Below are 57671 nucleotides of genomic sequence, written 5' to 3' on the forward strand. Positions count from 1 at the left end.
CATTGCCCGCACGGCCGGGCCGGCGCTCGGCGGGGCGATTGTGGCGGCGGCAGGGGCAGCGGCGGCGTTTGCCGTGAATGTGCTGAGCTATCTGGGCATCATTTATGTGCTGCTGGCGTGGAAACCGGAGAAACCTCTGAAACCGGCGCTGAAGGAAGACCTGCGCACAGCGATCGGGGCCGGTGTGCGCTATGTGTCGATGTCGCCCCCTATCCGGCAGGTGATGGCGCGGGCGGCGCTGTTTGGCATCGCGGCGAGCGCGGTGCTTTCCCTCCTGCCGCTGGTGGCGCAGGAACTGGTCGGCGGCGGGGCGGTGACGTTTGGTATTCTCTCCGGCGCCTTCGGGATCGGCGCGGTGATCGGGGCGCTCTCCAATGCGCGCCTGCGGCGGCGCTTCACCGCCGAGAGCATTCTGCGGATGACGATCTCGATGATCATTGCGGGGGTGGTGATTGTAGCCTTCAGCCGGGTGTTGCCCCTTACGGTGGTCGGCCTGGTGATCTGCGGGTCCGGCTGGCTGCTGTCGATGGCGACCATGAATGTGACGGTGCAGATGGCCGCGCCTCGCTGGGTGGTCGGGCGGGCACTGTCGCTTTACCAGATGGCGGTGTTCGGGGCGATGGCTGTGGGAAGCTGGATCACCGGGCAACTGGCGGAGAATTACGGGGTAATGCAGGCGCTGCTGACGATGGCCGCCGTGCAATCGGTGAGCCTGTTTGCCGGCCTCTTCCTGCGCCTGCCCCAGGTGGAGGAGATGAACCTCGACCTGACGGGACGCTGGCGCCAACCGGACATGGAGGTGCCGGTGGAGCCGCGCAGCGGGCCGGTGCATGTGTCGGTGAAGTATCGCATTCTCGAAGCGGATATTCCCCGCTTCATGGCCGCCATGAATGAACGGCGCCGCATTCACCTGCGCGACGGGGCGCGGGCGTGGTCGCTGGTGCGCGACCTGGGGGACGCGGAGATATGGCTGGAGCAATACAGCTTTGCGCGGTGGCTGGACTATGTGCTGCACAATGAACGGCGCACCCATGCCGATGATGTGAGTATCAACATCATCCGTTCCCTGCACCAGGGCAGCTGGCCGCCAGAGGTGCACCGGATGCTGGAGCGGCAGGTGACGAGCGTGTCGTATGATCCCGAGCTTGCCTCGCCCACCTCAAGCGACCCGACCCGGCCGCACTGACTTTCCCTTCCGTCGGGGCTGGCCAATGGGGCTGGCGCCATGCTTTGACTGGCGCCGACAAGACCTGACCCAATCCGGACACGTGGAGACATCGACCAATGAAAGCTGCCGTCGCAGACAGCCTTGAGTCCCTTGAAAGCTACAGCCTGAAAGAGGTGGAGATGCCTGGCGCCGGGCCGGGTCAGGTGCTGATCCGGGTAATGGCCTGCGGCGTTGGCTATGTGGATTCTCTGGTGGCGCTGGGGCGGTATCAGGTGAAGCCGCCCGTGCCCCACACGCCGGGTCAGGAAGTGGCCGGAACGGTGGAAGCTGTTGGCGAAGGCGTCAGCCATGTTGCGCCCGGAGACCGGGTGATGACGATGACGGCGAAGGGCTTTGCCGAGTTTGCCGTGGCGGCTGCGCCGATGGTGGTGAAACTTCCCGAGGCGCTGAGCTTTGCCGAAGGCGCCAGCTTGCCACTGAACTACATCACGGCAATGCACGCCCTGAAGGATCGCGGCGCAGTTGCCGAGGGCGAAACGGTTCTGGTGTTCGGCGCCGCAGGCGGAGTGGGCTCGGCTGGGGTGCAGGTGGCCAAGGCGCTGGGCGCGCGCGTGATCGCGGCGGCCTCAACCGAGGAGAAGCGGGCCTTTGCGCTGGCGCATGGCGCAGACCTCGCGATTGATACGTCCCCGGAAGGTTGGCGAGACCGGCTGAAGGAACTGACCGGCGGAAAGGGGCCAAACGTGATCCTTGATCCGGTGTGCGGGCCGCTGTTTGAGCCGGCATTCCGGTCTCTCGCCTGGCGCGGGCGCCACCTTGTTGTGGGGTTTGTGGGCGGGCCGATCCCTGCTCTGCCCTCAAACCTTACTCTGATGAAAGGCGCAGCGCTGCTGGGCGTGGATGTCCGCCAGTATCTGCAATACGAGACAAAGCGCGCCATCGGCGACCTCCATCAGCTGGCGACTTGGGCGAGCGAAGGTAAGATCAAGCCGCCTGTCGGCGCGGTTTATCCGTTCGAGCAGTTTGGCGAGGCGATGGTGTCTGCGCTTTCTGGCCAGGGAACCGGTAAGGTCGTGCTCGACATTTCCGGGAGCTGACGGGGCGGTTTACGTCGCGCGCTGCCTGAACCTTACCGCGAGGTGAATTTTCTCTTAATTCCGGCCTGACAATTACTGCCAGCTACTGAGGCTGCTGTTCGCCATTTTTGTATACAGCTTTTCTTTAAGGTAGAATTCTCAAGGCTTAATCGCATGTACGGAATGGTGCACACTGCAGCGCGTAGTATGGTTGTGGAAACCATGGGCGACGCGGCGTGGCGCAATGTCTTGAGCCAGGCAGACCTTGATGGCGAATACTTTATCAGTGGGCAGAACTACTCGGACAAGGTAACTTTCGCGCTTATTGATGCGATCACCAAGGTTTCGGGCATTGAGACGCCAGATCTGCTCAGAAGTTTCGGCCAATACTGGATCGGCTATACCGCCAAGTCGTCTTACGGGACAATGTTCCGGGTAGGCGGCGACGAGTTGGAGAGCTTTCTCGCCAATCTCAACAGGATGCACGCCAGCATACACTCCACCATGCCCGCCTCCCGTATGCCGTCATTTGAATTTCTCCGTACCGAGAATGGCCGGATTGATGTGCTCTACACTTCTGACCGCGACGGCCTGCTTCCTTTTGTCGAAGGGTTGCTGAAAGGCCTGATGGACCATTTCGGAGAGACAGGGCGCGTGACGCATGCGGTGACAGATGAAGGCGATGTATTTTCACTCCATTGCGACGCGCGGAACTCCGCTGCTCCGGGAGCCGCCTAGTGTCCTTCACCCTCAGCGATGATCATTTCAAACGTCTGTTTCCCGCCTTCATCCAGCTGGACCTGGCTGGCAATATCGTTTCGGTTGGCCCCTCATTGGAGCGCCTGCTCGGCCCGGGACTGACGGGCCGCCCGTTCTTTGAAACATTCAAGGTGGAAACACCCCGCCGGATTGTATCAGCCCAAGGGCTGAACGATCAGCGTGAAGTGACGATCATGATCCGTGCCGGGAAGACAGACTTGCGGCTGCGCGGTATCGTTGTGCGCAGCGCGGAGAGCATCTGTCTGCTTGTAGGGCATGTGCCGGATGTGAACGCAGAAGAAGCCGCATTCATGTTGCGGATGTCTGATTTTTCTCCTGCCGACGGATCGCTTGACCTTCTGGTCGCCGCCCATCTTCGCAAGGGCTTGCTCCAGGACGCCAAGACGCTGGTGATGGAATTGCAGGAGAAATCGGCCGAAGCCGATGCCCTGGCGCATATGGACCCTCTGACCGCCGTGACGAACCGGCGCGGCTTTTTCCGCAAGCTGGAGGAGCGCCTTTCAATTGCGCGCGCGCACAACACGCCGCTGACGGTCGGGGTGATCGATCTGGACGGCTTTAAACCCGTGAACGATATTTTCGGACATGCCGCTGGCGATCAGCTCCTGTTCCAAAGCGGCGCGCGCGTGCGCGAGATTGCCGGGCCGAATGGTATTGTCGGGCGGCTCGGAGGGGACGAGTTTGGCATTATCCTTCCCGAACTGGGTGATGAGGCGGAAATACTGGAAATCGGTCAGCGGATCTGTGACGCGTTGGCGGAACCCTTCAAGGTGAAGGAGGGCATTGCCCGGATCGGTGCTTCTGCTGGCTTCGCGGCCTTTCCGCATGCGGGCGATACAACTGAGACCCTGTTCGAGCGGGCCGACTATGCGCTCTACCATTCCAAGCAGCAGGAACGCGGCCGGCCGATGGTGTTCACCAGCCAGCATGAGCGCGAAATCCGCTATCAGTCGTCGATTGAACAAGGCTTGCGGGAGTCGGCAGATGATGAATTCCAGATTGTCTACCAACCGATTATCCGGGCCGCCGATGGCAAAACAACCGGCGTGGAAGCGCTTGCGCGCTGGACCTCTCCCCTTCTGGGGCCCATCCGGCCGGATATTTTCATCCGCGCTGCCGAGCAGAATGGCGCTGTCAGCCGGCTGACCCGCATTCTGCTGCGGAAAGCATTGAATGATGCGCGCCATTGGCCCGATGATGTGCAGCTCTCTTTCAATCTATCCGCCATAGATCTGTCATCGCCGGAAAGCGCGTCCCTGTTGCAGGCGATTATTCTGGACTCAGGATTTCCGCCGCAGCGGCTGATGTTCGAGATTACCGAAACGGCCATCATGCAGGACTTTGAACGCGCGCTGGAATGTCTCGGGCTGTTCACCGCGATGGGCGTGCGCATTGCGCTGGATGATTTCGGGACGGGCTACTCCTCGCTTGGCTACCTTCAGAAAATGCCGATTGACCGGTTGAAAATCGATCGGTCTTTCACACTGGGTCTGATGACGCGGCGCGGCACACGGAGCATCATGCGATCGATTGTGACCCTGTGCAAAAGTCTCGATATCGAATGCGTGGTTGAGGGCGTCTCCAATGGACGCCAGGCGGAGATACTCCGCGAGATGGGCGCGCCCTACCTTCAGGGCTTTCACTTCTCCCGCGCCATGAGCCAGACACAACTGCTCGAATACCTCACACCCGCAGCAGGATCGGATTGCAGCACCCATGATCCGGACGAAGACCTGCGCCGCATGGCTTGAGCCAAGCGCTACTCGCGGAAGGCGCGCTTGAGGGCAAATGCCAGAAAAGGCGGCCAGAGCATCAACGCCAGCAGGCGCATGTATACGCCAAACTCCAGCGGACTGAGCGGCCATGGCACCACCGGAGGGTCAGCGCCCAACCAGAGGGGCGGCGTGGCATTGACGGAGCCATACTGGCGCAGACGGCACGTCTCGGATTCCTCATTGACTGCCACGGGCACGTGATGGCGTAACATCACCAATGTCTTCTGCCAGTTCGTGCACGCATCATTTCCAATAGCCGCCGCATAGCGGGGCGCCTCCCCTTCCTGGCTGACCCGCATCTCCAGATTGGAATTGAGGTTGTAGACGCTGATATAGGACAGGAACCCCACTCCCAAAATGAGGGCGCCGAGGCGCAGGGGCGCTGTGCCGAAGCCGAGCAGCAGGCCATAGGCGGATGTCAGCAGCCAACTGGCCGCCTGTAAGGGTAAAAACAGCGCGCGCCTGGGTGAAAGCTGGTTCAGTGTCTGCCGGATACCCTCGCCCAGCGTGCGCCAGGAAAGCCCGCGAAAGACGCTGGAAGACGCGCGCTCGTGCCCCTGATCGCGCAGAGTGGAAACAATGGACAGATAGGTTGTGCGGCTGATGCGCGGATCATTCTTCAGGAGACGGAGGAATGTTTTGGCCTCCTCGCTCTCGCTGCGGAAATCTTCATTCTCGCTATCGAGCAGTTTCCAGTGCCGGACGGTCAGATTGGAGACACCGAGGGGTTTGGGATAAGTTTCCTCCCGGCCGAGCCCCCGCTTGGGGAATAGCCTCAGAAGCATGACCTCCGCGTCGTCCAGAATGAGGCCGGCGGGTAGCGTGCCACCTTCCGCCGGGGGCAGCGCATTGAACGAGGACCCGGACGCCTGGAGCTTGTAGAGTTTCGCCCCAGTGAAATCGGCGCGGGCCGGACAGTTGATGAAACTTTCTGGAACATCTTCGCCCGTTTCGGCAAGCATGACCGTGCCGCCAGCCGTGACATGCTGGGCGCTGAGGCCCTCTCTGAGATCGAGACCTGTCAGATCGACATCCGTTTCGATCCGGCAATCTTCCATATTCAGGGAACGGAATGATGCCCGACGGGGTTCACCCCTGGTCGTATCGCCGCCCAAGGCCGCGTTCAGAATTTCGCGGCGTTCCCGGCGGGTCTGGTGGTTGTTCCTCAAAGTGAGCGCAGAACTCACCAGGAGCTCATTGCCAATCTGGCTGTTAGACAGATTGACCCTGCCTGTTGCCACAAGACCTGTCATGTCGATGGTGCGCACGATTTGGGCCGCGTCCATTTCGATGTCGCCATCAACGTGCGTGAGCATCAGGTCACGGATCTTCAACCGCGTGTCCGCATCCGCATTCTGAGCCTGCAGCATTACATTCCAATAGAGGGACGGACGCCAGAACTGGATATGGTCCGCCTTGATCCGCCCGAGCGACAGAACCGGTTCTGAAGGATCGCTGGGATGGGGCCCGACCGTGGCACCGCAGAGCTTGAACCCGAGCGATATTTCAAGCCCGTAAGCTGATATGGCGCCAAAGTGCGATCCCTGCACGTTTGGCGATTGCCGTTCAATCTGCAGCGCGGACATGTACGCATTGCTGATGAGAAGCGTGCCCTCGATCCGGGTAGAGGCAATATAGAGGCCCTGTTCAATTCGGGCCGAGGTGAGGGAACAATCGCCGGCAACATTCACCTGGCCAATCTCAGCATGAGACCTGACATTCAGCGCCATCATGTTGATACTGCCGCGCACCTTGCAGCGTGACATCTGCAACCGGCCACCGATCTGGCCACCCGACAGATCGAGCGAATGGGCGATTTCAATGTCTTGCCAATCGGCCGCGCCCGCAACAGCAAGGCCGGCCGCCTGGACGCCGCCGCTGCATATCAGATCCTCGATACGCAGATCGCCATCAGCCTCCAGGCCCACAGCGTCGATGCCGATGCCGCCTGAGTTGTCGCGCTGATATTCCTCCAGATCAATGCGTACACGGCGGAAACGGATTGAGCCCTGCACATGCATCTGATTGAGACGCAGATTGCGGCGGAACCGGCAATCGGAGAAGTCCAGCTCTCCCGGAACGCTTGTGTCCGAGAGATCGACCGGGCCTTCAAACAGGAAACCGTGCAACAGCAGCGGCCGCGGCAGGATGGCGCCGCGCAGGCTGACCTCGCCGGTGACGACATAGCGCTCGCCCACATGGAAGCCGCCGCCTGAGAGTATGCGGCCGATAAAATCTGCTGCTGAAATGGTCGTGGTTTTCATTGGCCGCTCCGCAGCGGATAAAATGCAAATGTCAGCGCGTCGCGGCGTGCAGGAACGATCGGCAGCTTGTCTGGCCAAAGACCTTCATCATCGAACATCCAGATGCCGACATTGACATTTTCCGGAGCGCCATGCCGGGGCAAGGTGAGGATGAGGGACGCGAGATACGCATTCTGACCGTAGAGCATTGGCCCGTGAAAAATGTGGACCTCAATCGCCGGCAGCGAAACACCGGATGGCGGCGTGAGGCGCACCCAGGGCGTGATCGCATCCAACAGCTTTCCATCGGGCGTGCCGAGAAAGCGCGACAGGAGTTCATCCCGGCTTTCACACGGCATGAACATGCCCTCCTCCCCCTGAAGGACGGTGCAGAAAATGCGGGTGAAATCGGCGACACAGTCCGCATCCCCGCAAGAGCCAACCTTGTAGGCTGCCAGCCGGTCATGAAACTCTTGGGAGCGTCCGCACAGGGGGACAACCTGCACCCCATCCGGCGCTTCCAGATCGACGATGAATTCCGCCGTGCGAATGGCGGGGCCGAGCGGATAGCGCAGACGCAGCAACCACGCCGTGGGCGAGAAGAGCCGGAGCGGGAAACGCTCCTGCACGGCGCCGTCGCTGGTGATCTGCGCAAGGTCCAGACCGAGACAGGCTTTCTGGAGGGCGGGAAGCGCCGCGCTGAACCAGCCTTGCGCAGCCGGGTCTGACGCCGATTCCCAGGCACTGGCGGGCAGCGGCACGGGCTGGGGCAGCAGGGCTGACACGATTGTGGGCACGTCAGGCGGCGTGATGCCGGTGATGTCCTGCTGCTGAAGGCGGGCAATCAACTGGCCGCGCAGGCGTTGCGGCTGCATCATCAGGGGCGAGAGGCCGCGTGGGTCTCGTTCCTCTTCCTTGGCTGCCGCCTGATCCGCTGTCATCGCCCCCTCCTGCCTGCACCGCGCTTACATACGAGGCAAGACAATACGCTCAGCCCTCATTCTCCAAGAGAAAATTTGATCTTCAGCGGAAGAAATACTGCTGGATACAGCTGGCTGGCAGCGATTTCAGCCTCACCCGGCCTGCACAAAGCTGACAAAGCCTGACAGAAAGTCCGCAAGCCGTTTGCGCGTTTCATCATCGGTCAGCCGGCCTTCTGCGTCGAAGAGGTTTCCGGCGCGAGAGACCATGAGGCGGCCTTCCGACCAGTGGCGTGTTCCGAGCGTGCGCAGCACCGGCAGCCAGTGGGCCTGGGACAACATCGTACCGAAACCGCCCGGCGAGGCGCCGATCACGGCGACCGGTTTGCCCTTGAAGAGGTCCGTTCCGCCGGGTGGACGGCTCATCCAGTCTATGGCGTTCTTGAAGACGCCGGGAATGCCGTTGTTGTATTCGGGGGTGACGAGCAGGAGGCCCTCACTCTCTGCGAGCGCCTCTTTCAGCACGGCCACGGCCGGGGGCACGCCTTGCTCGGCTTCGGCATCGGCATCAAACAGCGGCACGCCATGAAGCGTGTGGGCATCCAGGTGCGCGCCTTCGGGCATGAGGGCTTCGGATGCCCGGAGGAGCCCGGTGTTGAACGACGCCTTGCGCAGACTGCCGGAGAGGCCGAGGATACGGGTCATGCGGGAAACTCCTGAGGATTGTGCCTCAAGGGTATACGCAAATTGTTCCTGACGTCACGCGGGCGGTCCGCACCTATTCGGCAGCGACGAGATCAAATTCCGATTTCCACTCGGCCATGAGGGCGCGATTGTCGTGATCCCAAGGGTGAAAACCGGGCTTGAACCAGCTGATCCAGATTTTCCAGCCGCGCGCGAAGAAGCCGGGTTTTTTCCAGAGGAAGTTTTTGACGGCTTTCTCGGCCTCATCCGGCGTGTAGCCATCTGCTTCCAGCATCCAGCCCGAATAGGTCGCGATGTTGCGGGTGAAATAGTAGCTTATGAGGGCCATGGCGACGCAGCGGCGGACATAGCGCTTCCATGGCGACCAGTCTTTTGTGACTTCCATGAAGACGTCATAGGTGACGGCCTTATGCTCGGTTTCTTCCATAGCGTGCCAGCGCCACATGCGCTCGATGCCGGGATCGGTCTTGCTGAACATGTCCTGATGCAGGGCGCGCATATCGGCCAGCATGGCGGTGAAATGCTCAAGGCAGATCGTGGCGATCAGCATGCGCATCGGGCCACCGGCGCGCGAGAAGGCGATCCGCTCCCGGATCATCCCTTCGATGCGCTCGACAGGGTATTTGTCCCGGTTGATGACCTTGTTGAGGAGATGATGCTCGCGGGCGTGGATTGCTTCCTGGGCGATGAAGTCTTTTACGTCCTGGGCGACCTTGCCGCTGACCTGGTCCTTGTAGGCGCGCACGGCATCGATGAAGAGGCGCTCGCCATCCGGGAAGGTCAGCGAGAGCGTATTCATGACGGCAGTGGCGACCGGGTCGCCGTCCATCCAGTGTTCCTGCTGGGCGCCGGAGACATCAAAACGAATGTCGCGGGGAATGATCGTTACATCTTCAGGGGACTGTTTCATGGCCATCTCGCAAATCCGGCTTACAAGGAGCGGGCAGAGCCTTTAAGGCTGCCTATTTGCTGATATATAGGCGCTACTGACAAAAATGTCGATAGAGAAAACGAAGATGCCCAGAATTCGCCGGTCCCCCGAAGCGTCGCGGGAAAACATCCTGATCGCGGCCGAAGGCCTGCTGGTGCAGCAGGGACCGCAATCCCTGCGGCTGGCCGACGTGGCCAAAGCGGCGGGGGTGGCGAACGCGACGGTGCTGCATCATTTTGGCACCATCGACGGCGTTCAGACAGCGCTGATGGAGAAGATGATCGGCGAGCTGGTCAGCGGGCTTCTGGAGATGGATCTGCCGGCGGACCCGAAGGCGGCGCGCGCGATCGCGCTCACTCGCCTGTTTGATGCCTTCGAGGCCAAGGGCGCGGCGCGGCTGGCCGCGTGGCTGGAACTGACTGATGAATCGCGCCGCCTGCGGACAGTGCGCGAGGCGGTGCAGACGGTCATCCGCCAAAAGATCAATCAGGCGGATATGTCAGAGGCGCAGCTGGAGGATTCAATCCTCATCAGCGTGATCCTCGCCATCGGGGTGGGCCTGTTCGGGCCGACGCTGGGGGAGCTGTTGGGGAAACCGCCCGAACGGGCCCGGCAGATTGCCGTGAAGTTGCTGGAATCAGATTTCAGCAAAAGCTGAGCGCCCGATTGCCGCGAGGCAGCAACCGGGCGTTTCAGAGCGGTATCAGTTCTTGCGGCCGCTGGTCGGGATATCCTTGAAGGCCACATTCTTGTCGACGCGGATGTCGCCCGGCAGGCCGAGCACGCGCTCGCCAATGATGTTGCGCAGGATTTCGTCTGAACCGCCTTCAATACGGGTCGCCGGCGAACGCATCAGCATGGCCTGGAAGCGGCCTTGCTGGGGGCTGTCCTCGTTCCAGAGAACGCCTGCCTCGCCCTGAAGATCGAGGGCGAACATGGAGAGCTCCTGCATGGCGGCGCCAGCAACGAGCTTGCCGATGGAGTTTTCAGGGCCGGGTGTTTCGCCTTTTGACAGCGCGGAGATCGCGCGCATGCCGGTATATTTCAGGCCACTCTGCTTGACCGCGAACTGGGCGAGCTTTGACCGCACACCGGAGTCATCGACAGCAGGCGCGCCGTCGATTTCCGCTTCCATGCAGAAGCGGAAGAGTTCCGGAAAGCCGGTGGACATGCCCGAACCGATGGAGAGGCGCTCGTTCATCAGGGTGGTGAGCGAGACTTCCCAGCCCTGCCCCACTTCGCCGAGGCGCTGGGAGTCGGGGATACGGACGTCGGTGAAATAGACTTCGTTGAAGCTGGACTGGCCATTGGCCTGTTTAATCGGGCGCACTTCCACGCCGGGGCTCTTCATGTTCAGGAAGAACATGGTGAGGCCCTTGTGCTTTGGCACATCGGGGTTGGTGCGGGTGATCAGGAGGCCCCAATCAGAATACTGAGCGCCGCTGGTCCAGATTTTCTGGCCATTGATGATCCAGTCGCCCGAACCGTCATCTGCCTTGACGGCGCGCGTGCGCAGACCGGCAAGGTCAGAGCCGCTCGCGGGTTCCGAAAACAGCTGGCACCAGACAGTTTCACCGCTGGCGAGCGGGGGCAGAAGTTCGCGCTTATGTTCTTCGCTGGCCCAGGACATGACGGTGGGGCCGCACATGCCGTGACCAATGGTGAAGACGCCCGTGAGGGCCGCATACGGACCTTCTTCCTGCCCCCAGATCACACGCTCGATCGGCGTGCGGGCGCCGCCACCATATTCCTTTGGCCAGTGAAGGCAGGCCCAGCCGGCCTCGGCCTTTTTCTTCTGCCAGGCTTTGCCAGCCGCGATGGGATCTTCGCTGGCAATGCCGTTTGAGCCGAAGCTGGCGCGCTTCAGTTCGCCTTCCAGATGCTTGGGGGCGTTAGCGTCGATCCAGGCGCGGACTTCAGCGCGGAAGGCGGCTTCTTCAGGTGTATCTTTGAAATCCATGTCTCATTCCTCCCTTTACGCGGCCTGCTCGGCGTTGCCTGCGCTCATGCGTTCAATCAGCTGGCTCTCCCAGCTCGACAGCGACCCGAGGGCCACGGCCAGCGCATTGGAGCGGCGATAATAAAGATGGCAGTCAAACGCCCAGGTGAAGCCCATGCCGCCATGCACCTGAATGTTGTTCTTGGCGCAGTGCTGGAACGCGGTTGTTGCCGACACGCGCGCGGTGGCGGCGGCGACAGGGAATTCGGCCGCGCCGGAGTTGAGCGCCCAAGCGCCATAGTAACAGTTGGAACGGGCGAGCGTGGCGGAGACGTACATGTCTGCCAGGATGTGCTTCACCGCCTGGAAAGAGCCGATGGGCCGGCCAAAGGCCATGCGTTCAAGGGCGTAGTCGCGGGCGATTTCCAGCGAGCGGTCTGCGCCGCCGACCTGTTCAAACGCCATGAGAACGGCGGCGCGGTCGAGCACCTGGGTGGCAATATGCCACCCGTCGCCTTCTGCGCCGAGAAGTTCTGCCGGGGCGCCGTCAAAAGTGATACGGGCCTGGCTGCGCGTCGGGTCAATAGTTTCCAGCGTTTCGCGGGAGACACCCTTGGCGGCAGCTTCGACGAGATAGAGCGAGACATTGCCCTTCTCGTTCTTCGCGGCGACGACGAGGACATCCGCCACATCGCCATCTGCGACGGGAGACTTCGTGCCGCTGAGTTTTCCGCCGGAGACGGTTGCCTTGATCTTGGCGGGCGCCATGCGGCCCTGCCCTTCGGCAAAGGCGAAGGCGCCGATGGCCTCGCCCGATGCCAGTTTCGGCAACCAGGTTTCCTTCTGTTTCTCAGAGCCGGCGAGCATCAAAAACTCAGCCGTGAGATAAATGGATGAGGAGACTGGCACCGGCGCCAGCACGCGGCCAAGTTCCTCGGCCACAACGCAGAGCTCCAGATGCGTCAGGCCGACGCCGCCATATTCTTCCGGGATCGCCGCGCCAAGTACGCCCAGTTCGGCAAGGCCCTGATAGAGCTCTTTATCATAGCTTTCAGGTCCCTCCAGAATGGAGCGGACGGTTTCAGATGTGCAGTTTTCACTCAGAAAACGGCGCACCTGCTCGCGCAATTGTTTCTGCTCGTCCGAGAAATCCAGGTTCACGAAGGGCCTCCAGTTTCAAAAGAGATGCGCGCCGTTTTGGCCCGAACCTCACTCCCGTTATCGTTATAGCACAACTTTCAAAGCCGCCCCGCGGCAGGTCAAGCCATGCCGCAGAGGCAGTCGGTTGCGGGTGGGCTCATGAATAGTTGGGGCGGCGCTTCTCGAAGAAGGCCGCGATGCCCTCAGCGAAGTTGGCGTCGGTGGATGTCAGGATCTGGTTGCGATCCTCAATGGCCATGACAGCTTCAAGGCCACCGGCATCAATCGCCTGGTTCAGGCCATCCTTAGTGAGACGCAGGCCGAGCGGCGTGGCGTGCAGCATATCGTCGGCAAAGGCGTCTGCCTCCTTATGAAGTTCCGCATGCGGCACGACGCGGTTGGCGAGACCGATTTCCATGGCACGCTGGGCGCTGATGAAGCGGCCTGTGAGCATGTATTCGCTGGCAATCGACATGCCGACCATGCGCGGGAGGAAGTAGGATACGCCCATATCGCAGGCGGTGAGGCCAATGCGGATGAAGGCAGCGTTCATCCGCGCGTCTTCGCTGAGGATGCGGATGTCGGAAGCAAGGGCGAGGGCAAAGCCACCACCGGCAGCAGAGCCCTGGACGATTGAGATGATCGGCTGGGGGCAGCGGCGCATGGCGACATAGATTTCAGCGATGGAGCGTTGACGGTCGAGCCCCTGCTCTACTTTGCGCTCGCCGCGGGAGCCGGAGGATTCTTTGAGATCCAGCCCGGCACAGAAGGCACGGCCTGCCCCTTCGAGGATGACGACGCGCACGGACCGGTCAAAATAGAGGGCCTGAAATACTTCCCTCAGTTCGGTGACCAGCTGGGTATTCAGTGCGTTCAGTTGATCCGGCCGGTTCATGGTGATCCGCAGGACACCGTCCTTTTGCTCAAGGATGAGCGCTTCGTATGCCTTGGTCATGATCCTGTCTCCCTTTGCGCCATTTCTGGCGGCGACGAATGCCTATTTCTTTGAGGCAACTCCAAACGGTCGAGCGCGCCCCCGTCCAGCCCGAACGCAGGGGAAGCCCACATCGCCCTGGCAGCCGAAATGGCCTCCCGTCGCGTCAATGTTCCTTCGATTTTCGGAGTGTGTATGATCCCCTAAAACGATCAGATCAGGATTGGGGAGTGACATGCATTACGCCGAGCTTTTGAAGGCACGTGATGAGCTGACCGGACCGGGCGGCGCCTTCGAGATTGCCGAAGCCGATGTGCTGGGAAACCGTATCCGTACCTTCAAGAATGCCCCTGCGAGCGTGCGGGACGTATGGCTTTCAACGCTACAGTTCGCCGAACGGCCTTACCTCGTCTATCAGGATGAGCGCCTGACTTATGCGCAGGCCCATGAGCAGGTGAATGCCGTTGCGGCATGGCTGGCGGCGCAGGGCGTGAAGCCGGGTGACCGGGTGGCCGTGGCGATGCGCAACTATCCCGAATGGATGCTGATTTACTGGGCATGCGTTTCCACCGGCATTGCGGTGGTCGGCATGAATGCCTGGTGGACGCCCGAAGAGATGGCGTATGCGCTGTCGGACTCGGCGCCGAAATACCTGTTCCTGGATGCCGAACGCCTCGACCGGGTGAAGGAACGCCCGGACATGGTGGATGGCATCAAGCTGGTCGGCGTGCGCCTCAAGGGCGATGCCGGAGATGTAACGCCGTGGGCCGATGTGATCGCGCATGGCGGGGACATGCCGGATGTAGCGATTGATCCGGATTCCGATGCCTGCATCTTCTATACCTCCGGCACGACCGGGCACCCCAAGGGGGCGCAGCTGACGCATCGCGGGTGTGTCTCGAACCTTTTCAACATGCTATATGCGGGCGCTTCTTCCGCGCTGGCGGTTGAGCGCGCGACCGGCGTTGCGCCGCCCGCGACGCCGCCCATACCCGTGACCCTGATCACCACGCCGCTGTTCCATGTGACGGCAAACAATTGCGGCGCCTATGCCACGACGGCAGCGGGCGGCACGATGGTGCTGATGTACCGCTGGGACGCGGGCGAAGCGCTGCGCATCATTGCGCAGGAGAAGGTGAGCAGCATGAGCGGCGTGCCGGTCATGGCGCGGGAGCTGATCAACCATCCCGATTTTGCCATGACGGATACCTCCAGTCTCGTTTCGCTGGCCGGGGGCGGGGCGCAGGTGCCGCCGGATCTGGTGCAGAAGATCGAAGCGCAGGTCAGCACCGCGCGGCCGAGCACGGGCTATGGCATGACCGAGACGTGCGGGATCATTACCTCTGTGGCGGGCGACTTCTTTGTCGACAAACCCGACAGCGCCGGGCCGGCGATGCCGAGCTTTGAGGCCAAATGCGTGGATGATGATGGCAACACGGTTGCGCCCGGACAGGTGGGCGAGCTGTGGGTGAAGGGCTCGTCCGTCATCAAAGGCTACATCAACCGGCCGGATGCGACGGCGGCGTCGATCACCGATGGCTGGCTGCACACCGGTGACATTGCCCGCATTGATGAGGATGGGTTCATCTTCATCGTCGACCGCAAGAAGGACATGGTGCTGCGCGGCGGGGAGAATGTTTACTGCGCCGAAGTGGAGTCGGCGATCTATCGCAACGCGGCTGTGGCTGAATGCTGCGTATTCGGGGTGCCGGATGAACGGCTGGGCGAGGAAGTTGGCGTGGCGGTTGTGCTGAAATCCGGCACAACGCTGAGCGCGGACGAGCTGCGCGCCCATTGCGCCACCATCATGGCGAAGCACAAGGTGCCGCGCTACATCTGGTTCCTCGATGAGCCCCTGCCCCGCAATGCCAGCGGCAAGTTCCTGAAACGCGACCTGCGCGACCGGCTGAACCCGGAAGCGCTGTCGGCCTAGCCTTCAACCTCCTCAGCCCGGCGCGCCTCGAGCTGGCGCACCAGGTCGCGGTGTTGGGCGTGATCAAGGTCATATCCGCGCAGGACGAGGAGAATGGCCACGGCGCCCACCGCCGGGATGAGGGCCATGATGGCTTTCATGCCGAGCAGGGTCTCACCAGTCAGCGTGGCGTTTGCCTCAAAACCCACAACGCCGAGGAGCGCGCCCAGCAGGACGGCATTGATTCCGGTGGCGGCCTTCTGCGCGAAGGTGGCAAAGCCGAAGGTCTTGGCCTCGGCGCGCACACCGGTTTTGACTTCACCATACTCAACCGTATCGGGCAGCATCGCCCAGAACATAACGGCGAGGGACGACGACCCGATGCCGGTGATCAGGATCGATCCAAAAGTGAGCCAGAGCCAGTTCTCGAAATTGAAGAAAAAGAGCAGATAACCCGTGAGGGAAACCAGCGTGCCCATTGCCAGCGCAAAGCGTTTGGAGCTGCGTTTTGATACCCAGACCCAGAACGGGACGGTCAGCACCAGGAGGATGGCAGGCAGGACCAGGGCAATGACGGTAAGCTCGGGCCGCTGGAGATCATACTTGAAATGATAGAGCATGTTCTTGCCGAACATGCCGAGACACACCGAGCCCAGCACGATGATAGCGAAGACGCGGATGAGCGGCGGGTTTGCCAGGAACATCGGGAAGATGGATTTCAAGTCTCCCAAGAAGCTGTCTGAGGCTGCGGGCTGAGCATCTGGCTCGCGCATGGAATAGAAGCAGTAGAGCAAGGCCAGTGTGGCCAGCGCGCCGCTGATGCAGGCGGATATGAAATAAGCCTGCGCTTCGCGGCCTTCCCCGAACGTCTGGACGAGGATCGGCGTGAGGAACACGACGGCGAGACCGCCGCTGGCGGCGCCGACCATCCGGAAGCCGGCAAGCACGGAGCGCTCCTCCCCATCACTGGTGAGCCGCGCCTGAAGCGAATTGAACGGCATGGAAACGACCGTATAGGCGGTGCGCAGGAAGATGTGGGTGGCCAATGCCCAGATGACCGGGTCGATGGGCAGGCTGCCCGGCCCCGAGAAAGCTAATGGATACGCGATGCCAAATGGCACGGCGCCATAGAGCAGCCAGGGCCGGTACATTCCCATGGAAGAACGCGTGCGGTCTGCCATCGCGGCGAAGACCGGGTCTGTTACCGCGTCCCAGATCATCGCGACCATATAGATGGTTCCGGCCATGACCGGCGAAATGCCCAGAACGTCCGTATAGAAATACATCAGGAACAGCGCGGTGCCCTGCCAGACGAGGAGGAAACCGAAATCACCTACACCGAAACCGATGCGAGCCTTGAGTGGCACCTGTGCCTGTTTCTTCGTCGCGGTTGTAAGCGGCTGCGTCATGACTGGAGCACAAATTCCGCAGACTGGCGCAGATCGCGCGAGGAGAAGCCGGCATGCAGGGTGTATTTTCCCGGTGACACGGCCCATGTCCCGGCGTGCATGTCGAACCAGGCGAAGTCTTCTCGGGTGAGCGTGAAGGCAAGTTGGTGAGTTTCACCGGGCTTCAAGGATACCTTGCGGAACGCGCGCAGCTGGCGCGGGGGCATGGCCTCTTTGGTGGCGCGGTCTTCCAGATAGAGTTGGACGGTTTCGGCCGCGTCGACGGCACCCGTGTTTGTGAGCGAAACGGATACGTCGACGCCGTGATCCGATAAAGGCGCCATCTGAAGGCTGCCGATTTCGAACCGGGAATAGGTCAGTCCGTGCCCGAACGGAAACAGGACATCGCGCCCAGCCTTGTCATAATAGCGGTAACCGACAAAGACGCCTTCGCCATACTCGGCCGATTTATGGCCGGGGTAAAAGGGATAGGTCGGATTGTCTTCATAGCGGTGGGGGAACGTTACCGGCAGTTTGCCGGACGGCGAGACCTTGCCTGAAAGAAGGTCTTCCAAGGCCGAGCCGCCTTCCCCGCCCGGCAGCCACATTTGCAGAATCGCCGGAACTTCATCGGCCCATGGCATTTCAACAGGCGCGCCGGTGTTGACGATGACGGCGGTTTTCGGATTGGCGGCGACAATCTCGCGCACAAAATCATCCTGCCCCGCTGACAATTTCATGCTGCGCCGGTCGCGGCCTTCGGTTTCATCTGTGGTGCCGGAGCCGACAAAGAGAAGGACCATGTCTGCTTCTTTGGCCGCCTTGATTGCCGCTTCGCGGCTTGGCGCGGGTGCCCGCATGGAAACATTGAAGATGTTGAATGCGCGAATGGCCCGCTCGGTAGACTGTGAATACCGTATACGGATCGGGTACGTGCGCCCTGCCTGCATTTGCATGCGGGCCTCGCGGCGGTTCAGCGGAAGGATCATGAACAGGAGTTCGCGCTCCGAAGGCGTTCCCTCGCCGACGAGAATTTCATTGCCGATGGAGAACTCTACATCGTCATTGGAATGAGAGATGACAAAATCATAGTCCCCGTCCTGCTCCGGACGGAAATACCCCGTCCATTCGACCGAGAACGATAGATCTTCATCGGTCTGTACCTTTCCGCCAAAGCCGAGCTTGGAGAAATGCCAGTCGACCTCTTCATGCGCGACCGGGCCAGCATAGCCTGGCTTGGCATAATAGCGCGCCGTGAGACCATGCTGTGTGAAACCTTCATCGGGTGAAAGCAGCCGCCAGTCGATCTGGGGCGGCGCGGGCTCATGGTCGAGGCCGCGTTCAAAGACGAGATCAACCTTGCCGCCGAGCGCAGCTTTCAGTCCCTCCAGTGGACTGACGATCCGGTCAGGGCTGACCTGCGAGCTGCCCCCGCCCTGAATGGCCGGCATATAGGCAGGCTGGCCTATGACAGCGACGCGCTTTGCTTCCGGCGAAACCGGCAGAAGGCCGCCTTCGTTCTTCAGAAGCACCATCGACTGGCGCGCGGCATCGCGCGCGCAGGCGCGGTGGCGCGTGCTTGAAAGCTCTGCCCTGGCCGATTTGGGATTTCCATCGAGCAAGCCGCAGCGGATAATAAGGCGCAGCAGGCGCCGCGCATGATCGTCGATCACATCCTGGCTGACTTCACCGTTTTGTACCGCATCAAAAAGTTTGGCGCCGAAGTGGCGCGGGGGCCCCGGCATCTCGAGATCGAGGCCGTTGTTGGCAGCTTCCGCCGTCGTCTTGGTTGCGCCCCAATCCGAGACGACGACACCATCATATCCCCACTCACTCTTCAGTACCTGCTCCAGCAGAAACGCATTCTCGCAGGCGAAAACGCCATTCACCTTGTTATAGGCGCCCATGACCGTCCACGGATTGGCGCGGCGGATGACCGGCTCGTATACGGCGAGGTAAATCTCGCGCAAGGTGCGCTCCGACATGTCGGAGCTACCTGTCATGCGCTCGTGTTCCTGATTATTCGCAGCGTAATGCTTCAGCGATGTACCGACGCCTTCAGACTGCACCCCGGCGACATAGGCCGTCGCGATCTCGGCAGCGAGGCGGGGGTCTTCCGAATAGGTTTCAAAGTTGCGCCCGCCCAGCGGGGTGCGCTGGATGTTCACGGCCGGGGCAAGCAGGACGTCCACGTCATGTGCAATGGCTTCGCGGGCGATGGCGGCGCCCACTTCGCCGACAAGCGCTTCATTCCATGTGGCGGCCAGGGCGACACCCACGGGAAACACGGTGGCGGCCTCGGAGTTCACCGATCGCAGGCCTGTGGGGCCATCGGAGACGCGCAGGCTGGGAATGCCCAGACGCTCGATGGCCGGAAGGGTCCAGAAATCCCGCCCCGCCATAAGCGAGACTTTCTCTTCGAGAGTCATTTCTGCGAGCAGCGCTGAAATGCGCGCTTCGGTTTCCGGAGATTGTGATGCCATTTTTACCTCCCATGCCGTTTTTTTGACTATGACAACGTTGCTTTCCACATGGAAAGTTTTTTCGCAATAGCCCGGCAGAAACTTTTACCGGATAAGGGGGCTTAAGTATTGTTGCATAAGGACTTCCCGATGCCTGCTGGAAAAAAGACGCATCCCAAGCCAGCTGCGCCGCCTGCGCGGATGCCGCAACAGGCGCGCTCAGAGGAAAGCCGGGCCAACATACTCGATGCCGCGCGGAAAGCTTTTGCGCAGCGTGGGTTTGAAGCGGCAAACATTCGCGACATTGCCACCGACGCGGGCGTTACGCACACTCTGATCCGCTATCATTTCGGCAGCAAGGAAGAGCTCTGGAAAGAGGTGGTCACCCACATGTTCGAACGGCTCAGCGAAGAGATGCGCGAGGGCCTGAAGGGCGCGAAGGGCGCCTCTCCCCAGGACAGCCTGCGCGAATTTCTTCGGACGTATATCCGCTATTGCGCGCGCAATCCGGAACATGTGCGCATCATGATCATGGAATCAGTTCATGGCGGCGACCGGATCGAGTGGATGATCAGCTATATCCGCAAGAGCCATCAGAATCAGACGCCTTTCCTCCGCCGCCTGATGAAGGACGGAGATATTCCTGAGGTATGGCTGGTCTCACTTTTCTATTCCATTTCTGCCATATGCCAGATGCCGTTCGTGCTGGCCCAGTCGATCAAGGGTGTTTACGGAGTGGATATTCTTTCGGACGAGGCCATTGAGGCGCATACCGACACGGTTCTCGCACTTCTACTGCGCGACAAGCCAAAGAACGCAAAACGCTGGCCTGCCCTGCCGGCATGGACCGCAGCACGCTGATGCAAAATTTTCTGAACGGAGACATTAACAAGCCCCATTGACAAACTTTCCATTTGTCGAAATTTTCCGCCCGGAAAGCTCTAATGCTTCCGGGAGGATAAAATCATGCATGCAAAGCACCGAACATTTGTTACCGCGTCCGCACTAACCATCGCCATTGCTGCCTTTGCGCCGCTCGTCCAGGCGCAGGAAGAAACGCCTGACGACGACAATCGCCGCCTTGGCACAATCACCGTCACCGCGCAGCGCGTTGAGCAGAATATCCAGCAGGTTCCGATCTCCGTGACCGCGATTGGCGGGGACGCTCTGGAAGCGCGCCAGATCGACGGGTTTGACCAATTGCAATATGTGGCGCCTGGCGTAACCTTCAATTCGGGCGTGAACGCGCGCCAGTCGGCCACCACAATCCGCGGCATTGGAACAGGCCTGTTCAATATTGGGATCGAAGGCAGCGTGGCGATTGCCGTAGACGGCGTTATCATGGGCCGCGAAGGCGCCGGCATCTTCGACTTTGCGGATGTCGAGCGGGTGGAAGTTCTGCGCGGGCCGCAGGGTACGCTGTTCGGCAAGAATGCATCGGCTGGCGTGATCTCGGTGGTCACCAAGAAGCCGACAGAAGGCTTCACCGCCGAAATGAACCTTGGATATGGTTCGTATGATGAGGTGAATGCCTATGGTGCGATCTCGGGCCCGATTGTCGACGGCGTCACGGCACGCCTGTCAGCCTATTCGAACACCCGCGACGGCTACATCAAGAATGTGAACCCGAACTCGCCGCAGGGCCGTGTGAATGAGCGCAATGAACAGGGCGTTCGCGGCAAGGTGAATTTTGCGCTGTCTGACACATCTGATCTGTTGCTCAGCGCAGACTATGTGACGCGCGATCAGGCGGCGGGCGCACTGACATACCGTCAGGCATCGGCAGGCGGGCCAGGCACGGGGCTGTTGGGATTTGGTGTTCCGGCGATCCGCAACCAATCGGCGGCGCTCGGCATCGTTCCGGGGCCGGATAATCTCAGCATTGGTTCTGAAGTGCCCTTCTCTTCTGAAATGGATGCCTGGGGCCTTAGCGCGGAATATAGCCGCAGCCTGGGTAATTTCGAGTTTGTATCGCTGACCTCGCATCGCGAATGGAACAGTGTTGACAATAACGATTCCGATCTCACGCCGCTCCCTATTCTGGAGATCAATTCGGGCGACCTTGGGCAGAACCAGTTCAGCCAGGAATTCCGGCTCGTCTCCCCGCGGGACAAAGCATTCACATACACGCTGGGCGCTTACTACTTCACGCAGGACATTGATCAGAACAACATTCAGGCGGGCACTGCCGGGCTCAACCTTCTTGGCGCGCTTCCGGCTGGCGCGCGGGTCGGCACTCGCCTGGAGTCGGAATTCAGCGAGACCAATTATGCCGTATTCGGACAGGGTGAGTATGCTGTCACAGATAAGCTATCGTTGATCGGCGGCCTGCGCGTACTCAATTCAGAAGTTGAGGGCAGTCAGGAGAAATTCGCCGCCGCTGGCGCTGTCGCTCCGTTTGCAGGACAAGTTGTTTCGAACGGCGTGCAGAGCGCCAGCGACGAGGATACCGCGCTCGTATGGCGCCTGGGCGCGCAATACTTCGTGAATGATGACACGAACCTTTTTGCAACGGTCACACGCGGCTATAAATCTGCGGGTATCGTGCAGGGCCTGACGATCAACCCCGTTAGCGGGACCACCCTTCCAACCGTTGAAGCGGAAATCCCGACGCAGTTTGAAGCGGGCATCCGCAGGTCTTCCGTTGACAGACGTCTGGTTACCAACTTCACAGGTTTCTATGGGCAAATTGAGGACTTCCAGGCGCAGACGTTGGTGCCCGGACCTTCGGGAACGTCGATCTTCACTGTGGCCAATGCCGGCAAGGCAGAGACCTACGGATTTGAAAGTGAAATCACGGCGTTGCCAACCGAAAACCTCACGCTCTCGGCCGCAATCGCCTATACCAATGCAACGTTCGATGAGTTTACCGGCGCGCCCTGCTATCAGTTGCAGACGCCCGCGCAGGGTTGCAGCGGCACACCTGCTTCACAGGATCTCTCCGGCAAGCGCCTGCCCAACTCACCGGAATGGGTCGTCAACGCGCTCGCACGCTATGACTTCGACCTCACCGCGCAGAATGCTGCCTTCGTGCAATTGGGCGCGCAGTATCGCAGCGACACGATGTCGGGCCTGGCGAATGATCCCAATACGGTGATTGATGCCTACACCCTTCTGGACATGCAGGTGGGCGTGAACTTCTGGGATGATCGCGCGACATTCACCGTGTTCGGACGTAACCTGACGGACGAGAATTTTGCAGAGGCAATCGTTGCCATGCCATTCGACACGGGCGGGTATGCGCAGTTCGTCACGTTGGAAGCTCAGAGGACGTGGGGCGCGAAACTGTCCCTGCGTTACTGATCATACGGACGAAACAGGACGCCAAACGCGCGCCTCATAAACTAAACGGCTGGGCGGCCGTTACTGGCTGCCCAGCGCCTTCTTCCGGTATCTGGAAAGGAACCCGTGATGCCCCTCAAGATCGCCCGCTGGACAGCGGCCATCATGCTGACTGCCGCATGCGCCGCTTCACCCGCAGCCAACATCGCGACTTCGGAGACAGCGCCGGCAGCTGCAAAGCCGCCCAACATTATCATCATCATGGCCGATGATCTTGGCTGGGGTGACATCAGCCTGAACGGCGCTGCATTGATCGAAACGCCCAACATCGACCGGATTGGGCAGGAAGGCATCCAGCTGACGGATTTCTACGCCGGATCGAATGTCTGCTCCCCTTCCCGCGCGGCGCTGCTGACCGGGCGCTACCCCATCAGGTCCGGCATGCAGCATGTGATTTTCCCGCACTCTCAAGATGGTCTTCCTGCAGAAGAAATCACCATTTCGGAAATGCTCAAGAATGCCGGCTATCGGACAGGCATGGTAGGCAAATGGCACCTTGGGCATCAGGAGGAATACTGGCCAACCAATCAGGGCTTCGACTGGTTTTACGGTGTTCCCTATTCAAACGATATGGCCCCGTTTGATCTTTATCGTGGCAAGGAAATCATTGAGAGCCCCGCCGACCAGAGTCAGCTGAGCCTGAATTACGCCAAAGCCGCAAAAGAATTCATTGAGGACTCTTCAGACAAGCCGTTCTTCCTCTATTATGCAGAGACATTCCCGCACATACCTTTGTTCGTACCGGAAGATCGCAGCGGAACTTCCGATGCAGGACTTTATGGCGATGTTGTTGAGACCGTGGATGCCGGTATCGGAATTGTTCTGGACACTCTGGACGAAGCCGGCGTGGCGGACGACACGCTGATTATTTTCACCAGCGATAACGGCCCCTGGTTTGAAGGCAGCGCCGGCGAGTTTCGCGGACGCAAAGGCGAAACGCATGAAGGTGGATTTCGGGTTCCGTTTCTGGCGCGCTGGCCGGGCCACATCCCTAAAGGCTCCGTCAGCCATGAGATGGCAATGAACATTGACCTTCTTCCCACCGCAGCATCGCTGTCCGGCGCCACCCTCCCCGCCGACCGCGTGATTGACGGCAAGGACCTGACCAGCCTTCTGACAGCTGGCGCTCCGACACCGCATGATATTCTGTTTTTCTTCGACGGAAACGAGATTGTCGGCGCCCGCGATGCGCGCTTCAGACTGGTGCTCAACACATTCTACCGTACCATGAGTGTTCCTTTCGAGTATTTCGGCACCGCGCTTCTGTTCGACCTTGAGAAAGATCCGCAGGAATCCTTCAGCTTCATGCGAGAGTATCCCGGCGAGGCAGAGCGGCTCAAATCAGCTGTCGCAGCCATGCGCGCGGCAGTTGCGGAGAAAACCAAGGAGGCCACCAGCCACGTGCCGCCCAATGACGGAACTCCGACCGGCCCGCAGTTGACACGTTAGACCCGGAAAAGACCATTGCGGAGCTTCAGGTGATTGTGGCAGGAGCCAGATCACCTTGATAGCGCCGCGCCGGCAGGACGGTGGCTTCCCTCATGGGCAGGGAATTGCGGGCCGCTTTGCTGGAGGACTGAACCGTGCGCGCGCCAGCATCGTTCAAAAGAACGCTTTCCTTCTATTATCTGTACGTCTTCTGCTACGACTTCATTTTTGGATACGCGATCTTTCCGGCCTTCTTTCAGTTGAAGGGAAGCTCACCGGAAATGGTGGGCGCCATCCTCGCCTTTTGGGCAGCCTGCATTATTGCCTTCGAGATCCCTTCCGGCCTGCTGGCAGACATATTCGACCGCAAGGCGCTTCTGATTGCAGCGCCCCTTCTCAAGGGCGCCTGCTTTGTTGTGTGGGTTTTGGCCGATGGACAAATCTGGATGTATTTTCTGGGAATGGCGCTCTGGTCGATGGCGTCCGCGCTGCGCTCAGGCACCAAGGAAGCGTTGCTTTTTGAGCATGTAACCGCTCACGGACGGGCGCCAGACTATACCTCAATTCTCGGGAAGGAACGCGCGTTTCAGGAGGCCGCTACGCTGTCCGGAGCTGCGGCGGGCGGCCTCATCGCGGCGCAGAACCTGGAACTGGCCTTCTGGTTATCCCTTGTTCCATTGAGCCTCTGCGCACTTTCCGCCCTGCCTTTGAGCGATCTTCGCAAGGAGAGAAGGATTACGCAGGATACCTCTTTCACACGCGCACCTGAGCTTATCAAAACAACCTGGTCTGAATACATGTCGAAGCCAGAGATCAGGCGTGTCACACTTTATGTTGCCCTCTGCGTGACCTTTCTGAGCACGCTGGAGGACTTCAACCAGCTGTTCCTGCTAGCAATTGAAATGCCGGTCTGGTCTATCGGGATTGCCATTGCCGGAATGGGGCTGGCGCGGTTGATGCTGGCCTATTATGCGAGCTGGTTTGAGCATTTCCCGGCGTTTATATGGATCGGGCCATTGTTTTGCGGAGGGGCGCTTTTTCTCTCCGGCTTCCTCTCATTTGCCTATTCCCTGCTGGCAATGGCGAGCGCCTATATCCTGACTGCGCCCCTCATGGTTCTGACGATGAGCCGGTTCCAGAAGGCGTTTGATGGCGAAGGCCGGGCGACAGCCACTTCTGTGCTCAGCGTATCAATGGAAGCGCTGTCTTTGGTGTTCAATATTGCGATCGCCATCTTGTTCAGCCAACTGAATGTTCTCAAAACCTACCAGATTTGTGGAGCTTATCTGGTGGTGTTTGCACTCTGGGAGATGGCCCGCAGACCCTATAGAAACGCGCCGATCTGAGCGAGAACGCCAACAAAAAAACTTCATATAAAAATCGTTGTGCCGGGCATGGGCGTTTCGTAATCACACAGTTGCTCGGCTTACCGGCAACTTCCTCTCGCGGACGATCACCCTGTTGATCGCCAGATTTCCGCGCGGGACCAGGGCTTAGAGGTTCGAGGCAATGTCCAGGTCTGGATGATGCCCGATGGTCTTCTGACTCAATATTCTGTGCCCTCGGAAATCTCCAGACATTCGAGAAATGCCAAGCGGAGATGACGATGGCTGATGGTTTTATGAAGCATTCTTTCAAACAGGCTTTGCGCGCCAGCGCATGCGCCCTTTCCTCGATGACACTGATGGCTTCAGCGGCTGCGGTCTTTCCATTGAGCGCTGCGGCGCAGGCGCAGGAAGCCGGCCAGATTAGCGGTAAGCTGACGAACGCTGGCACCGGCACGCCGCTGGCCGGCGCAAAAATCCTGCTGGTTGAAACCGGCGCCACAACTGCGAGCCGGAACGGCGGACGCTTTGAATTCAGGAATGTGCCCGCGGGCGCCTACACACTTGAAGTGTCGTATATCGGTTTGTCGGATACCACTGCCGCTGTCAGTGTTGCGGAGGGCCAGACTGCGGAGATCGACGTGGCGATGTCTGATCTGATGTTGCTGGACAGCGTGGTCGTCATTGGTCAGCGCGCCTCGCAGGCTTCAGGACTGAACCAGCAGCGCGTAGCGGATAATCTGTCTAATGTCGTTTCTGCCGACCAGGCCGGGCGGTTTCCCGATACGAACGCAGCCGAAGCGTTGCAGCGGGTGCCAGGCGTTGCCATCAACCGCGAGGAAAAGGGCGGCGAAGGCCGTTACATCTCCATTCGCGGACTTGATTCAGGGCTCAACAATTTCAAGATCAACGGTATCAACGTTGCACAGACTGATACTGAAACACGCCGTGTTCCGCTGGATGTTGTGCAGGCCGACGCGCTTTCCAAGATCGTTGTCAACAAGACCCTGCTTCCGGACATGGATGGAGATGGGATCGGCGGGTCTGTCGAGCTGGAGACCGGCTCTGCCTTTGACCTCAAGGACCGGTTGATCCGCTTCAATTTGGAAGGCAACCAGAACGACTTCGCTGACAAGCTGGGCGGCAAGGTTTCGGCGACGTATGGCGACACTTTTGGCGCCGATGACCGGTTTGGCGTACTGGTGTCAGCGATCTACAACAAACGCCACACCATGGGGTACAATAACCTTCAGGACGAAGACTATATCCCCTATTTTGAGCAGGATGAAGGCGAGCCTGTCGATCTGAGCGGCGGCAATATGCTGATCCCATGGTGGTTTGGCCTCGGGAACTTTGATAATGAGCGGGAAAATATCGGTGGATCGATTGCCCTCGATTACCGTCTCGACGAAAATACGAGCCTCTACCTCAAGGGCAGCTATAACCGACTTGAAGATATTGAGCTTTCCAGTGGTTTCTTTATCATTGCGGACGATGATGAACTCTATCAGGACGGCGTTTATAACCCAGAGGGCGGCACCGTATACCGGGTGCGCAGCGAGTATGAAGAGTCGGTATTTTCCAACAGTACACTGACTGTTGGCGGATCGACATCACACAACCAATTCGTGTTCGATTATTCGCTCGGCTATGCCCTTGGCATCTTCGAGGAACCCAATGATTACGAAGTCGGGTTTGAATTTGAACTCTCCGGCCCAGTGCTTTACGACTATTCTGATCCTTTCTTCCCTCAACCTATTCTGAGCGATGACGATCAGGCCGCCATTCGTGACCCGTCCAACTTCGTACTCGGCGGAAATGACATTGATCTCGATGATTCCCGAGACGAAAAATACATTGGCCAGTTCGATGTTACGTATGAGCCTGGTATTTCCTGGCTTTCCTACGTAAAAAGCGGATTCAAACTCCAGCGGTCCGAGCGCTCCTTGTTCGAGGCCAACGTCCTGGAGGCCGAGGGCGATCTTCTGCTTTCCGGCGCCATATTCGAAGGCGGCCTGCTGGACACCTCTGACATCGGATCTCCATACGGAAGCATTCTTCGCTTGAACCCCTCCTCCGTCAAAAACTGGCGGGAGATTGCGGAGCAACTCGTGGCGGATGGGGTCCTCGAGAACGCCTATGCCGGTGACCCGCTCGACGCCGACAGCTATGAAGCAACCGAGGACATTTATGCCGGTTACCTCATGGCCAAGGCGGTTCAGGGAAATTTCGAATTTCTCGGTGGCGCCAGGGTTGAGTATCTGGATTTTACCTCCAATGGCTACGAACTCATCGAGTCTGAAGACGGTGAAAGCGTGTTGCCGCGCACATCGAAGTCCAACAACACCCAGTTCCTGCCTCGGTTCCAGGTGAACTATCGCCCCAGTGACAAGATGGTGATCCGGGGCGCGGCATATACCTCCCTCGCCCGGCCGGAATTCCTGTTCCTGAACGCGGCGACAGAAATCGAGATTGAGGACAGCAATACCATTTCCGCCTTCGTCGGAAATCCGGACCTCAAGCCAGCATATGCCTGGAACTTTGATCTTGGGGCTGAGTATTATCTGAACAACATTGGATTGGTTTCGGGCGGCGTGTTCTACAAATCGATTGATGACTTTATCTTCATCGATGCGGCGCCTGAAGGCGAAACCAGCATTCCAGAGCTGAATGCCCGGTTTCCCGGTTATAACATTGATGTGGAAACTGTATTCAACGGCAATCGCGCCGAAGTCTACGGGGCTGAATTCGCCTATATGAACCAGTTCACCAACTTGCCCGGCGCTCTGGGTGGGCTGGGCGTTTATGGAAACTTCACTTTGCAGGAGACCTCTGCGGATACCGGCCTTGAGGGACGCGAGGATGTTCCCTTCTTCAATGCGCCGGACTATGTCGGAACTGTTGCGCTGACCTATCAGAAATACGGCATTGAGGGGAACCTCGCCTACACCTTCAGGGGAGAATCCCTGGAAGAACTTGGCCCTTATCTGATCGACAAGTATCAGCAATCCTATGAGACACTCGATGGGCAGTTGCGCTATGCGCTCAACAAAAAGACCAGCATCTATGTCAACGCGATTGATATTCTCGATGATGGACTTGATCCGGTGGTGAACAAGACGCTCGGCAAGGAAGGTCGCTATCCTGAGGATGTAACGTTCAATGGGCGGACAGTTACATTCGGTGTCACGCTCGAGTTCTGAGGACGAACACATGCGCGTCTCAAACGATCGTGGCCTGTCGAGACCCTTTCGACGGAGAACAGAGGCTGCCCCGCTGGGCAGCCTCATTTCCCGCCGGTCGGTCTTGCTGGGCCTGGGTGCGGCCAGCCTGGCAAGCTGTGGCATCCGCTCACCGGCCGATCCCTCCACTTTGACCTTCCGGGAAATCTCTCTCCTCAAGACACCGGGGGAGGTTTTGCCGGAGAATTACAGGTCTCGTGTCATCATTCGATGGGGTGATGCGTTGTTTGACGGCGTCCCTGAATTTGATCCTGACAAGCTGACGCCGGAAATTTCCGCGCGCCAGTTTGGCGTCAACAACGACTTTCTCGCATTCCTGAAAGACCCCGCATCCGTAAGTTCCGGCGTGCTGTTTGCCAATCATGAATATCCAAACCCACATCTTATGTGGCGCGGATTGACGGAAGATACGGCTGCGGAGCAAATGAGCGATAATCAGATTGCGGTGACCATGGCGTGCATCGGCGCGTCTGTCGTTGGCATGCAGACAGAAGACGGTACGTGGCACGCATCACGCGGCGCAGCCGTCAACCGGCGGATAACCGCACAGACGCCCATGCTGATTTCCGGCCCCGCGGCGGGGCACCCAAAGCTGCGCACCCACGCAGACCCCACGGGTCGCCATGTTCTTGGAACCCTGTCTAACTGTAATGGCGGGGTGACCCCATGGGGTACCATCCTCACCTGCGAAGAAGGCGCCGGATGGATATTCGGGGGAGATTATCAGGCAACGCCGGACGCTGACCTTCTGAAACGCTACTATTATGATGAACCGGAGAACAATCGCTGGGGCTGGTCGCGCATAGCGCCGCGCTTCAATCTGCAGAACGAGCCCAATGAGCCCAACCGGTTTGAATGGGTCGTCGAGATCGATCCGTCAGACCCCTATTCGGTTCCTGTAAAACGAACAGCGCTCGGACGGTTTGCCCATGAGGGCGCCAGCACGGCGTTGTCCCCGGATGGGCGGGTTGTGGTTTATCTCGGCGACGATTGGGAGTTTGAGTATTGCTATCGATTTGTCAGCCGGGACGCCGTGCTCCAGGGCGGAGCGGCTGCAAACAGGGACATACTGGATCATGGCATCCTCTATGTGGCCCGCTTCGAAGAAAAAGGCGTGTTGCGCTGGATACCTCTGATTTACGGACAAGGACCCCTGACCCCGGATAACGGGTTTCACTCTCAGGCCGATGTATTGATCAACACGCGTGGCGCAGCCGATCTGGTAGGCGCAACCCCCATGGATTCACCAGAGGGATTTTCTCCCAATCCCGAGACCGGCACTGTCATCATTGCGCTGACCAGCAATGCTGACAGGACAGCTGCAGACCCGGCCAATCCGAGGATCAATAACAGGTTTGGACATCTCCTGGAGCTGCGCCCACCGCCTACAGCAAAAGGCCCCGACCATGCCGCCAGCGTGTTTGAATGGGACGTTCTGGCGCTCTGCGGTGATCCGGGAGAGACCGCACACGGCGCGCAATTCCATCCCGCCACCTCTATGAAAGGTTGGTTCACCGACCCCGACAATATTGGTTTTGACCCTCAGGGACGCCTCTGGGTGTGTACGGACGGCGTTCAACCTTCCGGTCATGATGGCCTCTACGCGATGGATGTCGAAGGGTCTGGCCAGGCGCTTCCGAAGCTGTTCTACGCACCGCCCTCCGGAGCTGAATGCTGCAGCCCGCTTTTCGTTGATGACGGCAAAACCCTGTTGGTAGGCATACAACATCCGGGCGAAGACACCCCGTCTCTTGAAAAGACCTCAACCCGTTGGCCGGATTTCGACCCAAGTCTGCCTCCAAGGCCATCCGTGATCGCCATTACACATGTTGCCGGAGCGCCGATCGGCAGCTCGTAACCCAACGCTCCCTGTCGACTCCATATTTTTGGTGAAAAGCCGGGAACCTTTGCGCCCAAGGCACGTTTAAACAGAACGCGCCATGCTCCTCACCTGGAGCGGCCGAGGAGATTTCCATGAAAAAGATTGTTGCAGCGGCCCTGATGGGCGCGCTTCTGCTTGCTGCGCCCGCAGCTTTCGCCGACGCCGACCGCGATGAACTCATCCGGACAGAAGCGCAGATCGCCGCGCTAAACAGCGCTGACGCCTCTTCGGCGGCACCCGCCAACTTCCAGGAAGCGCAACTCCGGCTGAGCGAAGCGCGCGCAGCGGAGGAAAAGAACAATGAAGAGCAGTCTGTCTGGCGCTCCTCTGAAGCGTCGCTTCAGGTCGAAATCGTCCAGGAAAAGATCAAACTCCAAGCGCTGGAACGCACCGTCTCTGAAATCGAGACTGGTATCGCAACGTTACGCCGCGAACTGAATTCATAGAAAGACATGACCATGAAACATACTCTTAAAAAGTCTGCCGGTCTCGCTGCGCTCTCCCTGTCACTATCGATTGGCGCCTGTTCGTCCGTACCCGACCCGAGCCCTAGACTGCTCGCCGCCGAAGCGTCGCTTCAACAAGCCAAGGCTGATCCTGCCACGATGGAAACCGGTCGCTCAGCCGTGGAGAAAGCCGATACGGCTCTCGCCGAAGCGCGCGATTATTACATGCGCGGCAAAACGGATGAATACATCCATACCGTCCGCATGGGAGAAGGCTATGTGATGCTCGCTGAAACGCGCGGCTTGCAACGTGAAGCCAACACGCAGATTGAAAGTCTGAACACTCAGCGCGCAGAAGTGGTCTCACAAGCCAGAATGCGTGAAGTGGCGTCTGCTGAGGCCGCCACTACTGTCGCAGAAAACCGCGCCGATCGCTCGGACGCTGTAGCAGCGGGCGCAGTCGCCGACAGCGCCGCCTCTGAAACGGCCCGTTTGGCCGCAGAAGCCCGCGCGGCGGCCCTTACGGCCGAACTTGCAGACTATGAGCAAACGAAAACAGATCTTGGCGTTACGCTGATCCTGCGGGATCTGCAATTTGCATCGGGGTCTGCGCTCCTGACAAGCGGCGCACAGGGACGGCTTGCGCCACTTGCTTCGTACCTGTCGAAGCAGCCGGAATCCCGTATCCAGATTGCGGGACACACCGACTCGCAAGGCGCGGAAGCCTATAATCAGGATCTCTCGGCACGGCGGGCAGCATCGGTTGGGACTTACCTCGCTTCAACCGGCGTAGATAGCGGGCGCATCAACACTATCGGCCTTGGTGAGAGCACACCGCTGTCTTCAAACGACACTGCTGCCGGCCGGGCGATCAACCGGCGCGTCGAGATCACCATCCTCGACTAGTTGAGGTTCAGACTAAACACCTGACACAGACAATCTGCCGGGACTTAGCATCCCGGCAGATTCATGAATCAGATGTCCTTTGTATGGATTTCCAACTCGCTTGTGACAGCCGAGTTTGCACGCCCGACGTCCTCGACCACCCGGAAGTCTCCGATACAGTCGTCTTTTTTTACCGTAACCCGGAGATAGCCTCGCTTGTTGCCGTTGAGATGAGCGACATGCGGATTGGCATCCCGCATGATTTCCATATCTCTTGCCCAGGGACAGCCAGACGAAATCGAAGCGCCGACAAGTTCGTGTCCGATCCGTTTTGAACGCGTGTCCAGGGGGGTCTGATAAACCGTTGATGCCATTGCCGTATGCCAGTCACCGGTCAGGAAAACAGGGTTCCTGACGCCTTGCGCGAGAACATCGGACAAGCGTTGCCGCGCCAGCGGGTACCCATCCCAGCTGTCGAAATTCATCTGCGGCGCTTCAGGCGGCGCATTGTAGCGATAGGGCGTGAACCAGACCTGCGTGGCAATCAGGTTGAACGGCGCGTTCGAGCGCGTCAGCTCCCGAAATAGCCACTTCTCCTGATCACCGCCGAGCATCGTCTGGGCAGGATCAAGGGCCTCCTCGCAAGACACCTTTCGGCCATCACCACAGGGCTGGTTTGTGCGGAACTGACGGGTGTCCAGAAGATGCACCTGCGCAGGTCCGAGCCGGTAGAGCCCATACATCTGCAAACCAGACTGAACCCCACTGATGACCGGGGGCGCTTCAATAGGCATGTGCTCGTAATATGCCTGAAAAGCGGCAAGCTTGCGGACCTTGAATTCGAGTGCCGTCTGCTTGTCGGGGTCCTGAGGCAGGTCTCCGGCCCAGTTATTATCGATCTCATGATCGTCCATTGCGACGATCCAGGGCGCCGCCGCATGGGCTGCCTGCAGATCGGGATCGGATTTATAGAGCGCGTACCGGTTGCGGTAATCGAACAGGCTGACGATCTCAGAGCTGTTGTGAAGGCGCACGGTCTCAAACAGCCGGCGCTCACCTCCGCCCACATCGCGCATCGTCGCGCCGAGCTTTCCAATGCCGCCTTCATAAATGTAGTCACCAGTATGAATTACGAGATCGGGCAACCACTCGGCCATATCGCGATAGGCGGCATAGAACCCGCCCTCATAACTCTGACAATAGGCCAGCGCGATCCTCGCTTCGGCATCTTTCGGATTTGTCGTTCGTGTGCGCCCTATAACGGTATCCTCACCGTCATAGCTGAACTGGTACCAGTACTCGCGGCCAGGCTCGAGGCCCTCAACCTTGTAATGCACCGAATGGGCTTTCGCACCGGTCGTCGCGACCATATCGTCACGGATGACATTCCGCATCGCCGGATCGCGCGCCACGCGCACCCGCACATCTGCGCGTCCGGGCGTCATGCCGCCGCCGTTCAGCGGATCAGGCGCGAGGCGTGTCCAGAGGATGACACTATCTGGACCAGGGGAACCAGAAGCAATGCCGAGAGAGAAAAAGCGTGCGCCGGTTTGTGCCCGGCTACGCTGCTGCGAGGCCGCGGCAGCGGCGCCGGCGAGTACGATAAATGATCTGCGAGAGAACATGGGATCAGGCTTTCTTCAGACAACCGAATGATCGATGAGAGGAGAAGGGCCGGCTGGCCACTCCGGGGGCAGCGGCCAGCCGGGATGACAAGGCGGTGAGGCTTACCCTCACCGCCACGCCAGATCAGAAGCGGTACTCATACTGCACCCAGGCCGAGCGGGGTTTTCCGTTCCAGCCGTATTGGCGATAATATGCACTGTCGTTGACGCCGATCTCGCCGCGCACAACGGCTCTGTCGAGCGTCAAGGAAGCACCGCCAGAGTATCGCTCATAGTAACCTTCATCGAGCAGATTCACGCCGCGGATCAGAATGCGGTGTTGACGGTCCTCGCCGAAGAAATACTGAATGGAGCCATTGAGCACGAAGTAATCGCCAAAATTTACATCGTCGACTACGCGGTTGCCATCCGCGTCAACCAGGCGAGCCGCTGTCGTTGGAGCGTGAGCCCACTCCGCACCCTGAAGGCGCGGGTTGAGCGCAAATATCCATTGCTCGGTCGGCTTGTAGGTCAGCAGCGCTGATAGTGTCCATTCTGGACGTTCGCCAGATTGGCGCTTTTCATCTGATCCCGCAGCACCCGGTGTAACGAAATCGAGATCCGTCGTTGTGCCATCAAGGCGCGCAGGAAGGCCGAACACCGGATTGGGCTCAAGAGAGTCCATCATGGTATAGGAAAGGTCCCCGGAGAATGCGCCATAATCGAATGCCAGATCGACCGTGAACCCCTCAATTTCCTGGATCGCGCGCGTGTTGACCGCGACAACTTCTGCGCCATCGAGCCCGCTGCTTGCGGCTGTGGAGCAGAACGCATCGGGAGGAACAATGTTCTCGCGGTTGCGATTGATGATGTCGAGATCGAATGGGTTTCCTTCGTATTGAAGGCAGACTGACTCTACCGACCGTGTGCCGAAGAGATTTTCAATATCTGTCTGAAAGTAGCCCAGCTCGATGTTGAATGTCGCATCACCGAATGTGCCGTCCATCCCGAAGCCGGCATTGAGGGCTTCGACTGACTGCGGCTCAAGCCCAGGATTGAGATTTTGATTGGCCCCATAGGCGCCTATCTCGTCAATCTTGGGAGCGGAGTAGGATGTACCGCCACTGGCGCGCGCGTAAAATCCGGCCGGAAGATTCTGGCGAAGGCCGACCTTGTAGATCATTTGGTCATCGAAGCCGTCATTGAAATCCTGACGGATTGCGAAAGAACCGTTGAGCCCCTCCAGAACCGGGAGGCTGAGACGCAGATCGCCATAGACGCCGGTCGTGGTGACCTTGGTATCCTTGACCCCGAAAGAGTCATCGGAGGCATCTTCATAGGCTGTGTACTGAAGGCCACCAACAACTTCGACCAGGTCATTGAGCCGATAGGTGCCGCGGGCATTGATGCCGTAATCAATATAGCCTGACCGGCGATTGTCCGTAGATCCAAAGCCCTTGACCGGAGTATTGTCTCCAAAAGACGTCGTCGTCTCAACCATGTATCCGATAGGCGCGCCGATCGGGAACGGATTTTGAACTGTTCCATACGCTTGCCCGAAATAGGGGCTGTTGGGGTCTTGGTTCACCATCCAACCATTCTGCGCGCTGGTCGCCGCTCCGCCCGTCGTGCCATAAGGATTTGTGACACATCCAGCCGAAAGATTTGGCACAGTCGCCGCAAATGCCTCGAATTGGGCTGCGGAAGCGAAATCGGTAATCCCCTGTTCGGAAGCAAGCGCACGCACATTTTCCGGCAAGTCCTGAAGACGGGGCGTGCGGCAGACGCGAGCCAAAACTTCGTGATTTTTCAGCTGAGGCTTCTGCCAGTGGGAGTCAACTTCGATCCGGAAATTGTCCGAGAACGACTTCTCGTAGTTTGCGGTATAGATCGGGAACTCCGTGAAGTTCTGCGCAAATACTGTCGAGTTTGGGAAGGAGTCATGGAAATCGATGGTCGAGAAGCTCGCTCCGAGGCGGAGCTCCGAAGTTGCATCAATTTGCCAGAGGTATTTAGCGCCCAGGCTGTTGAAGTCATAGGGATATGGCTGAAATCCGCCAAGCGCGAGGACGTTGTCCCCGAAAGCAGAAACATCGAAGAGTTCATGTGCATCGGAATGATAGGAGCGGCCATAGACGAGGAAGCTATGCTTTCCTTCCGCATCAATCGGCATAGACACGTTGCCATAAATCTCGCGCGTCTTGAACGAACCGCCATAGACACCGATTTGACCCTTTTTGGTGCCATCCGGTTCTTTTGTCTTTACACTGACGACACCCAACCCACCGTTTGATCCAAAGTACAACGATTGGCCGCCGCGATAGACTTCGACACTATCAATCATGCGCGGATCAATGGCCGTGGCTGGCCAAAGATCTTCTGACGGGCTGGACCGGTCAAAGTAGGGAACGCCGTCGACCAGCAACAGCGTGTCCCGGTCAGTTCCGCCGTCAATGCGGATCGTGAATTCGCCTTCATCAGGCGAGTAACCGATGTTGGCACCGCGGATCAGACCGGCTGCGGCCTCGCCGAAATTTGTAAACCCGCCGGTTTCGATTTTTTCAGCATCAATCAACTGAACCTGATTGCCGAACTGAACCATATCAATCGCCAGGGGCGTCGCTTCGTCCACGCGGCGGCCCTCGACCAGCACCGTGCTGAGGCGGGCTTCATCTTCTTCTGCAGCCTCGGTCTGCGCCATGACAGGCGCAGCAAAACTGGCCGAAACCAATACGGCCCCGACACTCCACAACAGTTTCTTTCTCAGATCGTATATCACCGTCACCCCTCCGAGGTTCAGGCTGAACCGGACCGCGCCGGTACAGCCGCAAATGCTTGGCGCAGGTCTTCTCACCGCGCAGGAGTTGGGTTACCGGCACATTGTGACGCCGCAGTGAAGCTTCTGTAATCCTAATATAAATTTTTCTCATTTTGAATTTTCTGTATTTTGAAGATTATTCAATTCGTTTAAAGCGGCCGCATGAAGAATGTGATCCCGCTTGAAGGCACCCGAATTCGCGAGTCAGTATCCATCATCAGATCGGCCGGCGGCTTTATCGTCGACTGGGATGGATGCTGCGCCATAGACAATGTTCTTGTTCCGGAAGCGGCGGAGTTCCTTCGCGCTGTTCAACCGAGGCTCGTCATACTCTCCAATAATTCCACGAACACTATGGAGGATATTCACGCGATTCTGAAACAGTCAGGCATCGCTCTCAAGCCCGACCGTGTCCTGCTTGCCGGCGTCTCCGCCATTCGGCATGCAGCAGCAAAGGGATGGAAGCGCGCCATGATACTTGGCAGTCCTGCAATGAAGGCCTATGCGTTGCGATGCGGTCTGGAAGTGGTTCGGGAAGAGGCGCAGGTTGTTATCGTCATGCGCGACACACGCCTTACCTACGCCGCGCTGGAGCGGGCCGCCAATTGCCTTGCCGGTGGCGCGAGCGTCATCCTCGCCAATCCCGATGGTTCGCATCGCGGCGCAAATGCCCGTATACGGCCGGAAACCGGCGCGATCTTCGCCGCACTGAGCGCAGCCGTCGATCTGTCAGAAACTTCAGTTGAAACAATCGGCAAGCCATCTCCTGCCCTGTTTACGGAAGCCTGCCGAATCCTGGGCACCCAACCTGCCAGGACAATCATGCTGGGGGACAATCCCGCAACGGATATTGATGGCGCGCGCAAGCTTGGCATGCCGGCATTACTGGTGACGCCGTCGCCGGCAGCCTTCTTCCAATCGCTCTTGGAAACCCTTAGAAACGCTTGATCGAGAGTACGTCAAACGTTTCGCGAAGCGTTTCCGTGGCGCGGTCGTAGTCAGCCATTGCGAGAGCGGCAATCAGCGTATCTATCACGCACAGCTGTGCAATCCGGCTGGTCATGGCTTCGGTACGAAAACGTGTCTCGCGCGACATCGTGTAGAGTTTGATGTCGGCATAGGCCTGGATTGGAGAGTTGGCAAAATTCGTAATGACGATCGTTTTTGCACCCGCTTCATGCGCCAACCGGGTTGCCGACAATGTCTCGTGAGTTGCACCGGAGTGGGATATGGTCAGTACGGCAACATTCGGCCCGGTGCGGGATGCGCTGATCGCCTGGATGTGGCTATCGACCACGACTCTAGCATCAATCCCAATCCGCAACATGCGATACTGAGCGTCCTCTGCAACCGGTGCGGACGAGCCTATTCCGTATATCTCTATGCGATCTGCTGCGCGGATTGTTTCAACTGCAAGATCAATTGCATCTGCATCGACCACCGATAACGTATCGCGTAACGCCTGGACGCCAGCATGGAACATCTTCCGGCAAATTGTATTTGTATCGTCGCCGCGCTGCAGATCCTCCTGAATGAATTGCACCGGCTGTACTGTATCCTGCGCAAGGCTGAGCTTGAGCTGCTGGAAACCCGTCAAGCCCAACTGCCGACAGAAATTGACGACGCTGCCATCACTCGCCCCCGTCTCCGACGCCAATTCGGTCACCGACATGCCAACCACCCGGCGAGGGTTTTCCAGTACGAATTCGGCAATTGAGCGCGTGCTGGGACCGAGGGATGCCTGGCGCACCCGAATACGGCTCAGCACATTGCTGACGACCGAAGTATCCTTGCTGGACGGGCGAGCAGGTTTGGCCCCTTTCACTACTTTTGACATTCTGTATCCGGTCCTTTGCGCGCTGGACGCCTAGAGTTCTCAGGCTTCACAACCTATGCAGGACTCTATGGGAAAACGAAATCTATCATAAACAGAATTGAATAAAATTCATAAAACAAGAGAAAATTACCCGATCCGTCATATTTGTGTTGCCGCTTGCCGGTACGCCTTTCCTGAGTTTTCCAGGGAATACCCGCGATGCGCCAGATCCTCAGCTTCGTCTGTTTGTGCCTGTTGGTCCTGGCTCAGGCGAACGCGCAGATCCGGGACGGAAGCCCTGCTCGACCGCTGGAGGTCATCCTAATTCCGGCCGATGGCGGTACTGAAGATGGCACCAAGGCGGATTTTCTCCCTCTGTTCGATGCGATAACCCAAGCCAGCGGGCTCTCTTTCCGCGTCCGCGTCGGCCAGAGTTATGGCGCTGCCATTGAAGCGGTGTGCACGGGTCTGGCTGACATTGCCTGGCTTGGCCCCGTCTCCTATCGCGAGGCTCGGGACCGGGGCTGCGTTGAACTTCTGGCCGTTGAGTCAACCGGTGGAAGCGCGACGTATTACGCTGGCATCTTTGCGCTGAAGGAGTCCGGAATTACCTCTTCTGCGGAGCTCAACGGAAAATCCGTTGCCTTTGGCCCTCCCCAGTCGGCGAGCTCATTCGTATTTCCTGCAAGCATTCTTTTGGAATCCGGTATTGATCCGCTCAAGGATATTTCCGAGGTCCGTATTGGTGACAGCCACACGAGTGGACTTATGGCCCTCGACAATGGATTGGTGGACGCCGCCGCTGCTTCGTTTGTATCGTTTGAGCGCGCGGCAAATTCCGGCGCAATTGATCCGTCGCGCTTTCGGGTAATTGGCCGCTCCAGGCCTATCCCCAATCCGCCGCTGGTCGTTGCGCAGTCCATGCCTGGTGCCACATCGGCAAAGCTGCGGAGCATCGTCAGCCGGCTTCACGAGCTACCTGGCATTCGCCCGGAAGATATTCGCGGCTATGGTGGCAAACAGGTCGACCGCTACGATACCACGCTTACAGATTCCGACTTCGACACCGCTTTCTCCCCAGTGGAAAAGATCGACGCTACCTTTACGGCCGCCATGATCCGCCGCGCAGGCACATACCGCTAATGACAGACGAACCTGCTTTGGAGAGCGCCGCCCTTCCTGTCCTTTGTCTGGAAAACACGAGCGCGGTTTATGCGGGTGGAGTTGTCGCGTTAAGCCGCTTTAATCTCGAAGTTCAGGCCGGAGAGTTTTGCGTCATTCTCGGGCCGTCAGGTTCAGGGAAGTCCACACTGCTACGTCTCATCTCTGGCCTTGTCCCGACCAGCAGCGGCACTGTCACTATTGGCGGCATAAAGATGGCGCCCCCCACACGCCGTAAGGCCCGCCAGCGCCTTGGCATGGTGCATCAGGATCATGGGCTGATCGATCGGCTGAGCGTTCTGGATAATGTAATGGCTGGCTGCGCGGGCAGCCTTCCATTCTGGAGACTGATGCTCCGGATGTATCCACGCCCGGTCGTGGATGCTGCGTGCCAGCTGCTTGATGAAGTTGGGCTAACTGAGGCGCAAGCCAACCGGCGCGCACGGGAGCTTTCCGGAGGGCAGCGCCAGCGCGTAGGCATTGCCCGCGCCCTAATGGGAACCCCTTTACTTATTCTTGCGGACGAGCCGGTGGCAAGTCTGGACCCGCAAACTTCGCGTATCATCCTCGCCCTGCTCCGGCGGGCGGCAAAGGATCGCGGCATCGCGGTTCTTTGTTCGTTGCATCAGATGGATCTGGCGCGCGAATTTGCAGATCGTATCGTCGTCATGAGAAACGGACGCCCGGTGTTTAATGACTGCCCGGCCGAGTTGTCAGGCTTTCTGGAACGCTCTGCGATCCCCCCCAAAAGGAGCGGCGCAGCATGACGGCGATCGCCAACCCGCCGGTTGATCGATTGCCCAATGTCTGGCGCCGAAAGCCAGTATTTGGCGTACGTTCACTGATCTTTCTGATTGCGGGACTGATATTCATGATCTGGTCTGCTCCGCGCGTGGAGCTAGGTGTTCTGACCGGCAATGCCGGGGAATTGATTGCGTCCCTGGCGGGCAGGCAGGACACTTCGCAGATCGAACGCGGCCTGACATCTATTTCCGACAAGATGTTTCCCATTGTTTTAGACGAGCGCACTCTGCTTTCGGCAGATAATATTCCAGGCGACAATAAGCTTCCTGTCTTCGCATATGTTGAGCGATCATTTACTCAGGAAACGGCGCTCAATCCCGAAACACTGGAAATTGAAACGCGCCAAATACCTCAAAATGTCCTTGTACAGCCATTCGGATATGTCTTCTATGTTTGCAGCAAGATGCTTCAATCGATTGAAATGGCCATCTGGGCGAGCGTGATTGCCATGGTTGCCAGCCTACTGCTGATGCCGTTAGCGGCAATGAATTTTACGCCTCACCCGCTGATCCGCGCTGGCGTGCGCGCTTTCGTTTCCTTCACACGAACAATTCCTGAGCTTGTCAGCGCTCTGTTTCTCGTCCTTCTGTTTGGCTTTGGTCCGGTCGCCGGAATTTTGGCTTTGGCTATCCACAGCATTGGATTCCTGGCAAAATTCTATGCCGAGGAAGTAGAGACCGCCGATATCCGTCCTCAGGAAGCGCTCACTGCACTTGGCGCTGGCCCGCTGACCGTTCTCCGGATTGCGGTTATCCCGAATGTGATCCCCTCATTCGTCGCGCTTACACTTTATGTGGTTGACCGCAATATCCGCATGGCAACCGTTATCGGGCTCGTAGGCGCCGGAGGTATCGGGCAAGAATTGAAGGGCCGCTTCGATATGCTCCAATACGGCCATGTCGGCACGATCCTGCTGATCATTTTCATCACGGTTTTAATCCTGGATTTCATTTCGGGAAACCTGCGGCGCCACACTATTTGATCTGGCCCCTTTCGCTTGCCAAACCGCGCCAGGTTTCATCGCCCGGCGGGTGGCCCCTATTTGACATCGCGTTCCGTGGCACGGGACAATGCAAATCCTGCGCTTAGTCCGTGAATGATCGTCGATGAGAAAATCAGGAGCACGGTGATGGTCCAAAGGGCTTTGAGCCCTTCAAAATCCGGAAGATGCGACTGAGCATATGCCAGATAGTACACCGAGCCGATCCCCTTGATGCCATAGGCAGCGGTCACGAATTTCTGCCGTCCGTTCAGGCCAGTGCCCGACAAGGCCAACCAGCCGACAACAGGGCGGACTACAAAAATCAACAGGATCACGAGCAGAACATATTCGAACTTCAGATCGGCCAGAACGCCTGGCATCACAGCGCCCAGCCCAATAAGCAGTATTGCTGTCAGCGTATGCTCCAAGGCCTGGATGAAGCTGTAAAGCCTACCGTGGAACTTATCTTCGGCGCTTTGCTGCCGCAGCATCGCGCCCGCCACAAAGACGGCGATAAAACCATACCCTTCAGCAAGCTCTGCGGCGCCATATGTCAGTACAATACCAGTAAGCGCTAGAATGTCCGCCTGCGTTTCTGAAAGCGGATTATTCCGGGGTAACCGGAAAACGATATGTCCGAGCATCTTTCCCAGTACGATACCGACGATCACACCAACGACTATCTTATAGAGAACATCGCGAGCGACCCACTCCATAAGCAAATCGGAGCTTAGCGTTCCTGCCGCAATCATCGTGATGCCAAGGTATACGAATGGAAATGCCAATCCGTCGTTCAAACCTGCTTCAGTGGTAAGGGCAAATCGCACAGGATGCTCCTTGCCCTGACTTGGCGGCCCAACCTGGACATCTTTAGCGAGAACCGGGTCAGTTGGCGCGATAACTGCGCTCAACAATACCGCTGCCGGCAGAGCGAGACCCACGAGCAAAGTGCCCGCCAGAATTGTCAGGAGCATCGTCGCCGGCATCAAGATCAGAAGAAGCCGGACAGTCGATCGCCATTTTCCTTTGGCTGTGATGTTGTCGATGCTGAGCCCAACGCCGAACAGCCCTATGATAACGCAGAGCTCAGTGGAAACCTCCCAAAGCTTATTGGCGTTGAGCGGCGACAGCCAGTCTGCGAGGTCCGGCATCAGGAAAGACAGCGCGACCCCACCACTCATCAGCAAAGCAGATGAAGCAGGCTCTCTGCCGGAAAAGTATCGTGGGACCCAGTGGGACAGCAGGATGAGGGCACCGAGGGCGACCAACAGGATGTGGTAGGAACTGAACTCAAACATCTGGCTCATATATGCGTCATCAGCACCATCGGTGTGCATCCCTGACAAAAGAGAGTTATGGCTGCACACCCCAAAGATCAGACGCGCACTCGAACAAGGCGGACATTAACGCATCAATGGAGACGGCGTTCCCTCAAGCATCTAATGATACTTAGGAAATCTATGTCCCCAGTGCGACGAAAACTATTGTAGAGTCAGAAAGTTAGAACAAATTCCCCAATTCTACTGGTTTATCGCCAGATCTCAGGGGGCAGTCTCGATGGCCTGAGTGCCTGGAGTGCTCAAGCCAAGTTCCGACCAATCCACACTTTTTGAACCGACCAGGGAAAGGTGGTGCCAATCAATGAACAAAAGACCACGCTCATCCGAGAAAGAACAATTGTCTTCCCGATCACAGAACACGTGGCGCAGGGATTTAAACTGAACATTATCAGTATTTTGAGCATGTTCCTCCATCATAGGCTCTATATTCGCCAAAGGCTCTGCTTCGGGTGATTGTTCTCCAGCAAATACGCTGTTCATTCGAGCAATGGAGGCGCGCATGGGCATACCAGAGGCGAGCAGGAATTTGGGTCCGTGCACGTTAAAATACGGAACATCACCAACAAGCAATACGCTCTTCCCTGCCGATACCAGCCTTCCCGTTGTCAATTCCAGATTACTTTGGAAGGCACCCAACTCATCCTCATCAACATCTTTCCAGCGACCTGAGAGGATTACGAGTTCGATACTTGGATCATTTTCAGCATAACTGATGGCGCGCTCGGCAAACTCGACACATTCCGCATGCCCAGTATATTTTGGGACGGTAGTCCCCGTTCCAAGTATCGGGCGGCAAGCAGATTTGGAAATCTGGATGAGACGATAGCCTCGCGATGTTACGTATTCTTTCAGGCCCGGCCCGAGAGCCGAAGCATGACTATCTCCGATCAACGCAATTGCGGGAGATGTGCCAGGAGGACGGCACGTTTCATCCGCCAACAGATCTAGTTCTCCAGCGCTTAGCCGGCATTCGCCGCGTCCGGTTATAACGAAATTATCAACTTTGTGGGCGAGCGCCGGCAACCTCTCGGGGGCTCCGTCAGCTAATCTTATGGTCACCGCAGTGGCAACAATGACGCTTGCTGCTGTTCCGAACCGCATGATCGTGAACAGGGGACGGCCTTGAGGGCGACGGAAGGGCTGTTCGATATACCGCCATGAAAGATAACCCATTCCACCGCTTACAACCGCGATCATAAGCATGGTTCCAATCGCGGGCTCAAAGGGAGATGCGACGCGAACGAATGCCATAAGTGGCCAGTGCCAGAGATACCAAGAATAGGAAATTAATCCCACTCCCACCATAGGGGCAAATGACAAAACGCGGCGATTAAACCAGGAGTCTCGAAAATGGATCAGAAGGACCGTGCCAGCAATCGGAGCGAGTGTTACAAACCCCGGAATATCCATCTGCTCGTCAATGAATATAAATGAGATGATCAGGAGAACCGCACCAAGCGTCGCGAAGATATTTTCCTTCCCGGTCCCCGTCATCGCGCCACCTGGCGTTCGGTGCCACAGGGCCAGCAAGACACCTGCGGCAAGCTCCCAGGCTCTGGTCGGCAACATATAGTAGGCAAAACTCGGATCACGGCTGGATAGCCAGGCAGATGCCATCAGACTCGCTGCGAAGATTAACGAAATGCCTATCCAGACAGCCTTGTTGCCCAGCCGCATGAGGCCGAAAATCAACAACGGGACAATAAAATAAAACTGCTCCTCGACCCCTAGGGACCAAGTCATCAGCAAGGGTATTTCGTTCGAACCGGGGCCAAAATAATCTGTGTACCGCCAGAACTGAATATTAGAAACCCCGGCAATCGCCATGGCTGCCGAGTTGGAAAAGAATATCATCTCCTCCCGAGTGAGGATCGCCCAGGCAAGACACAGAGAAATCACGATGACCGCAAAGAGCGCCGGCAAAATGCGTCTTGCCCGGCGCGCATAGAAGCCAAGAATAAAACTCCAAAAGGACACCTTCGGAGCGCTGAGCTCCTTCAGGAGGATCGTGCCGATCAGGTAACCGGAGATGACAAAAAATATGTCTACGCCGAGAAATCCCCCTGGAAGGGCCGACGGACTGGCATGAAACAGGACAACAGATGTGACCGCGACAGCTCTCAAGCCATCGACATCGGACCTGTAATATCCGGCCGCGTGCGCGTTATTGCTGGTCATCTGATCCCTTTTTCATACACCAAAGAAGGGGGTAAATTCGCCGACCCTGGAATGAGTTTGTTCTGAGCATCTATAAACAGCAAGAGCTGTGCCAGCAGTGATGTAAAACCAGCCCCCGCCCAAGCACGAGGGAGGGCCCCTTTGGTGCTTGTTACCCGAGCGGCGTGACGCGGGCCGCTGTTGGGCGATCTGACCGGCCGATTTACACGAGATCTGAGACATATCTCTGCCACGGCGACCCTTGATTTTGAATCTACTTATTGACTCAAATCAAAAAGAACAAAATAAGAACATATGGACCTCGCCACACTCAAATCCAAAGGCATAATTGGCTCTCTGACGGCCCCCCCAGGGCAGGAGAACACTTTCCCGTTTGGCCTTGGGAAGCACGGGCTGCATGAAGTGGCCGAAACAGCTTATGGGGATCGTGCCGCCGCGACAGGCTTTGTTTTGACAGCCGCCAGGCCCCTCCGCAAAGGCGCTCTCCTGTGGATATCTCAAGCGAGCATTGTGCGGGATATGGGGACATTGCCGGAAGCGGCATTGCGCGAAATGTGCGGAGAGAATGTACGCCGTCTGAACATCACCGCACGCCAGGCCAAAGATGCACTTTGGGCAGCGGAGGAAGCAATTGTTTCAGGAGCCGCCAGCCATGTGATTGCGGAAGTTGAAGAGGTTGATTTCACTTCTACCCGTCGCCTGGCACTCGCATCCGGACGTCATGGCGTACCTTTAACCCTGCTCTTGTCGTATGGATGTAGCGGCGCAACGGCGGCCATTACGCGTTGGCGCATATCACCCCGCCCCTCTGCCTCTAACCTCTATGACTTTCGCGCGCCCGGCCACTCGCGATGGCACGCATTGTTGGAACGGTGCCGATCCGCCCCCGGAATGGCGGGACATGAGTTTGATCTGGAATGGAACGATGAGACGCTATCTCTCAGTATGGTTTCCGGAGTGGCCGTTGGACAGGTTGCGGCGCGCCAGGCGACACCCTACGGCACCTTCGCACACCGGAAATCCGGATAAGCTCCGGCCCTTCATCCTGCATGAGACGTCCCCTCACGGACTTGTTGTTGCTATTGCCAACAAGGCCGCACAAGCGGCCGGTATTCACGCCGGTTTGCGTTTTACTGACGCACGCGCCACCCTGCCCGATTTGGCCAGCGAAGAAATTGACCGGGAAAATGATGCAAGGGCTCTTACGGCATTAGCTGGCTGGATGGTTCGGTTTTCTCCTCTGGTGGGTGTTGATGGCATTGACGGACTGATTCTCGAAACGACAGGCTGTGATCACCTGTTCGGCGGCGAGTCCGGGATGGCCGCCGAACTTTCCGCAAAGCTTGCCCATGCAGGTTATGGTCACAAAATCGCAATTGCCGGAACCGTTGGGGCAGCGTGGGCGCTTACGCATGCTACCGTAGAGATGGGCAAACCCGTCATCCTCGCCAATGGAGATGAACGTACCGGGCTTGCGGATCTTCCCACGCGTGCCTTGCGGCTTTCTGAGAGCTCTCAGATCCTCCTGCGCCGGTTTGGCCTTACTCGTATCCGGCAACTGTATGACATTGACCGCAAAGCCCTGACACGCCGTTTCAATTCCCGGCAATCCGCTGATGCGGTGCGCTTACGCCTTGACCAGGCGTTGGGCATCCGGCCCGAACCTTTCACACCCTTCAGACCTCCTCCAGACTATTCCACCAGACTGCCCTGTCCAGAACCCCTGACGGATGGCGCCGGAATAAGCGCCGGCCTCTCCCGTCTGACAGAAGAGCTCTGCGAGCATCTGTCTGCCAGCGGCGTAGGTGCTCAAAGCTTCCTGCTGCAGGCTTTTCGGTCTGATGGCGAAATTGCCCGCATACGCGTTAATGCCGCCCGCCCTGTGCGCAAACCCGAACATGTGATGCGCCTGTTTGGAGAAAAGACTGATGCGGTTGATCCTGGCTTTGGAATTGACCTTCTTTTGCTGGAGGCTTTCCGGACAGGAGAGATGGCAACAGGCAGCCGTCTGATTTCCGGCGGCTTTTCCCAAGCTGATGTCGATGAAGACGCACTCGCCGCACTCGCTGACCGGGTCAATGCCCGGCTTGGCGAGGGTGTCGTCACGGTCACGATCCCGGAAGCGCATCACCCCCCGCAAGCCGCAGAAAGAACCGTTCCATTTTCTGGTCAAAACCTGGCCGGCGCCGCTCGCCCCTATAATCTGCCTGGCCTGCGCCCGGCGCGTCTGTTTGAACGCGCCGAGCGGGTTGAGGTGATTGCTGAGGTGCCGGATGGCCCACCCCAGCGCTTCATATGGCGGCGAAAGGTACGCCGCGTAATCCGCGCGGACGGCCCAGAGCGGATTGCGCCGGAATGGTGGACCTACCTGCCCCCACGACCTGAAGAAACAGTCAGCCTACCCCGCGCGCGAGATTATTACCGCGTGGAGGATGAAGATGGCAGGCGCTACTGGGTGTTCCGCGAAGGTCTTTATGGGGATGGTCGGGGAGAATCGCCTGATTGGTTCGTTCAGGGATTATTTTCATGACAGCCTATGCCGAGTTGGCGGTTACAACAAACTTTTCCTTTCTACAAGGCGCGAGCCATGCCCACGAGTTGGTAAGACGTGCGGCAGACCTTGGCCATGTAGCAATCGGCATTGCCGACAGAAATACGCTGGCGGGCGTTGTCCGCGCGCATGTGGCAGCAAAGGAAGCAGGGCTGCGTCTCCTGGTCGGAGCGCGTCTCGTGCCGGCGGATGGGCCGGAGATTATCGCCTACCCAATGAACCGCGCGGCTTATGGGCGGCTTTCCCGCCTTCTGTCGAAAGGCAAGATGCGGGCAGCAAAGGGCGAATGTCACATCACTGTTTCAGATATTCTGAAAGCCAGCGAAGGGCAGATTTTTATTGTTATGCCACCAGAAGCCCTCTGCCTGCCGTTTGGCCGTACGCTGGATGAAATTGCACGCGCCGCGCCCGGCCGGACTTACCTTGCTGCGCGCTATACTTATTCCGGCCGCAACCGTGAGCGCATTTTCCGGCTTGCGGAATTGGCAGCACGCGCTGGCGTTGCCCTGATGGCGACAAATGACGTGCTTTATCACGCTCCCGAGCGCCGCCCCCTTCAAGATGTTCTGACGTGTATCCGCGAGCACCATACTCTTGATACGGCGGGATTTCTTCTGGAGGCAAATGGCGAACGCCACCTTAAGGGTGGCGCGGAAATGGCCCGGCTGTTCAAAGGGTTTGAGTCTTCTGTCGCGCGCACTGTCGAGATCTCTGAGCGCTGCCGGTTCAGCCTGGACGAGCTTGCCTATGAGTATCCCGACGAGCCTGTTCCTCCTGGATCAACGCCGCAGGAACATCTGGAACGGCTTACGTGGGAAGGTGCCAGTGGCCGCTATCCAGGCGGGGTTCCGGAAAAGGTGGAACGTCAGATCCGCGATGAATTGCGCATTATTGATCAGCTTTCCTACGCACCTTACTTCCTGACTGTGAACGACATCGTGCAATGGGCACGGAGCCAGAACATACTTTGCCAGGGCCGCGGGTCGGCAGCAAACTCGGCGATCTGCTATTGCCTCGGCATTACCAGCATTGACCCTACCCTCACAAAGCTCCTGTTCGCGCGTTTCCTTTCCCCCGAGCGGAAGGAGCCGCCGGACATCGACGTCGATTTTGAGCATGAACGGCGCGAGGAAGTAATTCAGTATGTTTACCGGCGGTATGGCCAACATCGCGCCGCCCTGACGGCAACAGTGATTTCCTACCGTTCGCGTTCAGCTATCCGGGAGGTGTGCAAGGCGCTTGGCCTGAGCGATGACATCTCTGCCGCCCTGGCCAACGGCGTTTGGGGCAGCTGGAGTGATACTCTGCCCGACAATCGGATTGCGGAAGCGGGGCTGGATCCTGCCAACCCTCTGATCCGGCGCGCGGTACAGCTCGCGCGACAATTGCTCGGCTTTCCGCGCCACCTCTCTCAACATGTGGGCGGCTTTGTGCTGACGCGCGGGGATCTGATCGAGACCGTTCCCATTGGCAACGCCGCCATGAGGGATCGCACTTTTATTGAATGGGACAAGGACGATATAGATGCCCTCGGCATCATGAAGGTCGATGTACTTTCTCTGGGTATGTTGACCTGCATCCGCAAGGCTTTTGATCTCCTTACGGAGCATAAAAACACCCTGCATACGCTCGCCAGCGTCGAACAAGAGGATAGAGCCACCTATGACATGCTGTGCAAGGGCGACAGCATCGGCGTCTTTCAGGTGGAAAGCCGCGCACAAATGGCAATGCTGCCCCGCCTGCGTCCCCGCACCTATTATGATCTTGTCATTGAAGTGGCGATCGTTCGGCCCGGTCCCATACAAGGCAATATGGTTCATCCCTATCTTCGCCGGCGTAAAGGGATTGAGGCCGTTTCCTATCCTCGCCCGTCTCCTGACCAGGGGCCGCCTGATGAACTTGAATCCATCTTGAGCCGGACGCTCGGTGTCCCCCTCTTTCAGGAACAAGCGATGCAGATCGCCATTGATGCTGCCAGGTTCTCGGCGGATGAGGCCAATGGCCTGCGCCGGGCAATGGCAACTTTCCGGAATGTCGGCACCATCCACCAATATGAGGAAATGCTTGTCTCCAATCTGATCAAACGGGGCTACGATCCGGTCTTTGCGAAATCCTGTTTTGATCAGATAAAAGGATTTGGAGAATATGGGTTTCCGGAAAGCCATGCAGCCTCTTTCGCCCTGCTCGTTTATGTTTCCTCATGGATAAAATGCCACCACCCGGACGTTTTCTGTGCTGCCCTCCTCAACAGCCAGCCGATGGGATTCTATGCACCTGCGCAAATTGTCCGGGATGCGCAGGCGCATGGCGTGGAGGTGCGCCCCGTAGATGTGAACTATTCCGACTGGGATAATATTCTCGAGCCAGATGAAAGGGCCTCAGGCAGTTTCGCGGTGCGCTTAGGCTTCAGACAGGTCGATGGTCTTAACCGGGAAGACATGGAACGCCTTATGGTCCGTCGCGGCACAGGCTATGAAACCCCGGACAGGCTGATGCAACACGCACAGCTGACCCGTTCGGTGCTCGAGCGGCTTGCGGCGGCAGATGCTTTCGGCTCGATGAGCCTGACGCGACGTGAGGCACTCTGGAAAGTACGTGGGGAAGCGCCTCAGCAAACCCTGCCCCTGTTTGCCACAGCCGGTCTCTCCGAGCAGGGCAGCGAAACGGGCATCACACTCCCCGTAATCCCGCCTTCGGAACATGTGATCCAGGACTACCAGACAACCGGGCTCTCCTTGAAAGGCCACCCGATGCATTTTCTTCGATCCCTGCACGCTCGCCGGGGCGTCCTCAGCACACATGACGCCGCTCGTCTTCCTAATGGATGTCGCGTTCAGACGTCTGGTATTGTTCTGGTCCGTCAACGGCCGGGAACCGCCAGCGGCGTTGTGTTCATTACGCTGGAGGATGAGACAGGCATCGCCAACCTGGTAGTCTGGCCGCGGGTAATGGAGCGATTTAGGACTGTTGTGATGCGTTCCAGGATTATCCAGGTAAAGGGTCGTGTTCAGACTGCGGAAAATGTCACGCACATTGTTGCCGAACAACTCATTGACTGTACGAGTGAGCTCAACCTGCTGACAGAAGATATGCTTCGTGATCCGCTCAAAGGCGCTCTCGCGAGGCCCGATGAGGTGGCCAGACCAGTACCGGAAAGAGATGGACCACCCAAACGAATGGCGGGTGACGGCCACCCTCGCAACGTCCGCGTCATTCCGCCTAGCCGCGATTTTCACTAGTCCGCGTCGCCCCACCGCCTGTCTGGCCACCAGTTCACGATGCGCCCGGAACCGATGACACTCTGCCGCGTTTATCTGTTCCTGGGGACATTCTTTGAATCCCCCAGGAACTCAATCGCAACAAGAGGGTGCAGTTATGTCACGACGTTCGATCCAATCGGGCAAAGGAAAAGCCGGAGAGCTGCATCAGACATCATCAGGTCCACGCGATGCTCTAACGACCAATCATGGAGTTCGGATATCCGATAATCAAAACAGCCTGCGCGCCGGATCGGTGGGGCCGACACTTCTGGAAGACTTTGTTCTACGGGAAAAGATCTTCCACTTTGATCATGAGCGCATTCCTGAGCGCATCGTCCACGCACGAGGTAGCGCAGCACATGGTTATTTTGAATGTACCGATGCGATTCCCGGACTGTCGCGCGCAAGTCTATTTTCTGAAAAAGGAAAGAGGACGCCTGTATTTACGCGGTTTTCGACCGTTGCTGGCGGAGCGGGTTCAGTGGACACACCGCGCGATGTGCGTGGATTTGCGGTGAAATTCTATACTGACGAAGGGAACTGGGATCTCGTTGGAAATAATATTCCGGTGTTTTTCATTCAGGATGCAATCAAATTTCCAGACCTTATCCATTCGGTAAAAATGGAAGCTGACAGAGGCTTTCCACAAGCGGCGAGCGCGCACGATACGTTTTGGGACTTCATCTCGCTGATGCCTGAAACCATGCACACCATGATCTGGGCCATGTCTGATCGCGCGATCCCTCGTTCTTACAGGATGATGGAAGGATTTGGTGTTCACACTTTCCGGCTGGTGAATGCGAAGGGGAAATCGACTTTTGTGAAGTTCCACTGGAAGCCAAAGCTTGGCCTGCAATCACTGGTATGGGATGAATCTGCCAAGCTGCAGGGAGCCGACAACGACTTTCACCGCCGGGACCTTTGGGAGGCGATCGATTCAGGAAATTTTCCGGAATGGAATTTCGGGATTCAGGTAATCTCCGAAAAACTCGCTGAGGAGCTTCCCTATAATGTGCTCGACCCAACCAAGATCGTGCCCGAGGAAATAGCCCCAGTACGGATCATCGGGCGGATGGTTCTGGACCGAAACCCCGACAACCACTTTGCTGAAAATGAACAGGCTGCCTTCCTGCCCTCCAATGTCGTTCCTGGAATAGATTTCACGAATGATCCCCTTCTTCAAGGCAGACTGTTTTCGTATCTAGACACACAAAAGTCTCGCCTAGGAACAACCAATTTCCATCAGATACCCATCAACGCGCCGAAATGCCCATTTGCAAACATGCAGCGCGATGGGATGATGCAGACATTCGTGCCAAAGGGCCGCGCAAACTATGAGCCGAATACATTGGATGAAGCGGGTGAAGCTGCTGGTCCACGCGCCTCGAAAGAAGGCTTCCGAACATTCGAGAGCAATACCGAGTTAGGAAACAGCCCAACGGACAAATTAAGGGTGCGGGACGAAACTTTTGGCGACCATTTCAGCCAACCCCGCATGTTCTGGCATTCTCAAACCGAAAATGAACAGGCCCATATTGCCTCGGCACTTGTCTTCGAATTGTCTAAAGTTGGAACTGAACACATCCGCAAGCGCACGCTATCCGTTATTCGGAACATTGATCACGACCTTGCAAAACGTGTAGCCGATGGCTTGGGATTGAAAGTGCCAGCTGCGACGCCGCCGTTCAGAGAACCAGTAGACTTGGGATCATCCGATTCCCTCTCTATACAGAAGAACTGGCAAACCACGATAAGGGGCCGAACAGTAGCTATCCTCTTTGCGGAAGGATCGGACAAGGACGCAATCGATGAATTGACGTCGAGTATTGAAGGCAAGGGTGGCTCGGTATACTTGGTGGCGCCTAAAGTTGGCCCTCTGAAGGTCAAGGGTGGAATGCTCCAAGCAGATGGCCAGCTTGCAGGCTCACCATCGCCTCTGTTTGATGCTGTCGCAATGGTGTTGATGCCGGATCAGGTTGAGAAACTGATGAAAGACTCTGCTGCACGCGGCTGGGTGAGTGACGCATATTCACATTTGAAAGCCATTGGGTATTGCCCTGGCTCGAAGGCGCTTCTGGAAGATTGTGGAATTGTGTTTGACGACGGCATCGTGCCAAATGAAAAATGGGCGAAGGCTGCCGCGCGTCGGTATTGGGATCGTGAATCTAATCTGCGCGATCTGGCTTGAGCCCAAGGGCGCCACTGTAAGGAGGTGCCCGCAATATGGCAAAGCAGAAAGATGATACCCGCAAAGATGATCTGCGAACCGGTCAACCCTTTTGGCTCAGCCTCCCTGGGAGTTCCGTAAACTTCAGGGCCGATCCAGAGATAGGCCATGTAGACGTTATTATCGTTGGTGCCGGGATAAGTGGCGCCCTGCTTGCAGAAGCTCTTACCAGAGACGGTAAGACTGTACTGGTGATTGATAGGCGGGCGCCTGTACGAGGCTCCACGCCTGCATCCACTGCAATGATCCAACATGAAATAGATCTTCCGTTGACGGCGCTTAGAAAGCAGATGCCACCGCGCGCGGCAAACGCAGCGTGGCGCCGATCAGTTGCCGCCGTCTCCGACCTTGTAGAACTGACAGAGAGACTAGGGATTGACTGCAACATGCAGCCTAAACCGGCCCTTTATCTTGCCGGCGATCAAATGAATGGTGCGGCGCTTGCCGCTGAAGCTGCCGCCCGCCGCCGAATAGGCATTCGCGCAAAATTTCTCCATCCTTCGGAAGTTTTGGAGGATTATGGAATTGACCGTGATGGGGCGATCCTTTCTTACGATTCCGCTAGCGCAAACCCCGCGCAACTCGCCGCTGGTCTCTTGCGCGTTGCTCAAAAGCGTGGCGCGGTCATCGCCGCCCCTGTCGAGATAACCGAAATGGCTGAACTGCCTTCGGGTATAGCGCTCGCAACAGAGGATGGCCGTGTGCTGACCGCAGACCATGCCGTCTTTTGCACGGGCTATGAGTTCCTCAAGAAAATGCAAAGCTCGCTGCACAAGGTAACATCAACCTGGGCTATCGCCACACGGCCACTTGACTCCATGCCTGCCTGGATGCGTGAGACAATCGTCTGGGAAGCCTCTGACCCCTATCTCTATTTCCGGGCAGACCCAAGCGGACGTCTTGTGGCCGGAGGTGAAGACGAACCCACATCGAAAAAAAACACCAGAAAGTCAGTTCTGCAGCGCAAATCTCAGCGCATTGCCGCCAAGCTAGAGAACCTTACTGGAGTATCCGTGGGTAAACCTGAGTTTCGCTGGGCGGCGCCCTTCAGCGTGACGGAAGACGGGCTGCCCATCATTGACAGGGTTGAAGGATATGACCGGATCTTCGCCATCATGGGATTCGGCGGCAACGGCATAACCTTCTCTATGATTGCCGCGCAGATCGTGACGGCAGCCATAAACGGCGGCAAAGATCCCGACGCTGGACTGTTTGCAATGCGCTGATGGCGCGTGAATTTTCGATATACTTGACGCAGATTGGCATGGCATTATCCATGAAGATTAATGCATGCTGATGCCATGACTACATGAGATAAGGTGGCCCCCAAGCCCCCCCGTATCGATCTCGCAGCTTTGCCAACGCAATGATCCGACGAGCACGTTGAACATATACTCACGTCTATTCATGCGGAAATTTTTGGCGGCTTGAAATTGACCCTCGCGCAGCTGAATGAAGTTAAGAAAACGCCTGACCGAGTTGCATCAAGGCCAGGCGCTTCAGAATAAATACCAAGTGGGACTTAGAGCACGCGCTCTTTGAGATCCTTCGATGGACGGAAGGCAACTTTTTTGGATGCCTTGATTTTGATCTCTTCGCCGGTTGCCGGATTGCGACCCTTACGTGCTGGGCTTTTACGAACCTGAAGGATGCCAAGCCCGGCGATGCGCAGCTTCTTTCCTTTTTTAAGATGACCACCCATGCGGTCGATGAAATCGCTCACAACGGCTTCAGCTTGCTTTTTCGGCATCTCATGGGCCTCAGAAAGTTCTGCCGCCAGATGCTTCAGTGTCAGCACCTCAGGCACTACTTTTTTTGCAACCGCGGCTTTCGCAGCAGGCTTTTTTGCGACCGTCACTTTTTTGGCGGGCGCCTTCTTCACTGCAACTTTTGTTGCAGGAGCTTTTTTTGCAGGTGTTGGTTTAACAGCCATGTAATTTTCCTTTTTCAGGTAGTGGATAAAGAAAGCAATGAAAACACAGACTTTTCGCCCACACTATCTTCACTGCCGCGGATGATTCTTTGAAGAGCGAGTTCGCATATCTTTGCTTGAAAGGTTGCGCAAGCCGCACAATTCGGGGAATGAGCGCTGCGCATATAGCGAGAAAACGGCCAAATAGTGGTGTGGCGGCCGATATTTAGCAAAATTTTGATTTCTGAAATCTAGTTTTATTATCTTTATACTGACTTTTAACAGCCGACACCCCGAGAAAGATAATGCCTTAAAACCGAGACCCCGGAAACAATTTTGATCCGCCGCGTCTCAAATCTGCGAGAACTCGCAAATTTGAACATGCCGATATTTGCAAATGGGCATGCACCTTACAATTCCGTATTCCGATTATTCTGGAATCTTTGGCGAGGATCACGCCACTTTATGATCCGCCTTATAGCGTGGGATCGGCTGAAACCTGCACGAGCGTCTTTCCAAAAGTTCCACCTGCCAGCATCTCCCGAAATGCCTGCGGTGCGCTCTCAAGGCCATCGGAAATGTCTTCCAGATAGTGCATATGCCCGCCTCGCAACCATTCAGCCATCTCGGCAAGAAACTGATCTTGATGACTCACCACAAAGTTTCCTACAAAAAGCGGATGCACTATGACGTTTCGTCTACTGAATATATCTGCACCAGTCTCATTCCATACCTGCATGATGTCTTCATTCATTGCGCCATACTGCGAGGCAAGGCCACACAGGGTGATGCGAGCATTTATATTGAAAAGGTTCAAAACAGCCTCAAACACACGCCCGCCTACATTCTCGAAATAAACATCAACGCCGTCCGGGCAGGCCGCACGCAAACGCTCTGAAAAGTCCGAATCGAGATGCGAAATGCAGGCGTCCAGCCCCAGAGTATCTCGCACATAGGCGCACTTTTCTTCACGGCCCGCGATTCCCACGACCCGGCACCCTCGCAATTTTGCCAACTGACCAGCAACTTGCCCTACGCCGCCCGACGCGGCGGAGATTACAACCGTTTCTCCCGGTTGCGGCGCACATTGCACGACAATGCCAGCATAGGCCGTTAACCCCAGCATTCCGAGAATGCCGAGGGCGGAAGAAATTGGCGCCATGTTCGGATCAATCTTGCGCGGTAGCATATAGCCGAAATCAGATATGCCTTCACCTGTAAGGCCGTAAGTCTGCCAGCCATTTGTGTTGAACACATAATCGCCTGCCTCAAATCCTTTTATACGACTTTGCAAAACCTGCGAAACGGTACGGCCATGGCAAACTTCGCCAGGAATTTCGACACCTCTGCGCCGGCGCCCCCATTGATAAGGATCAAGCGAAAGGTAGATCGTGCGCGTCAACATTTGTCCCAGCTGAGGCAAGATCGCCGGGGCTTCGCGCCAAGAAAAATCCTCATCAACGGGCCACCCTTTAATTGGCGTACGCGCCAGAATCCAGTGTGGGTTTATTCTAACCGGCATAAACACTCCAATGCTGCACTGAGCCCCGAAACCAAACAGAGCGGCGGGCTCACCCCATGTCAATCAATGACGCCAGGGGTGGAAAATTGTTAGTATGAAATTCATATTGAGAGACAGGTAAACTGGAAAACTCGCCTATCATCTTTTCCGCCAGGAAGAATTCATAGGAAGGAATACCACGCCATCCTCAGGCACGGATTTTCGGTGTGGTCTATCCAGATACTCCCATTGAAAATGGGGTAACTATTAATTTTGACTACCGGAGCATAATTTGCAGTGCGGAATTTCGTCTTATTTTGAATTGTGACTGGGAATGGACGCGTGTGTCGAGATCGAAATATCTGCTTACTGATCATATATAATCTGACCGCCGCACCGAAAGCTCTTTTCAATGACGTGGGGAGAGACAGTTTTCTGAACCATTTTTATGGTGGCGACCCGTTTCTGTATCACCCCGATAGCGCAAGACATCAGGGCATATATCAATCTTGCGTTCATCCAAAAAACACTCGCTCTGGTCTCAACCTCCACTGATTTGCATTGTATTCACATACGCGTTAATTCGTCTGACAGATGAGTTATGAAACCACCGACTTCCTGTTCGAGCTTTACCACAACGCGTCGCAACGCAGGCCGGAAGACTTTCGGCTTCATACTTTGAAGAAGCTCCAATCCCTGATCCCCTTTGATTTTGCTGTATGGGGCGGCGGCTGGGCCGATGGCCGGCTTGTTTCTGATCTTACTGTACTAGACCAAAGCGAAGCCGTTCTGAAAGACTGGGAAGCCGTCGCCGATCAGGATGCATTCTGCGATTTGACCTTACGCCACCTGGGCACCACTGCGCGCTTCGATGATGTTCCGGAGTTTCGTAGGAGCTTCGCCTACAATGAGCATTGGCGGCAGGTAAATGCCTCACACATGATGGCGACGATCAAAGCCGAGCATACGGATGGGTATGTGAGTTTTGTCGGTCTTTGTGCGGATGACAGACCATCCGAATTTTCAGAAACAGAACGCTCCTTCAAGCAGGCGTTGATGCCGCACCTCTCGCAGGCATTGCGTATCAATCGCGAACTTTGGACGCATCGGACATTTCAAAAAGAAGAAGCTGTCGCTCTGGTGGATCAGGAGGGTTGGATACTTTTAGAACACGGCGCTTTTCGGGAATTCACATCCGCAGAATGGGGCGATTTCTCAGCGCGCATTCCGCCGGAAGTCATGGGCACTCTGGTTAAAACACATTACTGGCGCGGACAGTCTCTGACTGCGCGATTGTCAGATTTCGATAGTCATTATTTTATTCACATCCTTTTCCAGCCAGAACTGGCGTGTCTAACGCCGCGTGAAAGGCAGGTCGCCGAGCTTTTTGCCACGGGCATGACCCACAAACAGGTCGCCGCCACTTTGGATACTTCGCCATCCACAGTCCGGAATCAGCTCGTTCGGATTTATGACAAGCTCGGTATTTCCAGCAAAGCCTCGCTTGCTGCGTTGCTCAGGCAAGCCTGATCTGAACGAAAACCGCGCAATTCCCGCCTGGGCCATTTGCACTATTTTCTCTGCTGACTACCCA

The 57671-nt window shown here is 57.5% G+C and carries 40 protein-coding genes (1 of these 40 cut by a window edge); 24 read left to right on the top strand and 16 right to left on the bottom strand.

What is annotated here, in order from left to right; translation table 11 throughout:
* The 4 genes from HNE_RS12020 to HNE_RS12035 all read left to right on the top strand — a co-directional run.
* On the top strand, positions 1-1186 hold the 3' portion of the coding sequence (locus HNE_RS12020) for an MFS transporter (RefSeq protein WP_011647425.1). It extends 455 nt beyond the left edge of the window; only the last 1186 of its 1641 coding nucleotides appear in the window; the start codon falls outside the window, past its left edge; the stop codon is at positions 1184-1186.
* 98 nt (positions 1187-1284) lie between these two features.
* A complete protein-coding gene (locus HNE_RS12025) occupies positions 1285-2265 on the top strand; it encodes an NADPH:quinone oxidoreductase family protein (protein WP_011647426.1) in 981 nt (326 codons plus the stop codon).
* Positions 2266-2427: 162 nt separating this feature from the next.
* On the top strand, positions 2428-2982 hold the full coding sequence (locus HNE_RS12030) for a heme NO-binding domain-containing protein (protein WP_267878695.1): 555 nt from the start codon (positions 2428-2430) through the stop codon (positions 2980-2982).
* The gene (locus tag HNE_RS12035) at positions 2982-4775 is read left to right on the top strand and encodes a putative bifunctional diguanylate cyclase/phosphodiesterase (protein ID WP_011647428.1); all 1794 of its coding nucleotides are present in this window, start codon (positions 2982-2984) and stop codon (positions 4773-4775) included. The genes HNE_RS12030 and HNE_RS12035 overlap by 1 nt, the downstream gene beginning before the upstream one ends.
* An 8-nt stretch (positions 4776-4783) precedes the next feature.
* On the opposite strand, the gene HNE_RS12040 is transcribed toward HNE_RS12035, so the two are convergent.
* The 4 genes from HNE_RS12040 to HNE_RS12055 form a co-directional block, all read right to left on the bottom strand.
* Positions 4784-7063, bottom strand: a complete 2280-nt coding sequence (locus HNE_RS12040) for a pentapeptide repeat-containing protein (RefSeq protein WP_011647429.1) — start codon at positions 7061-7063, stop codon at positions 4784-4786.
* Positions 7060-7983, bottom strand: coding sequence for a hypothetical protein (locus tag HNE_RS12045; protein ID WP_011647430.1), 924 nt, complete (start codon positions 7981-7983; stop codon positions 7060-7062). Before HNE_RS12045 ends, HNE_RS12040 begins: the two co-directional genes overlap by 4 nt.
* A 132-nt stretch (positions 7984-8115) precedes the next feature.
* Positions 8116-8667, bottom strand: coding sequence for an NADPH-dependent FMN reductase (locus tag HNE_RS12050; protein WP_011647431.1), 552 nt, complete (start codon positions 8665-8667; stop codon positions 8116-8118).
* A 73-nt stretch (positions 8668-8740) separates the two neighbouring features.
* A complete protein-coding gene (locus tag HNE_RS12055; RefSeq protein ID WP_011647432.1) occupies positions 8741-9577 on the bottom strand; it encodes a metal-dependent hydrolase in 837 nt (278 codons plus the stop codon).
* 85 nt (positions 9578-9662) lie between these two features.
* Here HNE_RS12055 and HNE_RS12060 point away from each other — a divergent pair, with 85 nt between their 5' ends.
* Complete coding sequence (locus HNE_RS12060) at positions 9663-10256, top strand: TetR/AcrR family transcriptional regulator (protein WP_011647433.1); 594 nt, start codon at positions 9663-9665, stop codon at positions 10254-10256.
* Positions 10257-10301: 45 nt separating this feature from the next.
* Here HNE_RS12060 and HNE_RS12065 read toward each other — a convergent pair whose 3' ends face one another.
* The 3 genes from HNE_RS12065 to HNE_RS12075 form a co-directional block, all read right to left on the bottom strand.
* Entirely contained in the window at positions 10302-11558 is a 1257-nt protein-coding gene (locus HNE_RS12065) for an acyl-CoA dehydrogenase (RefSeq protein ID WP_011647434.1), read from the bottom strand.
* 15 nt (positions 11559-11573) lie between these two features.
* A complete protein-coding gene (locus HNE_RS12070; protein ID WP_011647435.1) occupies positions 11574-12698 on the bottom strand; it encodes an acyl-CoA dehydrogenase family protein in 1125 nt (374 codons plus the stop codon).
* Positions 12699-12834: 136 nt separating this feature from the next.
* Positions 12835-13632: an enoyl-CoA hydratase/isomerase family protein gene (locus HNE_RS12075; RefSeq protein ID WP_011647436.1), complete on the bottom strand. Its 798-nt coding sequence runs from the start codon at positions 13630-13632 to the stop codon at positions 12835-12837.
* A 214-nt stretch (positions 13633-13846) separates the two neighbouring features.
* Between HNE_RS12075 and HNE_RS12080 the strand changes: the two genes are divergently transcribed.
* A complete protein-coding gene (locus tag HNE_RS12080) occupies positions 13847-15544 on the top strand; it encodes a class I adenylate-forming enzyme family protein (protein ID WP_011647437.1) in 1698 nt (565 codons plus the stop codon).
* Here the strand turns inward: HNE_RS12080 and HNE_RS12085 are convergent.
* Together HNE_RS12085 and HNE_RS12090 are read right to left on the bottom strand one after the other, a co-directional pair.
* The gene (locus HNE_RS12085) at positions 15541-16932 is read right to left on the bottom strand and encodes an MFS transporter (RefSeq protein WP_035590965.1); all 1392 of its coding nucleotides are present in this window, start codon (positions 16930-16932) and stop codon (positions 15541-15543) included. The two genes, HNE_RS12080 and HNE_RS12085, sit on opposite strands and share 4 nt — an antisense overlap.
* Complete coding sequence (locus HNE_RS12090; protein ID WP_011647439.1) at positions 16929-19394, bottom strand: glycoside hydrolase family 3 C-terminal domain-containing protein; 2466 nt, start codon at positions 19392-19394, stop codon at positions 16929-16931. The genes HNE_RS12085 and HNE_RS12090 overlap by 4 nt, the downstream gene beginning before the upstream one ends.
* A gap of 129 nt (positions 19395-19523) precedes the next feature.
* On the opposite strand from HNE_RS12090, the gene HNE_RS18070 reads away from it, so the two are divergent.
* The 8 genes from HNE_RS18070 to HNE_RS18075 all read left to right on the top strand — a co-directional run bounded on the left by HNE_RS18070 (position 19524) and on the right by HNE_RS18075 (position 31944).
* Complete coding sequence (locus tag HNE_RS18070; RefSeq protein WP_011647440.1) at positions 19524-20234, top strand: TetR/AcrR family transcriptional regulator; 711 nt, start codon at positions 19524-19526, stop codon at positions 20232-20234.
* A 105-nt stretch (positions 20235-20339) separates the two neighbouring features.
* Positions 20340-22676, top strand: coding sequence for a TonB-dependent receptor (locus tag HNE_RS12100; RefSeq protein WP_011647441.1), 2337 nt, complete (start codon positions 20340-20342; stop codon positions 22674-22676).
* 108 nt (positions 22677-22784) lie between these two features.
* Positions 22785-24164, top strand: coding sequence for a sulfatase family protein (locus HNE_RS12105; protein WP_011647442.1), 1380 nt, complete (start codon positions 22785-22787; stop codon positions 24162-24164).
* Between the two features lie 134 nt (positions 24165-24298).
* Complete coding sequence (locus HNE_RS12110) at positions 24299-25489, top strand: MFS transporter (protein WP_011647443.1); 1191 nt, start codon at positions 24299-24301, stop codon at positions 25487-25489.
* A 260-nt stretch (positions 25490-25749) separates the two neighbouring features.
* Positions 25750-28671, top strand: coding sequence for a TonB-dependent receptor (locus tag HNE_RS12115; RefSeq protein WP_011647444.1), 2922 nt, complete (start codon positions 25750-25752; stop codon positions 28669-28671).
* Positions 28672-28681: 10 nt separating this feature from the next.
* Positions 28682-30568, top strand: a complete 1887-nt coding sequence (locus HNE_RS12120; RefSeq protein ID WP_011647445.1) for a PhoX family protein — start codon at positions 28682-28684, stop codon at positions 30566-30568.
* A gap of 116 nt (positions 30569-30684) precedes the next feature.
* Entirely contained in the window at positions 30685-31038 is a 354-nt protein-coding gene (locus HNE_RS12125) for a DUF4398 domain-containing protein (protein WP_011647446.1), read from the top strand.
* A gap of 12 nt (positions 31039-31050) precedes the next feature.
* Positions 31051-31944: an OmpA family protein gene (locus HNE_RS18075; protein WP_011647447.1), complete on the top strand. Its 894-nt coding sequence runs from the start codon at positions 31051-31053 to the stop codon at positions 31942-31944.
* A gap of 68 nt (positions 31945-32012) precedes the next feature.
* On the opposite strand, the gene HNE_RS12135 is transcribed toward HNE_RS18075, so the two are convergent.
* The gene (locus tag HNE_RS12135) at positions 32013-33548 is read right to left on the bottom strand and encodes an alkaline phosphatase D family protein (protein WP_011647448.1); all 1536 of its coding nucleotides are present in this window, start codon (positions 33546-33548) and stop codon (positions 32013-32015) included.
* A gap of 124 nt (positions 33549-33672) precedes the next feature.
* On the bottom strand, positions 33673-36312 hold the full coding sequence (locus HNE_RS12140; protein WP_233351907.1) for a TonB-dependent receptor plug domain-containing protein: 2640 nt from the start codon (positions 36310-36312) through the stop codon (positions 33673-33675).
* Between the two features lie 195 nt (positions 36313-36507).
* On the opposite strand from HNE_RS12140, the gene HNE_RS12145 reads away from it, so the two are divergent.
* On the top strand, positions 36508-37293 hold the full coding sequence (locus HNE_RS12145; RefSeq protein ID WP_011647450.1) for an HAD-IIA family hydrolase: 786 nt from the start codon (positions 36508-36510) through the stop codon (positions 37291-37293).
* On the opposite strand, the gene HNE_RS12150 is transcribed toward HNE_RS12145, so the two are convergent.
* On the bottom strand, positions 37280-38182 hold the full coding sequence (locus tag HNE_RS12150; protein WP_035590971.1) for a MurR/RpiR family transcriptional regulator: 903 nt from the start codon (positions 38180-38182) through the stop codon (positions 37280-37282). The two genes, HNE_RS12145 and HNE_RS12150, sit on opposite strands and share 14 nt — an antisense overlap.
* A gap of 198 nt (positions 38183-38380) precedes the next feature.
* On the opposite strand from HNE_RS12150, the gene HNE_RS12155 reads away from it, so the two are divergent.
* The 3 genes from HNE_RS12155 to phnE are packed head-to-tail and all read left to right on the top strand — an operon-like array spanning position 38381 to position 41108.
* Positions 38381-39304, top strand: coding sequence for a phosphate/phosphite/phosphonate ABC transporter substrate-binding protein (locus HNE_RS12155; protein WP_011647452.1), 924 nt, complete (start codon positions 38381-38383; stop codon positions 39302-39304).
* Complete coding sequence (locus tag HNE_RS12160) at positions 39304-40089, top strand: phosphonate ABC transporter ATP-binding protein (RefSeq protein ID WP_011647453.1); 786 nt, start codon at positions 39304-39306, stop codon at positions 40087-40089. Before HNE_RS12155 ends, HNE_RS12160 begins: the two co-directional genes overlap by 1 nt.
* Positions 40086-41108 (top strand): phosphonate ABC transporter, permease protein PhnE, encoded by a 1023-nt coding sequence (gene phnE, locus HNE_RS12165; RefSeq protein ID WP_011647454.1) that lies wholly within the window; start codon positions 40086-40088, stop codon positions 41106-41108. The genes HNE_RS12160 and phnE overlap by 4 nt, the downstream gene beginning before the upstream one ends.
* Positions 41109-41164: 56 nt before the next feature.
* On the opposite strand, the gene HNE_RS12170 is transcribed toward phnE, so the two are convergent.
* A complete protein-coding gene (locus HNE_RS12170; RefSeq protein ID WP_035590974.1) occupies positions 41165-42415 on the bottom strand; it encodes a cation:proton antiporter in 1251 nt (416 codons plus the stop codon).
* 234 nt (positions 42416-42649) lie between these two features.
* Complete coding sequence (locus tag HNE_RS12175) at positions 42650-44626, bottom strand: acyltransferase family protein (protein WP_011647456.1); 1977 nt, start codon at positions 44624-44626, stop codon at positions 42650-42652.
* Positions 44627-44920: 294 nt separating this feature from the next.
* Between HNE_RS12175 and HNE_RS18740 the strand changes: the two genes are divergently transcribed.
* The 5 genes from HNE_RS18740 (at position 44921) to HNE_RS12195 (ending at position 53890) form a co-directional block, all read left to right on the top strand.
* On the top strand, positions 44921-45655 hold the full coding sequence (locus HNE_RS18740; protein WP_011647457.1) for an ImuA family protein: 735 nt from the start codon (positions 44921-44923) through the stop codon (positions 45653-45655).
* Positions 45552-47156 carry a Y-family DNA polymerase gene (locus HNE_RS12180; protein ID WP_083759133.1) on the top strand — a complete coding sequence of 535 codons (1605 nt, stop codon included), beginning with the start codon at positions 45552-45554 and terminating at the stop codon, positions 47154-47156. The genes HNE_RS18740 and HNE_RS12180 overlap by 104 nt, the downstream gene beginning before the upstream one ends.
* Complete coding sequence (locus HNE_RS12185) at positions 47153-50416, top strand: error-prone DNA polymerase (protein ID WP_011647459.1); 3264 nt, start codon at positions 47153-47155, stop codon at positions 50414-50416. Before HNE_RS12180 ends, HNE_RS12185 begins: the two co-directional genes overlap by 4 nt.
* A 136-nt stretch (positions 50417-50552) precedes the next feature.
* On the top strand, positions 50553-52625 hold the full coding sequence (locus HNE_RS12190; protein ID WP_011647460.1) for a catalase: 2073 nt from the start codon (positions 50553-50555) through the stop codon (positions 52623-52625).
* A gap of 35 nt (positions 52626-52660) precedes the next feature.
* Positions 52661-53890 (top strand): NAD(P)/FAD-dependent oxidoreductase, encoded by a 1230-nt coding sequence (locus HNE_RS12195; protein WP_011647461.1) that lies wholly within the window; start codon positions 52661-52663, stop codon positions 53888-53890.
* A 296-nt stretch (positions 53891-54186) separates the two neighbouring features.
* Here HNE_RS12195 and HNE_RS12200 read toward each other — a convergent pair whose 3' ends face one another.
* Together HNE_RS12200 and HNE_RS12205 are read right to left on the bottom strand one after the other, a co-directional pair.
* On the bottom strand, positions 54187-54597 hold the full coding sequence (locus HNE_RS12200; RefSeq protein WP_083759084.1) for an HU family DNA-binding protein: 411 nt from the start codon (positions 54595-54597) through the stop codon (positions 54187-54189).
* A gap of 454 nt (positions 54598-55051) precedes the next feature.
* Entirely contained in the window at positions 55052-56098 is a 1047-nt protein-coding gene (locus HNE_RS12205; RefSeq protein ID WP_011647463.1) for an NADP-dependent oxidoreductase, read from the bottom strand.
* A 573-nt stretch (positions 56099-56671) separates the two neighbouring features.
* On the opposite strand from HNE_RS12205, the gene HNE_RS12210 reads away from it, so the two are divergent.
* Complete coding sequence (locus tag HNE_RS12210; RefSeq protein ID WP_011647464.1) at positions 56672-57607, top strand: helix-turn-helix transcriptional regulator; 936 nt, start codon at positions 56672-56674, stop codon at positions 57605-57607.
* Positions 57608-57671: the final 64 nt, after the last annotated feature.

It is taken from the genome of Hyphomonas neptunium ATCC 15444 (genome assembly GCF_000013025.1).
GTDB classification, from domain to species: domain Bacteria; phylum Pseudomonadota; class Alphaproteobacteria; order Caulobacterales; family Hyphomonadaceae; genus Hyphomonas; species Hyphomonas neptunia.

Bases quoted from the DNA above. Each gene is read 5' to 3' on its own strand.
- HNE_RS12175 (WP_011647456.1), bottom strand. From the start codon at position 44,626: ATGACCAGCAATAACGCGCACGCGGCCGGATATTACAGGTCCGATGTC.
- HNE_RS12210 (WP_011647464.1), top strand. From the start codon at position 56,672: ATGAGTTATGAAACCACCGACTTCCTGTTCGAGCTTTACCACAACGCG.
- HNE_RS12200 (WP_083759084.1), bottom strand. From the start codon at position 54,597: ATGGCTGTTAAACCAACACCTGCAAAAAAAGCTCCTGCAACAAAAGTT.
- HNE_RS12075 (WP_011647436.1), bottom strand. From the start codon at position 13,632: ATGACCAAGGCATACGAAGCGCTCATCCTTGAGCAAAAGGACGGTGTC.
- HNE_RS12045 (WP_011647430.1), bottom strand. From the start codon at position 7,983: ATGACAGCGGATCAGGCGGCAGCCAAGGAAGAGGAACGAGACCCACGC.
- HNE_RS12195 (WP_011647461.1), top strand. From the start codon at position 52,661: ATGGCAAAGCAGAAAGATGATACCCGCAAAGATGATCTGCGAACCGGT.
- HNE_RS18070 (WP_011647440.1), top strand. From the start codon at position 19,524: ATGCCTGCTGGAAAAAAGACGCATCCCAAGCCAGCTGCGCCGCCTGCG.
- HNE_RS12060 (WP_011647433.1), top strand. From the start codon at position 9,663: ATGTCGATAGAGAAAACGAAGATGCCCAGAATTCGCCGGTCCCCCGAA.
- HNE_RS12120 (WP_011647445.1), top strand. From the start codon at position 28,682: ATGCGCGTCTCAAACGATCGTGGCCTGTCGAGACCCTTTCGACGGAGA.
- HNE_RS12180 (WP_083759133.1), top strand. From the start codon at position 45,552: ATGAGACGCTATCTCTCAGTATGGTTTCCGGAGTGGCCGTTGGACAGG.
- HNE_RS12065 (WP_011647434.1), bottom strand. From the start codon at position 11,558: ATGGATTTCAAAGATACACCTGAAGAAGCCGCCTTCCGCGCTGAAGTC.
- HNE_RS12085 (WP_035590965.1), bottom strand. From the start codon at position 16,932: ATGACGCAGCCGCTTACAACCGCGACGAAGAAACAGGCACAGGTGCCA.
- HNE_RS12100 (WP_011647441.1), top strand. From the start codon at position 20,340: ATGCATGCAAAGCACCGAACATTTGTTACCGCGTCCGCACTAACCATC.
- HNE_RS12025 (WP_011647426.1), top strand. From the start codon at position 1,285: ATGAAAGCTGCCGTCGCAGACAGCCTTGAGTCCCTTGAAAGCTACAGC.
- HNE_RS12050 (WP_011647431.1), bottom strand. From the start codon at position 8,667: ATGACCCGTATCCTCGGCCTCTCCGGCAGTCTGCGCAAGGCGTCGTTC.
- HNE_RS12205 (WP_011647463.1), bottom strand. From the start codon at position 56,098: ATGCCGGTTAGAATAAACCCACACTGGATTCTGGCGCGTACGCCAATT.
- HNE_RS12135 (WP_011647448.1), bottom strand. From the start codon at position 33,548: ATGTTCTCTCGCAGATCATTTATCGTACTCGCCGGCGCCGCTGCCGCG.
- HNE_RS12155 (WP_011647452.1), top strand. From the start codon at position 38,381: ATGCGCCAGATCCTCAGCTTCGTCTGTTTGTGCCTGTTGGTCCTGGCT.
- HNE_RS12125 (WP_011647446.1), top strand. From the start codon at position 30,685: ATGAAAAAGATTGTTGCAGCGGCCCTGATGGGCGCGCTTCTGCTTGCT.
- HNE_RS12160 (WP_011647453.1), top strand. From the start codon at position 39,304: ATGACAGACGAACCTGCTTTGGAGAGCGCCGCCCTTCCTGTCCTTTGT.
- HNE_RS18075 (WP_011647447.1), top strand. From the start codon at position 31,051: ATGAAACATACTCTTAAAAAGTCTGCCGGTCTCGCTGCGCTCTCCCTG.
- HNE_RS12090 (WP_011647439.1), bottom strand. From the start codon at position 19,394: ATGGCATCACAATCTCCGGAAACCGAAGCGCGCATTTCAGCGCTGCTC.
- HNE_RS12145 (WP_011647450.1), top strand. From the start codon at position 36,508: ATGAAGAATGTGATCCCGCTTGAAGGCACCCGAATTCGCGAGTCAGTA.
- HNE_RS12115 (WP_011647444.1), top strand. From the start codon at position 25,750: ATGGCTGATGGTTTTATGAAGCATTCTTTCAAACAGGCTTTGCGCGCC.
- HNE_RS12030 (WP_267878695.1), top strand. From the start codon at position 2,428: ATGGTGCACACTGCAGCGCGTAGTATGGTTGTGGAAACCATGGGCGAC.
- HNE_RS12185 (WP_011647459.1), top strand. From the start codon at position 47,153: ATGACAGCCTATGCCGAGTTGGCGGTTACAACAAACTTTTCCTTTCTA.
- HNE_RS12040 (WP_011647429.1), bottom strand. From the start codon at position 7,063: ATGAAAACCACGACCATTTCAGCAGCAGATTTTATCGGCCGCATACTC.
- HNE_RS12150 (WP_035590971.1), bottom strand. From the start codon at position 38,182: ATGTCAAAAGTAGTGAAAGGGGCCAAACCTGCTCGCCCGTCCAGCAAG.
- HNE_RS18740 (WP_011647457.1), top strand. From the start codon at position 44,921: ATGGACCTCGCCACACTCAAATCCAAAGGCATAATTGGCTCTCTGACG.
- HNE_RS12105 (WP_011647442.1), top strand. From the start codon at position 22,785: ATGCCCCTCAAGATCGCCCGCTGGACAGCGGCCATCATGCTGACTGCC.
- phnE (WP_011647454.1), top strand. From the start codon at position 40,086: ATGACGGCGATCGCCAACCCGCCGGTTGATCGATTGCCCAATGTCTGG.
- HNE_RS12055 (WP_011647432.1), bottom strand. From the start codon at position 9,577: ATGAAACAGTCCCCTGAAGATGTAACGATCATTCCCCGCGACATTCGT.
- HNE_RS12190 (WP_011647460.1), top strand. From the start codon at position 50,553: ATGTCACGACGTTCGATCCAATCGGGCAAAGGAAAAGCCGGAGAGCTG.
- HNE_RS12170 (WP_035590974.1), bottom strand. From the start codon at position 42,415: ATGAGCCAGATGTTTGAGTTCAGTTCCTACCACATCCTGTTGGTCGCC.
- HNE_RS12080 (WP_011647437.1), top strand. From the start codon at position 13,847: ATGCATTACGCCGAGCTTTTGAAGGCACGTGATGAGCTGACCGGACCG.